This window comes from Paenibacillus xylanexedens (genome assembly GCF_007676705.1).
In the GTDB taxonomy this organism is placed as follows: Bacteria; Bacillota; Bacilli; order Paenibacillales; family Paenibacillaceae; genus Paenibacillus; species Paenibacillus xylanexedens_C.
In genome coordinates this window covers 115343-173013 of the sequence record NZ_VEBF01000001.1, presented here as the reverse complement: position 1 = coordinate 173013, position 57671 = coordinate 115343, and the positions used below count along the sequence as shown (strand labels likewise).

The following is a 57671-nucleotide window of genomic DNA, read 5'->3' as shown; positions in this document are numbered from 1 at the left end:
ATGGGAAAAAAGCAAGTGAGGCGATATATACGAAAAAACTGTATACCAATCCTGAATTCCAAGCAAAAACCGGTGTTACTTTAGAGCAACTGGTGATTACTCCATTGAATCTTCAGATTTTAATTGATGAAGAAGGTTCATATACAGAAGGTATTGTTCAATATAAATCGATTCAGATGATTATAGATGATAAAACAATCACGGGGGTGCAAACAACAAAAGGGGGGCGTTCTGAAAATAATCAGCATTTGTTTCATTTTGAATCTCCTGAGTGGTATCAAAACTGGTCTGATGTTCCAATGAAACTCATCTTAAAAGATGCCGTTGTTGAGAAACGAGATACCACTAAGAACTGGATCAATTTAAATAAACCCAAAAAACAAAAGCAGTATACCAAACTCACTGTCGATGGACTTGTAATACAATTTACTTACTATACTGATGGGGAGAATTTAATTGTAGAGTCACAATCCAACTCCCCTGGCTTCAAAGGAGTTAACCAAACAATGCTACGGATCAATGGCAAAGAAATCGTTCCTGAAATTAACCCCCAAGGGATGACACCTGCAAAAATTCATATAGACACCTACAAAGATGTTCCATTTGATGGACATATTGAACTGAATCCGGGCATCTATAAATACAGCGATCCGGACAGAAATGTAGAGATTCAACTGTAGGTAAAGTAATTCATTATTTGAGCTTGATGAACAATTTAACACCTTCAGAGAGAAATCCGTTACATGTGGTACGGAGACTCTCTGAGGGTGTTTTTTTGCGTTGCAGCAGCGTAAAAACAGGATGAAACCATAAAAAGTTTGCTTTTCTCACATATTCAAATATTAACAGAGTTCAGAATTTAAGATTTCAAGTTTACAAAAAATGATATAAATTTCTAGTAGATTCAAATCATTACCAAATAAAGACAAAATTTTCAAACGAGGGGGCCGGACAGAAACACCTGCAATTGTGCAGTTCGAATCAGCTTACGTACTCATTCCATCAACCCAATCAGGAGGGATTCCATGCTTTACACCATTATTGTACCAGTCAACCAGGACTATAACATTCTGAACCTGTTCACTGATTCGTTGCTCCGGACGGTAAGTCCATCCACTCAGATTATTTTCATCAACGATGGTTCCGGTTCAGCCGTTTTTCAACATCTGGATAAACTGAAGCAAGAAGTAAGAGAAGGTGTGACCATCGAGATTCTTCAGCATGATTTTCCACTCGGTTGCGCCGTGTCGATTAATAGCGCACTCAGTCTTGCCAAGGGAGAGTACATTTTCTTCCTGGATTCCGACACCATTCTTCAACCGAACTGGCAACCGATGATGAAAGAGACACTGGACAGCGATATTACGATTGGCATGATTGGAGGCGTTCTGTTGTATCCGCAAACAGGAGGCGTGCAGCACTGCGGTATTGCTTTTGCAGACACCATCGGCCGACACCTGTTCCTGAATGCATCCCCTGATGATATCCCGAAAGAAACCTTCTCTGTTCAACTGGTGGTGTTCGCCATGTTCGGCATGAAGCGGGAGGTCTACGAGACCATCGGTAACCTCGATGAGAAGTTCTTTAACGGGTACGAGGATTTTGATTATCAGATGCGAGCACGGGCTGCGGGATACGATACGGTCATTAACCCGAATATTCAAGCATACCACTGGGAACGTAGCAGCGGTATTCACCGCAACTTCAACCGCAAGAACAATCTGGCACGCTTCTGGAAAAAGTGGGGCGGTCAAATCGAGGCTGATGTGTGGCCTTTCGTTTTCAGTCATCTGAAAGCACAGCTGGAAAGCCAAGGGGAATATCAGCATCTGCCGATTGTCGGCATTGATCTTGCAGAAGTGCGTAGTGATGCCGATACGTTCTGGACCAAGCTGCATGAAGCCGAATTTGCCAATGTAGCCGAAGTACGTGACTATTCGAACCGCTTCAATTCCAACGGAGCCATCTGGCTGCCGCAGGTACTGGGCAAGGAACTGATTCATAGTGAGAACCGGTTACTGTTCTTGGTGGACAATTTCGCCCGTTTGCTGGAGAACCGCTACTGGATTGAGATGAGACATGCTCATCGAGCCAAGGATCTGATCATTGACCTGTATGGCAATGTGATTACGATGGATCGCATATACGATGGATGCTGGCCTGGAACGAAAGTTCGGTAATTCACTCACAACGAAAGTAAACAGGGAGGTACTTAAGGTGAAAGAAAAAGAGAGCACGCTGGATCGTGCCGTACGATTTACCCGTAATCTGGAGTGGTTGGAACAAGTCGAAAAGGTTATTCCGAGCGGATGCAGCACTTTAGCCAAAGCACCTGAACGTTTATTCCCGGGACATACACCCGTGTGTTGTGCAGAGGCTTACAATTCCCGATTCACAGATATTGACGGCAATGAATGGTTGGATTGCGAGATGGCCATGGGTACGGCACCATGGGGCCATGCCAGACATGAAGTCCAACTCACCGTCATTCACCAGCTGAAAAAAGGGACAAGCTTTTCGATTCCGGCCGACATCGAACTGGAATGTGCCGAGTTGATTCTGGAGCGGTTCGAGGGTCGCTATCCGTCACTGCGCTTCACCAAAAGTGGTGCCGATGCAGTGAGTGGGGCTGTACGTCTAGCCCGCGCTGCAAGTGGGAAAAGCAAGGTTATTGCGACAGCTTATCACGGGTGGCACGATTGGTCCGCCTATGGTTATTATGGTGGCGAGACGAAAGAACGTGGCATCCCGGTAGATATCGAGCGTTCAACGATCTGGGTGAACAAGCCCACAGCAGAGCGAATTGAGGCCCAGATTACCTCATCTCCCGAGGATATCGCATGTATAGTTCTATGTCCCAATGAGTGGAAAAAGGAAGCGCTGGGGGAAGTGGTAACCCTGTGCCGGTCCCTGGACATCATTATCATATTCGATGAGGTAACTTCCGGTATTCGGATGGGCAAGCAGGCTACAGCAGGAGAATATGATATCTGGCCTGATCTGCTTTGCATCTCGAAAGGTATGGCGAACGGTTTACCTCTCGCAGCGGTTATGGGACCTCAGCATCTAATGTCCTTGTCAGGACAGGTCAGATTCAGCAATGCCCATTCCAGCGAAACGACAGCGCTCGCGGCAGCCATTGCCTGTGAACGACTAATGAAGAATGCGAAAGTATGGCCGACTTGGCGTGATCCGGCAACCCGGATCATGGATCGTCTGGAATCTGAACTTGTGTTACTGGGATTGACGGATCAATTGGAAGTGAAGGGAACGTATGCAAGCTTCTGCATTCAATCCTTGGCTGAAGATAACTTCCAAACGGACCCTTTCCGCGAGTTCATGGTGAAGAAGATGGCTCACTTCGGCATTTTCACCAAAGGCTACTTTATTTTCTCCGATGCTCATACACGTGAAGAGTTGTTGTGGGTTGAGGAAGCGCTGTTGCAGATCCTGTCAGACTGGAAAGAGAATCAGAAGCAGGAACATCTTCATTCCATGCAACTTTCGAAAACGTTTGAAGCTTAATCCATAAATAGAATTCGACAATCGACTAGGAGGAATATTCAATGAAAGCACTCGTATATCAGGATCTCAAACAGGTGGCATACCAGGATATTGATGAGCCATCCATTCAAAAACCTAATCAGGTAAAAATTAAAATCTATGGTTCAGGCATCTGCGGGACAGACCTGAATATTGTCAAAGGCAAAGTGCCTGCGAATAAAGGAACGATCATTGGTCATGAAGGTGTGGGCACCGTAGTTGAGATGGGTGATGAAGTTCGTGGTTTCAAGATCGGTGATCGGGTATTGGTTGATCCCACGCAATCTTGCGGTACCTGCTCTTATTGCCGCGAAGGTCTGTTCATCTACTGCGAGAATTTTGATGACTATCAAGTAGGGATGACGACACACGGAACCTTTGCTGAATATTTTGTCGGGGACGAGAAGTATATCTATGCCATTCCGGATTCCATGAGCTGGGAAACGGCCATGATGATCGAACCACTGGGGTGTGTACTTCAGACGTTCATGAAAGCAGGGACTAAGCCAAGTGACTCCGTACTGGTCCTCGGTTCTGGTGCAATCGGTTCCCTGTGTCAGCTAGTTAGCAAACGATTGGCAAGGCTTACTGTAGGCACGGAAGTTGATCCATACCGCAAAGAGTTCGCTTCAGGGATCGCGGATCATGTGTTCTATCCTCAGGATCTGACACTCGATAAAGTATACGAGATCAATAATAACAAAAAGTTTGATATTGTAGTGGACGCGGTTGGTAACCAGCTTCATGTAGGGTTTGAGCTGATTGCCAAAGGCGGGAAAATCATTCCTATGGGGTATGACGACAGCTATGAGGTGACGTTCAAATCTACAGCCGTAATTAATGATGGTATTAGTATCATCGGTGCGGTGGCGAATCACTCGATGATCAGCACGGCACTAAAATTTGCACAGAGTATTCCGGAACTGGAGCAGATGGTGACAGCCAAGGAACTGCTGAGTGATTATGAACAGGCCTTCAATGGAACGATTGGTTATGACATGCATACTGGAGAGAAATTGCCGATGAATTCGGTCAAAACAGCTCTGATCCTATAAGTATGTAGACATTAGCGGGTTCGCCGCTGCGAGAAGTAGGATATCGCAGCGGTGAAAACCGCAGAAAGAAGGGATATCGATTGAAATTGCTTCAAGATTTGCCGAAGAATCCACGCTACTCCATTTTACTCGAACCGGTATGGGCCATTCCGGGCACGATCGTTCTCTTTTACGCTCCTTTATATATGAAGGAAGCCGGACTTTCGGACATTGAAATCGGTTTAATCAATTCGGTGAATCTTTATTTTGCCTTTATCTTCCAATTGTTTGCGGGTTCCATTACGAATAAGCTGGGCCGGAAACGAACAACGCTGATCTTTGATCTGCTTGCATGGAGTGTTCCCATGTTCATCTGGGCCTTCTCTCAGAATTTCTGGCTGTTTCTGATCGCTTATTTACTAAACGCAACATCCAAGTTTGTAACGGTCGCCTTTAACTGTCTGATCATAGAGGATGTGGAGGAACACAAACGATCGAAGGTGTTTGCCATTCTCAACATGATCATTACAGGAGCCGGAGTATTAACACCTATTGCCGGGGTAGTCATTGCTGATTATGGTATTGTGCCTACACTCGCCAGCATTTACTTTGTCGGGGGCATTCTGATGACTGCGATGTTCTTCATTCGTAACCGATACACGGATGAGACCGAGGTCGGCAAGGAGCTTATGGGGTTGCATAGCAAAACCCGCGTCCTTCAGAGTTTGGGTTCAAGTCTGCGCCTGTTCGGCAAGTCGTTCTACAAACGGAGACTTTTTCCGATCATTTTGATAACGGTATTATCCAATCTGATCTTGCAGCTGAACTTCTTTCAGGTCATTTTCTTCAAGGAACAGTTGAAGTTTGATGACCGTGTCATTTCGTTTATTCCGGTTGTAACCGCAGTAACCGTCATGCTGCTCTATCTGGTCATCATTCCGCGACTGAAACGGCGTTCGGAAGAAAAGTATGTTGGTTTTTCCATTGTACTCAGTACGGCAGGAGCTATTCTATTTCTATTGATCCCTGTGGGGAATATCGCGATGTTGTTTCTCACGCTAATCGTGCTCGCTGCGGGTAACTTCATTCTGCAGACATATCGGGATTCCCTGCTGATGAACCGATTGGGGACGCATGAGAAAGCCGATATGTTCTCGGCCGTGCAGACAGTCATGACGCTTACAGCCATTCCATCCGGTTATCTGACGGGATTGCTCTACCATCACAATCCAACGCTGTTGTTCAGTGTCATTCTTGGTCTGTATATCGTACTCATGGTCATTATGTTCTTCCTGCCAGATCCGCAAAAGCACTCCCAAGTGCTGGAACCTTACAAAAATATGTAGAAAAAGGGGTTTACTGTATCTGGAGCGAATATGTAGTACAGAAAAAAACTAAAACATATAACTAAAACATATTTTACTTGGGAGGCTAAGAAATGACTAACGTAATGACAACAGAAGCACGGAAGCAATGGAGCTGGATGAACGAGCCTGAGACCTGGTCCTATACGGATCAGGGAGGTGTGTTGGTGGAAGCACAGGCGGATACAGACTTTTTTCAAGATCCAGCAGGGAAACACATTCGTGCAACGGCACCGTTCTTATCCATGCCTGTGCCTGGAGACTTCGAAATCACAACCCAGTTGACTGTGGATATGAAAAATCAATATGATTCCGGTTGTCTGATGGTGATGGCGGATGATCGTAACTGGTGCAAAATTTGTTTTGAATATGATGGAAAAGTGCCTACCATCGTGTCTGTAGTGACACGTGATGGTTCATCCGATGATTGCAATTCGGTTGAAGTCTCCGTTCCTAATCCCTACCTGCGTATACGCAAAGTAGAAGACTGCATATCATTCTTTTATTCACCCGATGGGGATGAGTGGAAACTAATTCGATATTTCGGCATGCCGGTCAAGGGGGAACTACGAGCTGGATTAGTTGCACAGTCGCCAACTGGAACGGGCTGTTCATGTCACTTTGTATCTGTGAACGTCACCCATCCGGACTTGACCGCACGCTTCTAATTCGCTCCCCCGGCCAACCATTGGAGGGAGAATAGATTCATGGTAAAAGCATTTATATTTGATTTTGATGGACTCATTGTGGATACGGAGACGCCTTGGTACTATGCGTTTCGGGATATATATGAAGAGCACGGACTCGAACTGGGTCTGGAGCTGTGGTCGAAAAATGTGGGGACATCCTTTGAGGAGTTTCATCCGTTTCTATATCTGGAGCAGGCGCTCCAAAAAAAGATAGATCATGATCATATCAAACTGCTCTCTGAACAGAAATACGAAGCTTATTTGGGGCAAGCTGCCATTCTTCCAGGGGTATATGAATTGCTTCAGACTGCCAGGGAAAAGGGAATTCAGCTTGCGGTTGCTTCCAGTTCCACCCGGGACTGGGTACATGGTTACTTGCAGAAGTTAGGCATTTTCGACTACTTCACAGTCGTTCATACTTCTGAGGATGTGGAGCGAGTCAAACCTGATCCTGAACTGTACCTTCTTGCTCTCCAAAGTCTTGGAATCGAGGCTTCCGAAGCGATCGTGTTCGAAGACTCGCCTAACGGACTGAAGGCAGCCAATGCGGCAGGTATTCGTTGTATCATCGTGCCGAACGAGGTAACGCGAGGTCTGGAATTCGCCATGCATGAACTGCGGTTATCCTCGCTGGCCGAGATCAATGTGGAGGTTCTTTAATCCAGGTATTGCTTGCGTAGCTCGATAGGGGAGATCCCTTCGTATTTTTTGAACACCGATCCAAAGTAACTGGCACTGTTGAAACCAACGGCTTTGGCTATTTCATGAGCCGTGGTGGCACCATTCTCAATGAGCATTTCCTTGGCTTTCAACAACCGATATCGCGTCAGATACTCCAGTGGAGTCATTTGAAATTCTTTTTTGAATATGCGATTGAGATGCTGCTCGGTAACGTCCATCTGTTGAGCCAACATGGGGAGAGAAATATCCTGATGATAATTCTGTTTGATAAAAGTAATGAGTTCATCCAATCTTAATCGGGCATCAGAACGTTCGTAAGCACTATAGCGTTCACCTTCAATGGTTAATCTGACCAAAAGCATGTACAGTAACGCAGATACGTGCCAGATCTGATCCTTGTGCCGGGACTGCAGCGCCAACGTTATTTCATGCAACAGGATATGAAGCATTCCATCCGGCTTGAAGGCGCGCAGCTCCCCGATCTGCAAGGAATGCAAGAATCGTGGCAATAAATAGCCATTGAAAGACAGACAATCAAATCGTAATGAATCACTCAGATTGTGGTAACGGTACGTTACCTCCGGGAACAAAATGAGAGCGGTCCCTTTTTTGATCGAAAACTCATGATTCTTTGCTGCGATTCGCCCTGTTCCTCCGATGCACTGTACAATGCTGTAATCCCGTGAATGGTCGCTCCAATTCATCAATTCATCAACGGTCAACTGGTTTTGCCCTGTAATCATGAGCGGCATATCGGTATCCAGCGGATTCCCCATGCTAGGTTTCGGCATCGTCGTGTTATTCCTCTTTTCGTTAAAGGATCATGTGCGTAAGTGGCGTGGTTACAGCGTTAAAAGAAACCTAGAAAGAATTATATTACATAAATGGAATTATTTTAATTGATTGGCAACCGATAATAAAACGTTTTCAAATAAATGCTCCATCAATTCCATATGGGTTGGATGAGTGTGAACCGTGGCCCAATCATTCTCTGTTAATGAATCTAAAGGTACGCCTGCCTTGCCAACTTCATGCGAAACGGTATACGCTATAATGAATGAGTGATTAAGGAAAGGAATGCAAAACATGAAGAAAGTCATCGTAGTCGGATCGGGTATTCTGGGGGCATCAACAGCCTATCAATTAGCCAAACAGGGCGCAGAGGTAATCATCATAGATCGAAAAGATATAGGGCAGGCGACGGATGCAGCTGCTGGGATCATCTGTCCATGGCTGTCACAGCGACGCAATCAAGATTGGTATCGGCTTGCCAAGGCAGGTGCACGGTTCTATCCTGGAATCATAGCGGAGCTTGAAGGTGAAGGAGAAACGGAAACCGGTTATGCTCAAGTAGGTGCGCTCAGTATTCATACGGATATGGACAAAATCAACAAGATGGAAGAACGGGCACACCTTCGAAAAGCAGATGCACCGGAGATTGGCGACATTACACCTCTGGATGAAAAAGAAACCCGTGAGCGATTTCCTCTACTGGATGAACGTTATCAATCGGTACATATCAGCGGTGCTGCACGTATAGACGGAAGAGCGCTGCGCGATGCCTTGATCCGGTCTGCACAGCGAAATGGCGCTACGCTGATTCATGGAGATGCTACGCTTCAATTCGAAGCGGATCGGGTCATTGGTGTGAGTGTTCATGATCAAAGTTTCCTGGCAGATGAAGTCATTGTCTGCGCAGGTGCTTGGGCCAATTCACTGCTGAAACCACTCGGCATACACTTTAAAGTGCACTATCAAAAGGCACAAATTATGCATCTATATGTCACGGGTGGGGAGGATACAGGCCGTTGGCCTGTGATCATGCCACCTTCCGACCAATATCTGCTGGCCTTTGATCAACAGAAGATCGTGATTGGTGCAACTCATGAAAATGATGTGGAAGGTTATGATACAAGAGTAACTGCAGGGGGCATGCAGGAAGTTTTGAATAAAGGTCTGGAACTGGCACCAGGGCTAGCCAATAGCACATTTCAGGAAGTAAGAGTTGGATTCCGTCCCTTCACACCTGGCTTTCTGCCTGTAATGGGCGCTGTCCCTGGCTGGCAAGGCTTGATTACAGCAAATGGACTTGGGGCCTCTGGCTTAACCATGGGGCCTTTTGTCGGGAGTCAACTGGCCAAATTGGCTCTTGGCATGGAGCTGGATATCGATATTGAGCCCTACCATATTGGCAAAGCAATGGATGAAATTGAAAGAGGTGAACCATGACATATTCACAACGTTTATCCGATGGAGCGAACTCGTCCGATATCGTATATCTGGAACATCAGATTGGTATGACGAAAGAAGAACTGCAAATAGCCTTGGAGGAACGCGAAAAATACGAACGCGAATTGGCGCATCTCAAGTCATCATCCATTGGAAATGCAACGAAAGATGACTCGGATGAGCAAGCCTTAATGGAAAAGTCGAGCCAAACGCAGAACTTGATTGAAAACCTGTCTGTACAGCTGGAGCAGCTACAGGAATCATTGGCGAAACTTGGCGACTGATTGGTTCATATCACCTATTCTCTGAAACGGTGATAGCAATAATATACGATTCGTATAAAAGAAAAACCCCTTTAAATAAGGGGTTTTTCTGATTTGGTTCAAATGAATTATATCAATGAATGAACGAGTGGTATAAAATGGAATCAGGTGCTGAACTGTCAATTCAGGTACCAAGTAACCAATCACAAAACGATGCTGAGAGGTGGATTCCAAATGTACAAAGAAGTGATACGCGTTAAGGACATTACAGGCTTCCAGTCCAGATCTGAAGAGTTTTTTCCACTTCACTGGTTTCGAAAAATGTTGTCCGAGCATCCTGTGTACTATCACGAAGATACAGACACCTGGAATGTGTTCAGATACGATGATGTGAAGCAGGTCCTGAGCAATCATGAATATTTTTCAGCCGAAGGAACTCGGACAACCATTGCGGTTGGGGCGAAGAACAGCGAAGGTACACCTCCGGACAAATTAAACATCTCAAGTATCGATCCTCCCCGTCATCAAAAAAGTCGTTCATTGTTATCTGCTGCATTTACACCACGTAGTCTGAAAAACTGGGAACCACGAATTCGCAACATTGCAGAGCAACTGGTAGCAGATATTGAGCCGAATACGACCATTGATATCGTACAAGCATTAGCTGCTCCGCTGCCTTCCATGGTGATGGCGGACCTGCTCGGCATCCCTCTCACAGACAGCCATCGATTCAAGAACTGGGTAGATATTCTGTTTCAGCCCACCAATCCGAAGACTGCTGAAGAGAGTGAACTGAAAAAGCAGACTGCAGCGCAAGAGTATTATCAATTCCTATACCCCATTGTAGTTCATAAACGGACCCACCCTGGTGAGGATATCATTACGGATCTGTTGAACGTCGATGTGGAGGGTGAAAAGTTCACAGATGATGAAGTTGTTCGAACGACGATGCTGTTGCTCGGAGCCGGAATTGAGACAACCAGCCATATGGTTTCAAATACATTCTATTCATTCCTGTATGATGACCCCAGCTTGTATGATCAACTAAGACAGAATCCCGAGTTGGTTCCGCTCGCAGTCGAAGAAATGCTTCGTTATCGGTTCCACAATACCAAGCGACATCGGACAGTGAAGCAGGATAATCAATTGCTTGGAGTGGATTTGAAAAAAGGCGATGTTGTGATCTCCTGGATGAGTGCAGCCAATATGGATGAGCAGATGTTTGAAGACCCGTTTGAGTTAAACATTCATCGTCGTAATAACAAAAAACACCTTACCTTTGGCAATGGCCCACACTTTTGTCTGGGTGCTCCGTTGGCAAGGATGGAATTAAGCATTGCCTTGACAGCATTTGTGGAGAAGATTGCTCGAATTGAACCAGTGGAGTCCTTTGATCTGGAGAATAATCTCGCCACTTCAGCTCCGGGGCAGTCGTTGACCCATCTGCCAGTGAAGATCGTTGCGGAGTGAGAAGGAATCATACGGGACACAATCTAAAAAGCGGCAGATCAGACGTAAACGTCTTGATCTGCCGCTTTGTTATGCAAGTATGAGGCTGAACAACTTAATTTGAATTCATGGAAACTTTTTGTCTAACAACCTGTTTGAATTCTTCCTCTTTGGCTTGTTTGGTACGTTTGATAAAGAAGGAAAGGACCAATCCCACAACAGCGATACCGATGATAACAACATAAGCATCATTGATACCCTGGATCATGGATTCTGTAGCCAACTGTTTTTGACTGAGTCCATTGGCTGCACCCGTAGCTACCATATCCTGTACATGTGCTGTAGTACGGCTCGTCATGACACTTACGAGCAATGAAGTACCTACAGCGCCAGCAACTTGTCTGACGGTGTTGGAGATAGCTGTTCCGTGTGCACCGAGTCTTGGTGGCAATTGGTTAAGACCCGCAGTTTGAATCGGCATCATGAGCAAAGCCATACCAATTCGGCGTCCGGTTGACATTAATACCAGGTAACCATAACTGGTTGAGTCCGTTAAGTCGATGAAACCAATTGTGGTCACGATGGTGATCACCATTCCGATAACAGCGAGCCATTTCGCTCCAAATCGGTCAAACAATTTTCCGGCTACAGGCATCAGGAAGCCCATGACAAGGGCACCCGGCAGTAGTAATAATCCGGACTCCAGCGCAGTGTAACCTCGTGCGTTCTGGAGATACAGGGGAAGCAGCATCATGTCAGCATACATGATCATTGTGATCGCGATACTAATGACCGTGGTCAGGGAGAACATGTTGTACTTGAAAGCCCGCAGATCAAGCAGGGGAGTCTCCGAAACGAGCTGACGCCATGTAAACAGGGCAAGGGAAACAATTCCTGCAGTGATACAGATAAGAACTTCTGCACTTGACCATCCCAGACTTCCTGCTCTGCTGAAACCATAGAGCAATGCGCCAAATCCGATCGTGGACAGCATCACACTGATCGTGTCGAACTTCGTGTTGACCCTTTCGGATACATTCTTCAGGTATACAAACGCAAAGGCAATGACAATAAGAGTTAATGGAATCATGCCGTAGAACATCGTTTGCCAAGAGTAATTCTCGAGGATATAACCGGCAAGGGTAGGCCCGATTGCAGGGGCGAAAATGATGGCAAAACCAACCATACCCATGGCAGATCCTCGTTTTTCAGGAGCAAACAAAGTTAAAATAACATGCATCAAGAGTGGCATGATAATGCCGGCACCTGCTGCCTGAATCATGCGTCCTGTCAGCAAAGTACCGAAATTGGTAGCAAGAGCGGATACAATGGTACCAATCAGGAAAATAAACATCGAAGCCTGAAATAATTGTTTGGTTGAAAAGCGTTGCATGAAGTAGGCCGTGATGGGGATAAGCACCCCGTTCACCAGCATGTAACCTGTCGTTAACCATTGTGCTGTGGCGGCGGAGATGTTAAAATCACCCATCAGCTCCGGTGTAGCGACGCTCATGATCGTTTGATTCAACGTTGCAAGGAAGGCTCCCAAAATCATGATAAACAGGATCGGGCCTTTCTTTACGGATAATTCATCTTGTACTCTAACCTGACTCAATCCTTTTCATCCTTTCAATCCACGCGTGACTAAATTTACAACGTGTTGTATAGTTTACATTGTATTTATTGAATTATATACATATTCGGACAGATTACAATTTACGTTATGACGTGTCTTCGTCGTTTATTTTACAAATAAAATGAATTTGTTGTGTAAATCAAAAATAAACGACTGATTGTTTAAAATTGTAATGTTTAAAATTTGATAGGAGGGATATACGTGAAAGACGAGAAGAAATCAGCCGTGGACCCAAGAATATTGCGAACACGTCAGTTAATTCGAAGTGCATTTGTTGAGTTACTGCAGGAAATGGATATTGAAAAGTTGTCAGTGAACAAAATTGCCGAACGAGCGACGATCAATCGGGTAACTTTCTATCTGCATTATCGGGATATTACAGATATGATGGAGAAGATGGCTGATGAGATGATCGAGCATATTGAACGGATCGTGGATGAATATGCTCCTCATTTTGAGAAACAAAGAACGGAAGAGGCTTGGCCTGTTCTGGTCAAGTTACTGGAGCATTTTGCAGAGAACGCCTCGTTCTATCAGGTGGTACTTGCCACGAAGCGCACACCGATTTTTACCGAACGACTGCTCAAATTGTTGAGTACGCTGGTCAAAGCCAAGATTGATCGGGTGGAGATGGAGGATGAACTGGAAGAGTCCGGCATTCACAAAGAAATCGCAATATGGTACGGTTCTTCGGCCTTGATTGGAACCATTGTTGCCTGGCTGCGTAATGATATGCCTTATTCGCCCCATTTCCTGGCTAAACAATTCTCGTTGATTCGCTCGTACTCCTATAATGACCTGATATAATTAGACTACAATACTCAGACGGTGAACTGGGTCAAATGAATAGCAAAGGGCAGCTCTATGCGACTATACATAACAGAGGAGGACTAATGTAATGAAATATAGCGCAGACCGTGTCTATGTGCGCTTTTGGAAGGTGGAAGATGCAGCATTGCTTCTGGATTTACAGGTTCGCAATCGTGCGGAAATTGAAAGAATCTCTGCAAGTAATCGGGAAGAGTCTTTCTACAGCTTGGAAGGACAAAGGTCACTCATTGAGAGCTGGGACAAGAAAAGAGAAGACGGGAAACGATATTCCTTTGGCATTTTTCTGAATACAACGGATGAACTCGTTGGTGAGATTTCAGTGTTCGAGATCGTACTGGATGCTAGTCCAAAATGGATCGTTGGTTATGTAACGGATATTCTGCATCAGGGAAAAGGATATATGAGCGAAGCCCTGCAATGTGTACTGGAATTTGCCAAACACGAAACTGAAATTACTCGAATCGAAGCTGGCGCTGTACCTGATAATACAGGCTCCATCCGTGTCCTTCAAAAAGCAGGATTCAAGGAGAATGGGTCACAGCCTGTGCCAATCCAGGGAACGTTGAAAGAACATACGATGTTTGCTGTGGAATTACTATGAGCAGGATTTTTTATTATTCTATATAAGTTGAACCATATATTTAAAGGTAACGGAGAGGACAGAAAAAACATATGGCTACTATACTTGTTGCAGATGACGATGCGAACATTCGCGAACTCGTCTGTCTATTTCTCAAAAACGATGGATTCACCACTGTGGAAGCTGCGGACGGCAAGGAAGCTCTCACCGTGTATGGTGAAACTGCAGTTGATCTGGTTGTGCTAGATATTATGATGCCTGTCATGGACGGCTGGGCACTGTGCAAAGAACTCCGAAGAGCCAATCCCGACCTTCCGTTACTCATGCTGACGGCGAGAGGAGAGACTTGGGAGAAGGTGAAAGGATTCGAACTGGGTACGGATGATTATTTGACCAAACCGTTTGATCCATTAGAGCTGACCGCTCGTGTCCGAGCATTACTGAAACGATACAAAATCGGCTCTACACATACAATCCAGTTTGGCAACGTCATTCTGGACCGTCAGACGTATAAGGTGATGAGAGGCACGGAGTCGCTTACGTTACCACTTAAGGAGTTCGAATTGCTGTATAAGCTTGCTGGAACACCAGGACAAGTCTATACACGTGAGCAATTAATCGATCAGATATGGGGTATTGATTACGCGGGAGATGATCGAACAATAGACGTACATATTAAACGCCTGCGCGAACGATTCGCGACAACACCTGATTTTCGGATTGAAACGGTGCGTGGGTTAGGGTACAGACTTGAGGTCTATGAATGATCAGATCCTTATATATTCGTGTTGTTCTGACCTTTCTGGTGTCAGTCATCACAGGCACGATTATTTCATTTTTTATGTCAACCTGGATGTTCGAAGATCAATTGAATGAAAATGCTCAAATTAACATACGCAACTTTGGCCAGGACGTTGTGCAGATTTATAAGACGCTGCCTACTGATGAAGCAGAATCATTCGTTAGTAGAATGAAACAACTTGATTCGTATCATATTCGAATTTATGATGCAACGGGCAATTTCCAGTCTTATGGGAAGCTTAACGAACATAAATCATCCCCCGTATCGACGGATCAACTCAAGAAGGTGTTAAACGGAGGGGTTGTGCAGGACACACCTAAAGGTATCGCTACCGTTCTTTTGGGGCTACCGATCAAGACGGAAACGGGTACAAGAGCGATGTTTCTAGAAACACTCTCACCGCCCTCAGCCTCTTTTGTGGTCCAGTTTGGATTGATTTTTGCAAGCTGTTCCTTGATTGTAGGAAGTTTGTTGATTGTGGTTGCTTCTGTATATCTGGTTAGACCGATCAAAAAATTGACCAAAGCGACCAAACGGATTGCAGCTGGAGATTTCAACGTCAAGCTGAACATTAAACAAACGACGGAGATTGGTACATTGGCCCGCAGCTTTGAAGAAATGATGCATGATCTTCAGCAGTTGGAGCAGATGCGCAGGGAATTCGTTACCAATGTTTCGCATGAGGTTCAGTCTCCGCTCACCTCGATATCCGGTTACGCTTCGGCACTGAAGCAAGTAAATCTCTCAGAACAAGAGCGAAACCGTTACCTAGATATTATCATCTCAGAAGCAAAAAGAATGTCCAAAATGAGCGATAGCCTGCTCAAGCTGAGTTTGCTTGAATCGCAGTCACAGCAACTACGGCTCACCACCTTAAGCCTTGATGAACAGATCAGGCGGGTCATCGTTGCGCTTCAGCCTCAATGGTCTGGGCGCAACATTCATTTCGAGCTTGATTTGGAGAACGTGAAGGTAACGGCTGATCACGATCAGTTAAATCAGGTATGGACAAACATCATCGGAAATAGCATCAAGTTTTCCGAGGATGGCGGTATGATTAAAGTCAGTATCGAAGAGGACTTCAAAAATGTGACTGTTCGAATATCCGACACGGGCATTGGAATTCCCCTGGAAGATCAGAAGCGTATATTCGACCGTTTTTTCAAGGCAGATCGTTCCCACAGTCGTAAATACGATGGGAGTGGTATGGGACTAGCAATCGTTAAACAGATCGTATCCCTTCATCAGGGTGACATCCGAGTGGAAAGCGAACCTGGTCAAGGCACGACCTTTATGATCACGTTGCCAATCCATCCACCAACGGATAGTTAGGCTCACAGGATAGGTAAATGAATAGAATATCCTTCGGAGTATCTAGACCGAATTATCATGCCATGTGTAACATGCAAGCTTCCTTGTATGTTACACATGGCATTTTTTTTGCTTGTTCATATTCCGTTCATATTATGGTCATAGGGAGTACATCTTTGATGATTAGGATTGCATTAGCAGCCTGCTAGGCCAATATACAGATGAGGATAGGAGCAGATGAATGTGAATCAACAAGCAGACAAAGAAGTACAGAGTAAAAGCAAAACAAAGAAAGTGTTAGGCATTTTGTTTAAAGTACTATGCGCAATCATTATAGCAATCTTACTTTTTGTAGCTATCGTATATACCGTCAATAAAATCAGCAGTTATTCGGAGCAAAAAAGAATGGAGCCGTATGGTCAACATGTATCCGTAGACGGGAAAAATATGAATGTGTTTATTCAAGGCGAAGGCGAGGAAACGATTGTGCTTCTGCCTGGTTTTGGAACAGCGGCACCAGCGCTTGATTTTAAGCCTCTTATCTCCGAATTATCTCCATATTATAAAGTCGTCGTTGTTGAGCCCTTTGGTTACGGATTGAGCGATCAGACCGAAAAGGAACGCAGTACAGCAAATATCGTCAGTGAAATTCATGGAGCGTTACAAAGTCTACATATTGATCGGTATATTCTCATGGGTCATTCCATTTCGGGGATCTATAGCCTGGACTACGTGAACAAATATGCAGATGAAGTAAGTGCATATGTCGGGCTGGATAGCAGTGTTCCAACGATAAGTGAACAGAAGATTGATTCATCAGATACACAACCGATTAAATGGTTCCGCAACTTAGGTTTCGCCCGAGTGCAACTGAAATTGAGTGCTGACCCTTATGATGGACTGCCTTATGATGAGCAAACGAAAGAACAGTTGAACATTCTGATACGCAAAAATATGTATAATACGACTCAATTAAATGAGGCAGAAAGTATGTATTCCAACTTTAAAGCAGCTGAACAGCTAACTTTCCCTGTTAATCTCCCGGTTCTTTTCTTTGTTCAAAAGAATCATCCTGCAGCAGACAATTGGGTTCCCGAACACGAGAAGTTAATAGAGAACTCTGTGCGTGGTGAAGTGGTGCTGCTGGAAGCAAATCATTATTTGTATCGTTCCCATGCCAAAGAAATTGCTGAAAAATTCAGGGGATTTATGACGCAGCAGTAAATATGAATGAATTGGCTTGTTCATATTCAGTTCATATTGACGTCACGGGGAGTACATTTTCATTGGATAAGATTTCATTAGCAGCAAAGAAAACAACCGAACTACCAGTTCAAGACAGGAGAAGATAACACTGACGACGCAGCTAGCGGAAAAGAAAACAAAGAATAGATCAAAGGCCAAAAAAGTGAGAAACATGATACTGAAAATAGTAGGAGCAATCGTAATCGCCGTTATTCTATTTCTAACTATTGTTTATATCACAAATGTGGTCAGTAGTAATTCAGAGGCCAAGAAAATAGATTCCTATGGTCAGCATGTATCTGTAGACGGGAAAAATATGAATGTGCTCATTCAAGGCGAAGGCAAGGAAACCATTGTGCTTCTTCCGGGATATGGAACAGCTGCACCGGCGCTTGATTTTAAAATGCTCATCGATGAACTATCACCATATTACAAAGTTGTTGCAGTTGAACCTTTCGGTTATGGATTGAGCGATGAGACTGAAAAAGAACGAACCACAGAGAACATCGTAAGTGAAGTTCATGAAGCTCTGCAGCAACTTGATATTAACAAATACATGCTGATGGGCCACTCCATTGCAGGCATTTACGGCATTGATTATGTGAACAAATATCCGGATGAGGTGACGGCATTTGTCGGAATTGATAGCAGTGTTTCAACCCAACCGGGTATGGATGCCAAGTTACCTACAAAAATGTTCGCATTTCTTAAAAAATCAGGTCTCCAAAGATTAGTAGTCAAATTTGGTGAAGATCCTTATGCGGGACTCCCATTTGATGAACATACCGTAGAACAGATGAAAATGCTGTCGAGTAAAAACTCAAATAGTCCCACGATGTTAAATGAGATGGACCATATTGCTTCCAATTTTAAAGGTGCTCAAGGTTTAACCTTCCCTAGGGACCTTCCACTTCTTCTCTTTGTACAAGCCAATAATGAAGGTGTAGAAGGATGGATACCGCTGCATGAAGGGCAGATCAAAGATTCGGTACATGGAAAAGTAATCACCATGGATGGCGAGCATTACTTGCACCATACGTTATTTAAAGAAATAGCTGAAGATGTTAGAGCATTCATGAACGAAGCGAAGTAACAATTCTGTAAAAGTACATTCGTGATTTAACAGATGTGCGTGAATGAATTTGGAAAACTGTCCTGAGGGGTGGTTTTTCCATAATACGATTAATTTGGCCGCTGCCGTGATGAGAGAGAGGAATTCAATTGAGATTATTTGAGATACTGTTAGTTCTATCCTGTTTGGCTTTACTCGTAGACCTACTATTTATTACAAGAAGTGCAAAGAAAACAGGATTGGGTTTGGGGATAGGAAGCAGCGTTATACTCGTAGTTCAATTTTTAGTTGAGGGATACAGATGGCAGTTGCTTTTGGTATATATCATGACGGCTCTATTCATAATTATTGTTTTACTCAGACATTCCGAAAAGATGATGAATCTAAAAATAGGGAAGTTCTTGAAATATAGTGTATCTTCCCTGATTGTCATTCTGCTGGTTGGTTCTACTGCCTTGTCTGTATACTTACCTGTCTTTAATTTGCCGAAGCCGGATGGTCCAGAGAAAGTGGGAACTCAAACATTTCATTTAACGGACCAGAACAGAGACGAAATCTTCACTGAAGATCAAAGCGATAAGAGGGAACTAATGGTTCAAGTTTGGTACCCTACTGAAAATAGGAATAATATCAAGCGTGACACGCTGTTTCCAAAAGATAAAGAAATGTTCAAAAAGTATATTCAGAGCTTCTCTGCTTCTTTAAAACTGCCCGAATTTGTTCTCGACTACTGGAAGTATAGCCAAACCAACTCTTATGAAAATGTAGAAATATTACCTTCTGCAAGTCCTTATCCCGTGGTACTGCTATCTCATGGTATGGGAACCAGTAGAGTTCTACAAGCATCACAGGCGGAGAATCTGGCCAGTCATGGGTTTATCGTGGTCACCATCGATCATACGTATAGCACCTTTGCTACCCTTTTTCCAGATGGCCGTGTAACGGATTATAAAAAAAGTACGACTACACTAGATGAACGTACAAAAACAGGGAATATATGGACGAAAGACGTGGAGTTTGTAATCGATCAAATCGAAAAGCTGAATTCAGGTGCAATCGAAAGTCAATTTAAAGGGAAGATCGATTTAAATAACATAGGCGCGATGGGGCATTCTTTTGGGGGTGCAACCGCGTTTAATGCAACGTATTTAGATCAGAGAATCAAGGCCGGGGTTAATATGGATGGGTCACTATATGAAGTGGAAAATAGAGATGATATAAACAAGCCGTTTATGTTCATCCGATCGGGAAATTTTGAAGACTGGTTAGCCAATTTTGAAGTGGATAGAAATTCAGATGATGAAGTAACTAAATTTCTTTCAGATGAGCTGCACATTATGAAAAATGTTATCAATCATGGGGGAAATGTGATTTATATAGAAGGAACCCAGCACTTCAATTTCACGGACCTTCAATTCTATTCTGAGCTGGTTAAACTGTCCGGGATCACAGGAGACATCAATGGTAAGAGAGGATCAAACATCGTAAATCAATATGTACTCGATTTCTTTAATAAGCAATTGAAAGGAACGGGTGGAGATCTGATTCAGGGACCAAACGACTTGTATCCGGAGGTGAAATTTGTAGACCCAGAAGAAATCAAATAACCAAAACACTTAAAATTCAGGAGATGATGTGAATGGGACGACAAAAGGGAAAACGAACTTCTATCGCTGCCTTAACCCTGGTGTTAACGATGTTAGCTCCAATGTCAGTACTGGCCGCACCAGCTGCCGGTAACAGCAGCGACCTTACGTATGAACCAACCAAGAAAATAGTGGTGGAGAAAGCCAAGTTACTTACCGAGAAGCATGGGATCACAAGCCTGCAATATGCCCTTATGGATGGTGGCGAGATTGTGGTGTCCGGTCAGACAGGTAAAAACGATAAGAACAACAAGGTGTCTCTTACGTCGGATACGATCTATGGCATAGGATCAACTAGCAAAATGTTTCTTACAGCGGCAGTGATGAAACTTGTTGATGAGGGCAAGGTGGATTTGGATCTGCCTGTTGTGAACTATCTACCTGATTTTCAGATGAAAGATCAACGCTACACAAAAATTACCCCACGCATGCTGTTGAATCATTCTTCAGGTCTACTGGGCAGCACAGGCAGCAATGCCACATTGTACGGGGATAATGATACGTATTTACATGATACGTTTCTCGAGCAATTGGCGAGTCAAAACCTGAAGGCCAATCCCGGCGCATTCTCGGTGTATAGTAACGACGGTTTTACGTTAGCCGAGATTATGGTTGAACGTGTTAGCGGCATGAGTTTTACCGCATTTATACACCAATATTTTACGGAACCTCTGGACATGAAGCATACCAAAACACCACAGGATGTGGTCGACACGGCAGACATGGCGGGAATCTATTCTCCTTTGTATGAGGGTCAGCTTCCACAAGAGAATTATAATATCATCGCAACTGGAGGCATTTATTCCACGGCTGAAGATCTTGTGAAATTTTCACAAATCTTCACGGGAGAGGTCCAAGGCATTCTTTCCAGTAAGTCGGTCGAAGCCATGGCTCAAGAAGAATACAAAAGAGGTATGTGGCCGGAAGATAGCGATACGTCTATATCTTACGGGTTAGGGTGGGATAGTGTAAATCTGTACCCATTCAGTGAATACGGCATCAAGGCCGTTACCAAAGGTGGAGACACCATATCGTATCATTCATCATTAATCGTACTGCCGGAATACAATCTGGCTGCAGCCGTTACCTCATCAGGTGGGACAAGTGCCAAAGATCAGTTCATTGCGAGTGAATTATTACTCAGCGCGCTGGAGGAAAAGGGCATTATTACAGAACGGAAGCCCGAAAAATCATTTGGCGTCCCAGTGAAGGCAGATATGCCTAAAGAAGTATCCATGTATGCCGGTATGTATGGTGCCAATAATTCGGTTAAGAAGGTCGAAATGAATCATGCTGGACAAATGATGGTATCCACGCTCACAGCTCCAAGTGATTCGGCTCAAACATACACCTATACAGCGGATGATACTTTTGTTAACGATGAAGGCACAGAAAAGTTGAAATTTGTTAAGGAGAACAATGGACGGACATATCTGTGGTCTCGATCTTATATATCTTTGTCAGGACTTGGACAGTTGGCTTTCTCAGAATATACGGCGGAGAAGCTGGAATCCAATGAAATATCCGAAGATGTTAACGCCACATGGGAGCAGCGTGAAGGTAAGAGATATTACGTGGTGAATCAGAAGTATACATCAACCGTTTATCTCCATTCATCACCAATCCTCTCTTTCCATATGAACGAAGAGACTCCAGGGTATATGTCCAATAGTAAGATTATTGGAGCTAACGAAGCAGTCACTGAGCTGCAAATCCCTGGCATGGCTGGACGTGATACAAAGGAGATTAATTTCGCTAAAATGAACGGAGTAGAGTACGTCACAGCGGTAGGGGGCGTTTACGCCAGTGAGGAAATGGTACAACCACTCTATTCGGGTAAACAATCTCTAGCAACGATTCAAGCAGACGGATATGCCAGATGGTTTTCAGTGCCAGCAACGGTGAAAGGAAAAGTCATGACGGTTGAAATGCCTGCAAATGGCGCTTTTGCCGTATATGATCAAAAGGGTATTTGTATTAACCACACCGTAGTCAGTGGTCAGAATGAGGTTGTTTTGCCGGAAAACGGGCGTATTGTTTTTGCAGGTGACGTTGACTCCACTTTTGAAATTTCATTGAAAAAGTAACAATAGATTTGGTGCAGTGAAAGATGGTGATTTTCGGAGGAGTAAAAATAGTGAAAAACAAAAGAAGTCGCGAAATCGCGGCTTTTTTCTGTTAAGGAGATGGTGAATATACATACTTCGTTATCTATTGGAAAATTTAGGTTGACACTTCTTTTTATCACGTATACAATCGTATACATGAATGCGTTGTATACATATGTATACGCGTAATGGGGGTGGGAAAAATGAGAGATCGTGATCTGAAGGAAATCGATGGAAGTGTACTTCAAGGTGAGCGTACGAGACGTGATATGAGTGACAATGAGCAACGTGGTGAACGTTCCAGACGTGGAAGAGGGCATGGCGAACATGAGGGAAAAAGGGGCCGTGGTGCGCAAACATTCCGTCGTGGCCGGATTCTTGTATTTCTGGAGCAGATGCAGAATCGGAGAACAACGCTTGTCCGACAACTTGGACAGGAGGAGTACGAATATATTCGCCCGATGATCAGTGGGGAGTTGAAAGCTATTGATCAGGTCATCGACGAGTATATCCATCTTTTCGAGCTGCAAAATGAAGATGTAAACCCCAATAAGGATCTGGAGAGTGAGAGTGAATAAGTATGATTCGTCGTTTTTTTTCGTATTATCGTCCCTATAAAAAACTGTTTTTGATTGATTTTGGATGCGCTGTACTCGCAGGTCTTCTGGAGTTGGCTTTCCCCCTTGCCGTCAGCAAATTCATTAATGAATTGTTGCCAGGTCAGGATTGGCCTCTTATTTTGCTTGCCTGTGTTGTGCTGTTATCCATCTATGCACTTAATACGGTATTGAACTATGTCGTTACATATTGGGGACATATGCTTGGTATTAACATTGAGACCAACATGCGTGAGAAGATGTTCGCTCACTTGCAGAAGCTGTCCTTCCGGTTCTTTGATAATCGTAAAACAGGCCACTTAATTGGTCATCTTACGAATGATCTGAACGACATCGGCGAGGTTGCTCACCATGGACCTGAAGATGTATTCATCGCAGTAATGACATTAATCGGATCGTTCTTGCTGATGGCTAACATTAATCTGGAGCTTGCGCTGCTTACCTTTATCATTATCCCAATTATGGCTTGGGTCATTATCGTATTTGGTGGCCGGATGACGAAGACCTATCGGCGACTCTTCGGAGACGTTGGCAATTTCAATGCACGCATTGAAGATAACGTCGGTGGCATGCGTGTTGTGCAATCGTTCGCCAACGAAGAACATGAGAAAGAACTTTTTGCGGTGGACAATCAGAATTTCCGTAAAACCAAACTGCTTGCCTACAAAACGATGGCGAAAAGTATCTCGGTCAGTTATATGATGATGCGACTGGTTACGGTGTTTGTCATGATCAGCGGGGCTTGGTTTTATATCGATGGCAGAATCAATATGGGTGACTTTATGGCCTTCCTGCTTCTGTCCAATATCTTTTTCCGCCCGATTGAGAAAATCAATGCCGTCATAGAAAGTTATCCAAAGGGTATCGCTGGTTTCAAGCGTTATCTGGAGATCATTGATACAGAACCTGAGATTGCTGATAGCAAAAACGCCGTTGAGTTCGAAAGTGTGAAGGGGGATATTCGCTTCGAGAACGTCTCGTTCGGTTATGAATCCAGTCGGCGTATTCTGAGTGATATCAGTCTGTCTGTTCGACCAGGGGAAACCGTTGCTTTTGTTGGTCCTTCGGGTGCAGGCAAGACGACGATCTGTAGCCTGCTGCCCCGATTCTATGAGGTTGAAGAGGGACGTATCACTGTAGATGGCGTCGACATTCGTAACGTTAAGCTTCAATCCTTGCGCAAGCATATCGGAATCGTTCAACAGGATGTATTTTTGTTCTCGGGTACCATTAAGGAGAATATTGCCTATGGTGATCTGAGTGCAACGGATGAACAAATCTGGGATGCCGCCCGTCGTGCCTCATTGGAGGAACTGATTCTCACGTTGCCTGATGGCATGGATACCATTATTGGTGAACGTGGTGTTAAACTGTCGGGAGGACAAAAACAACGTTTGTCCATCGCACGTATGTTTTTGAAAAACCCGCCCATTCTTATTCTGGATGAGGCAACCTCTGCTCTGGATACGGAAACGGAAGCACTGATCCAGCAATCACTCGCTGAATTGTCAGTTGGCAGAACGACACTCGTGATTGCTCACCGTTTGACGACCATCAAAAATGCAGATCGCATCATCGTAGTGAATAAAGATGGCATCGCTGAGCAGGGCAACCATGAGGAATTGGTCGCCGCTGGAGGAATATACAGCCGTCTTCATCAGGTGCAATATAGTCACTCTTAAACCATATAAATAGAAGTATAGAATGTTTACACTGAACACTCCGATGACAGAACAACCTTCCGATCGCTGTTATCCCCAGATTTTTTTTATTCCTTCTTTAAAAGGGGAAATCCGGGGGTAGCGTATGCTTCCGATGTAGCTTTCTTGCAGAAAGCTTTTAGGCGAACGCTTTGCTTCCTCAGGTAATTTCTGTCCTCTCCGTTTTGTGTAAATGTTTAGTTCAATTTATATAGAAACTTAAGTAGCTGACTAAGTATCTTGGATAAAGTATCTAAAACAAGTAAACCTTGCTGCGCATATGCGCGGCTTTTTTTATTGATTGGATATTAAAGATGGAGTTATAAAATGCTATGCAAAAGATAATGTTGACAACGTCCACTAACCTGATTATTATAATGTTGACAATGTCCACTAAAAGGGAGGGTTTGACATCGACTCTCAGTACATAAATCCAGATATTCTGGCTGACATGCGACGTTTTAACCGTTTTTATACCAACATACTTGGTGTACTCGACAAGCATATTCTCGGAACAGGGTATTCCTTTGCAGAAGTACGGGTCATTATTGAGATTGGAATTCGGGGAGAGAGCATTGCGAACAATCTGGTGGATACACTGACCATTGATCGCAGTTACATGAGCCGAATCGTGAACAAGCTGTCCAAGGAAGGGCTGCTGGTGAAAGTGAATTCTGCGGCCGACAGCCGGGTCAGTCTGATTCGTTTGACTGCCAAGGGCGAGGAACTATATGCCCAATTGAATGATCGATCCGATCAACAGATCCTGAAATTAATGCAAGAATTGAATGAAGAAGAGATTCAAGAGGTATACACCTCCATGATGAACATACAAGAGAAGTTGAACAAGAAGGCAGGAGAGACAACACGATGATACGATTTGAATGTGATTATAACGAAGGTGCGCATGAACGAATTTTACAAAGACTGATGGAAACCAATATGGAACAGACGAGCGGGTATGGCACGGATGAGCATTGCGAACGGGCGAGAATGCTTATTCGTCAGGCATGTGACAATGAGCAAGCTGATGTTCATTTCATGGTTGGCGGCACACAGACGAATACAACGGTGATTGCATCTATTTTGCGTCCATATCAAGGTGTGATTGCTGCGACCTCTGGACACATTGCGGTTCATGAGACTGGAGCTATTGAAGCTACGGGACATAAGGTGCTCACGGTTCCAAGCGAGGACGGAAAGATCACGGCTGGACAGGTTAGAGCCGTCTACGATGCGCACATGAATGAGTCATCACCGGAACACTGTGTTCAACCAGGAATGGTCTACATATCCCAGCCAACGGAGAACGGAACGATGTATAGCAAGGCAGAACTGCAAGCATTGCACACAGTGAGCAGAGCTTGTGGTCTTCCATTTTTCGTGGATGGAGCACGTCTTGGATATGCACTTGCTTCTCGCGATTGCGATATGACACTTGCTGACCTTGCGCGCTTGTGCGATGTATTTTACATCGGGGGAACCAAGATTGGCGCATTGATGGGAGAGGCGGTTGTTATCCTGGATGAAGCGCTGAAACCAGATTTTCGTTATATGATCAAACAAAAAGGTGGCCTGCTTGCCAAAGGCAGACTGCTGGGAATCCAATTCGAAACCTTGTTCGAAGATGGTCTGTATCTCGATATTTCTCGCCATGCCGTGGATATGGCCTTGAGAATTCATGACTCACTCGAACAGCAGGGGGTACGCTTCCTGTACGATTCACCAACCAACCAGCAGTTTCCGATTCTGCCTGATCGTTTGCTTGAGAAATTACGCAGCGGTTATACGTTCTCCTTCTGGGAAAAGGTTGACGATTCAAACAGTGCGGTGCGCTTCTGTACCAGCTGGGCTACCCGGCAGGAGAATGTGGATGCACTGACTCGCGATATCACTCAATTATTGCATGAAGAGATTCAGGTTCCACAGCGTGTCGAAGTATTGGTTTAATCTTCTTTCAAAATTAAGGATAACGGTTCCGATTTCCTTTTCATATATAAGAGTATTTTGGATGAATTTTAAAAAGTGATTATGCAGAATGCTGATACTGAAAAAAGGACAACCCATTGTGGTTGTCCTTTTTTGGTTTGCCTTTTGTGTGATAGTTGTGAGATAGGGAGTGCATACTCGGTTACTCACTCAAGGCCATGTCATATTTCTCTTTCAGCCGTCGGATATCGGCTCTTGGCGGCGCACCGAACATGCGTGCATATTCCCTGCTGAACTGAGAAGCACTCTCGTATCCAACCCGGAAAGCTACATCTGCCGCGTCAGCAGATTCGGCCATCAGAAGTCGCCGAGCCTCCTGTAATCTTAACTGTTTCTGGAACTGCAATGGGCTCATGGCCGTGATCTCTTTGAAATGGCGATGGAATGAAGATACGCTCATGCTGGCCGTCTCGGCCAGATCTTCAATTCGAATCGGATGTTCCCAATGATGAACGATATATTCAATCGCTTTTCTGATCCGATAGGTGCTGCTACCTTCAACCGCAATCTGCGCCAGTTCTCCTCCGTAAGGCCCTTGAAGGAGGCGGAACAGGATTTCTTTAACGTACAACGGAGCCAGAAATGGAATCTCCCCCGGAGTATCCAGCAATCGAACAAGTCGGAGTACAGCATCCTGAATCGACGATTCCATCTGTCCTACGAACATGGCTCGTCTGGCGTTTTCTTTGGAAGTTACCTGTATATTGCATTCGTTCAATACTTCAAGAATTTGGTTCGGTGTGAATTCGAGTTTGAGGCTTAAGTAGGGTGCATCAGAGGATGCTTTGATAATCTGCCCGATGACCGGGAGATTCATGGAAGCAATCAGGTAATTGGAAGCTCCATATTCATAACGCTCCTGTGCGAGCAATACTTCTTTCAACCCTTGAACAATCACACAAAATGAAGGTTTATATACTCTGTACGCCGGTTCGCTAACCCTTGTATGGTGATAGACAAAAAGGGAGGGAATCACCGTTTCCACCGCACCGTTAAGAAGGGAATAGCGTTCAACCAACTCACTCAGTTCCTGATTTTGTTGAGATAATTCTTCGGTCATGTGAATCCTCCTCGCGGGTTTAACCTAGCTAGATTATAAGGCTTAACATTCAGAACTAGAAGGGGCTGTGAGAGGATCAGGCAATCAATTAAGACAATTGGTATACCGCTTGCTGCCCATAACTCAGCATAATAAGAATAAATAGACAGGGCCAAGCAATGATAGCTTATTTGAAAAGTTGGGTGAACAAGGTGATGAAGTGGTTATCGAATCATGTGAGGCGAATCTTGATTGACAGGCTCGAATCTCAGATCAAGTTGGAAGAGAATTCCGTACATCGAGAGATATACTTCAAATGCTGGTTAGAGCTAGTTTCCGAAGAGGTCGAGACAACATCAGTTTACAGAACAAATTCAAGGAGAGTGTGAAATATGGAATATGTGAAATTAGGACGTACCGGTCTGGATGTCTCCAGATTATGTCTGGGTTGCATGAGTTACGGTGTACCGGAACGCGGAATGGCTCCATGGTCCCTGAATGAAGAGCAGAGTCGCCCGTTCATCCGGAAAGCATTGGATGCTGGTATTAATTTCTTCGATACTGCCAATATCTATTCGGATGGAACTAGTGAGGAAATTGTTGGGCGTGCATTGAAGGACTTTGCCCGTCGGGATGAGATTGTCCTGGCAACCAAATTGTTTTTCCGCATGAATGAAGGACCGAACGGGGCGGGGTTGTCCAGAAAAGCGATTATGAACGAAATCGACAACAGTCTTATGCGTTTGGACACAGATTACGTGGACCTGTATCAGATCCATCGATGGGATAATACAACTCCTATTGAGGAGACCATGGAAGCTCTTCATGATGTGGTTAAGGCCGGAAAGGTCAGATACATTGGAGCTTCTTCGATGTACGCCTGGCAGTTCATGAAAGCCCAATACACAGCTGAGCGTCATGGATGGACGAAATTCATCTCCATGCAGAACCATTATAACCTGTTGTATCGCGAAGAAGAGCGTGAGATGCTGCCATTATGTCTGGAAGAAGGAGTCGGCGTTATTCCGTGGAGTCCTCTTGCCAAAGGACGTCTGACCCGGGATTGGAATGAAGAGACTGCGCGTTCAGGAATTGATCCTGTCGGGAAGGCATTTTATGAAAATGCAATGGTGGATGCTGATCGTCAAGTGGTGGAGCGAGTCTTGAAAGTAGCTGAACAACGGGAGATTCCGCGTGCTCAGGTGGCTCTGGCCTGGTTGTTGCACCAAGAGGCAGTAACCTCACCTATTATCGGCGCGACCAAAATTCATCATCTGGAGGATGCGATAGTAGCCCTTTCTGTGAAGCTGACTACGGAAGAGATCAGTTTCCTCGAAGAAGCGTATGTACCGCATCCGGTAACAGGAAATCTCAGTTGATCCGAGTTCTTAATGTTAAAGTCGCCATTCGGCGGCTTTTTTTATAATGATTGGAAGAGTGAATTGACATTCATCCGGTCAAGCGATGTAGGTTGCGGCAATGGTGATCTGACAGCACAAATTGCAGCTGCGGGAGCACAGCCAACAGGTATAGATTTTTCAGAGGAGACAATTAGGCAAGCGAGACAAAAATACCCGGATATGAATATTCAAGTAGCTTAGCCCGTTTAAGCCAGTGTCCGAAAGTGGTTGAATAGCTTCGCTGAGTATTTATTCACGGGCATCACGCTTGCAGAACAGGAAGTTATTATGGATACTGTTGAGAAGAAGGTACAGCCTCAACTAATGCGGGATAGACAGTGGTATCTGAACAGAAGCCGACTGCGAGTCGTAGCTATTAAGGAATAGGGGAATATGGGATGAAAATGGACAAACCCAAGATTCAGGAGCAGTTACTCGAACAAGAAACCATTGCATATCTCGAATCCAAAGTCGAGTACAAACAAAAATTAATTGAGAATATCACACTGGATCATCAGGAAGCGAGCAAGGTTTCATTTGAAAATGTTGTTTTTAGACATGTGACGATCTCGGAGTCTACGCTGGAACAATTTGAATTCACAGATGTTCGGTTTGAACACTGCGACTTCTCCAATGTCAATCTCTCAAGTGCATTCATGCACCGGACCGAATGGCATAACTGCAAGTTTGTCGGAACTGATTTGTCCAATAGCCGATTGCAAAATGTCAGTTTCCTTCATGGCGTAGGAGACTACAGCAATTTCCGCTTTGCCCATCTCAAACAGGTCTCCTACTCGGAATGTACCTTGATTGGTGCGGACTTCGCCTATCTGGCACTGCAAAAAATGGAGTTCAATCAATGTAATATCGACCAATCTTCGATGACGGGGACCAAAATGAAGGATTTGGATCTTAGTGATTGCCAATTTGATTCCTTGATATTAACCATGGAAGACCTCAATGGTTGTGTGATCTCACCACATCAAGCCGCAACATTTGTAGGATTAATGGGCATCATTATCAAATAAAAGACATGAACGTATTCATGGGGTTGCCAAGATAGCAGAAGTGTGTATAATTGGAGACACATTAGAATAAAAACAGGTTTTCTAGGGTTCCGCGAGCGCATGTGTCGGTCTGGTCCGAGAGAAAACCCGCAACCTGTTGGTTGTGCCACGGAGGGATAAAAGCCTGGGAGATGAACTGCAATATGCAGTTTGTTTCCCGGGCTTTTTTTATTTTTCCGCTAATGTACCCATACTGGGTGTGAAAAATGAATTAGAGAAAGGGTGTTACAGGTATGAATAAAACCTGGATGTCGGTAGTGATTGCTGCTGTGTTTGAAGTGGGTTGGGTCATTGGACTAAAACACGCTAGTGGCTTGCTGGAGTGGGGGCTGACTCTGGTTGCAATTATCATTAGTTTCTCCTTGATGATTGCGGCTTCACGGACACTGCCCGTGGGAACCGTGTATGCAGTATTCGTTGGCCTGGGTACCGCTGGCACGGTACTTGCAGAGATTATTTTGTTTAATGCGCCTGTCCAAGCCGGAAAAATGGTACTCATTGGTGTACTCTTGCTCGGCGTAATCGGACTTAAAATGCTGAGCAAAGAGAAGAATAAGGAGGTGCAGCTATAATGAACTGGGTATTTCTTATCTTGGCAGGGGTATTTGAGATGATTGGAGTGCTTATGATAAACAAGTTGCACAAAGACCGTAATCTAATTTCACTGGTTCTATTGGTGGCTGGGTTTGGTTTGAGCTTTATATTCCTATCTCTGGCGATGAAAACTCTTCCGATGGGAACAGCATATGCCGTGTGGACGGGAATAGGCGCCTCAGGCGGTGCCATTCTGGGCATGGTGTTTTACGGGGAACCTCGAAATGCCCTAAGAATTCTGTTTATTGCCATGGTGCTCGGATCGGCAGTAGGTCTCAAATTGGTCAGTTGAACAAGTGAAAATAAAAAGATAATGTACAGATTACGATTTTAATGTTATCCTTATACGTTACGTGTGAAATAAAAGATACGTCTTATTGATAGATGTGCGTAAATGAAGGAGACAACATGACATTTAAGGACTTGAATATTATCCCCCCCATTTTGGAAGGGTTAAGCAAAGCAAACTATACTAATCCTACGCCTATACAGGAACAGGCAATTCCAGCGGTATTAGCGGGCAGAGACCTGCTGGGATGTGCACAGACAGGAACAGGCAAGACGGCAGCATTCTCGGTGCCAATCATTCAATTATTAAGCGAACGATCCAAAGGACCAAAGTCCGCAAGACATATTCGCTCATTGATTTTAACGCCGACAAGAGAGCTGGCTATTCAGATCGCGGATAACATCAAGGTATATAGCCGGTATACGGACATCCGTTGTACAGCTATCGTTGGTGGTGTTTCACAAAAAGTGCAAGAGCGTGCACTGAATCAAGGTGCTGATATTATTATTGCAACACCAGGCAGATTGAACGATCTGATCAACCAGAAGCGTATTGACCTGAAGATGGTTGAGATTCTCGTTCTGGATGAAGCGGACCGGATGTTGGACATGGGCTTCATTCATGATGTGAAAAGAATCATCGCCAAGATGCCGAACAAAAAGCAGACTCTTTTCTTCTCGGCTACGATGCCTCCTGAGATCACCAAAATGGTTAAAACCTTGTTGGTTGATCCAGTCAAAGTAGAAATCACGCCTGTATCTTCAACGGTAGAACGCATTGAGCAGTCTATATATTTGCTGGAAAATGGCAAGAAGCAGCATATGTTGAATCAGATTTTGGAAGATAAATCCATTGTATCCGCACTGGTGTTCACACGCACGAAGCGCGGCGCTGACCGGGTTACACGAGATTTGGCCAAAGTGAATGTTACAGCACAGGCCATTCATGGTAACAAGTCTCAGAACGAGCGACAACGGGCATTGAACAATTTCAAGAGCGGGGCAACACGTGTATTGGTTGCGACGGATATTGCAGCACGAGGAATTGATGTGGAGGAACTGACCCATGTTATTAACTTCAACCTGCCAAATATCCCGGAAACTTACGTTCACCGCATTGGTCGTACAGGCCGAGCAGGCAAAAGCGGGATGGCAATCTCGTTCTGCGAGAAGGATGAACTTCCGTTCCTGAAGGATATCGAGAAAGTGATCAAGAAGACGATTCCTGAAGTGAAAGGTCATCCATATCCGATGACAGGTGTGCCTGTGTTTGATAAAACCAGCAAAGCACTAGGCAGTAAACCTTCGTTCAACAAATCGGCTGCAGGCAAACCGGCGAAGTCCAAAGCGAACCCGGCACGCAAGCCCAAATCCGAATGGTTTGCCAAGAGTGGTAAATCAAACAGTAGTCGATCCAATGACAGCAGATCTAATAGCAGTAGAACAAGCAGCAGCAAATCCAGCAGTAGCCAATTTAATCGCAGCAGCAAAACAAGGAACGATCGAGCCAATTAAGTCCTTGATAAACCCAATGAAACCTTCTCCACGATGTGGAGGAGGTTTTATTATGTGCAGCGAGCTTATTTACATACGAACCTACATTCGGTATTATTATATCGTTCATTGGTGAAAGGGAGGTACGAACTTGAAGGATGCGATGATTAAATACAGTTTGAATAAGAATGGTGCGACGAAGGAGTACCCTTTTGGACCTGATCCTGTAGTCATTAAGGTCGGAGGGAAAATGTTCGCGTTACTTTTCGAAGACAAAGAAGAAAATGGTCTATTGAACTTGAAGTGTGATCCTATTATTGCAGAGAACCTGAGAGAGCAGCATGAAGCGGTTCGACCAGGATATCATATGAACAAAAAGCACTGGAATACCATTACGCTCGATGGTTCATTGTCGGAAGAGGATGTCATGGTCATGATCGATCACTCCTATGATGTGGTTGTCAAAACTCTTCCGAAAAAAGTTCGGGAATCACTGGCCGAATAAGAAGAAAGTACACAACTTTCTCTACACGTCATTCATCATGTCATTGACATTTAAAAGGTAGGTGAAAGGCTAATGGTCTGCTTCTCTAACAGAATGAATATCCTATGAAAATGAAGACATATTTGAAGTCCATGTGGTTCCGTTACCTTGGCAATAAGCAAGATCGAACGGCCATCATCAATGTGGCATCCCTTATCATCAACGCGTTGATCGGTATAGGCAAGTTAATTCTGGGGATATATCTACTTTCCGGATGGTTTATTACGAATGCCGTATATTATCTGATTCTGTGTGTGGCGAAAGGCCAAGTGCTTCAACAATATAAAGTTGTCAAGAGGATGGAGTCTTCAGAAGAAAGATATACATTGGAGCTTACGGTATATAAGCGTGGAGGTCTGTTCCTGTGTTTACTGGGCGTGTCCTATTCACTGGTCTGCCTGCGAATGTATCTGATCGGCGATGCCTTCATATACGAGGGTATCATCGTGTATATCGTAGCTACAGTCGCTTTTACCAAGCTGGCTTTTGCCGTGTATGGCACCTGGGCTAACCGTCATCTTCATAACCCGATTATCTCTACATTAAAAATGATTAACTTCACCGATGCCATGGTGTCCATCGTGGTCACCCAAGCGACACTGCTCACCATGCAAGCCTCACCTCTTGCATTAAAAACCAGTAGTTTGTTTGGCATGGGGTGCAGTGTTTTATTTTGTCTGATGGGGGTCTGGATGATCTTCCACAAGAAGAAGGAAAAAAGCGCGGATCCAAACCGATCTCCTGGCACTGAATGCTAACATTGAAGCACCAAGGGCAGGGGAAGGTAATTCTGGTCCACGTTTGATCATGTTGATCAATACATATCGAATGAATTGCACATGACGGAATAGACGAGTGTTAAAGGAGTGATATCTATGGATCAAGAACAACAATTGGTAATGGTACAACGGATGCGTGAAAATGACGTCGGCACAGGTGCTGCCCTTCAACCGAGTACCGCGTATGCCGTTAAGGTGGAAGAAGTCGTGATTCCTACGACAAAAGGCGACACGCGTGTACTGGTGTATACACCGGATAAGAAACGTTCAACACCACTGCCAGTCTTCTTCAATATGCATGGAGGTGGTTTCATCTTGGGACAAGCGGAGATGGATGATCCCTGGTGTCGCCTGATCGCTGATCGTGCTGATTGTGTGGTCATGAATATTGATTACAGCCTTGCACCTGAGCATAAATTTCCAACCGCTGTGCATGAATGCTACGACGTTGTACAGTGGGTCCACGCCAATTCGGAATCTTTTTCGGTTAACCCAACTCTCTTCGCCATTGGAGGACATAGTGCAGGTGGTAATCTTGCTGCAGCAGTGTGCTTGTTGAATCGGCAACGTGGAAGCGAGCTGCCGATTGTTCTTCAGGTTATCGATTATGCCGTGTTGGACGTGGCCACAGATCCGGCCGAGAAGCCGAGTTTTGAAGAAGCTATTCCAGCCGATATCGCCAGAACGTTCAACGCCATGTACCTTGAAAAGCCGGAAGATGCCCATGACCCGTTAGCTTCACCTGTACTCGCAAAATCATTACAGGAACTCCCGGAAGCTTTGATCATTACCGCGGAGAAAGATTCACTAGCTCAAGAAGCAAGAACATATGCAGCAAGGCTTGAAGCGAGCGGTGTGAAGGTGATGCTTAAGGAGTACGAGGGCGCCGCTCATGGATTTACGCATTTTGGAGATCTCCAGATGGCAGAGGATGCCTGGTATCGGATGAGTGTCAAGATCAGAGAAGCATTTTCCAAATCACTTGGATCAGATTGACGTAAAAAGTTACCTATAGATACTACCTTGAAGTCGCCTAATGGCGGCTTTTTTTGCTTATCTGTTAAGTTGGTTCAATCCGTTGGTGAAACCAAGCTTCTGAGCTTGCGGTTAAGATAATAAAATAGATTAGGACCGTTCTTAAGATTATAACGATATCGTTAAGGGTAAGAGTTGTTAATTAGCGGAAATAATGACCAATACCAGGAGGTTAATGATATGAACCAAAGTAACAGTCCATCCGATATCGCGATTCTTGGCATGGGAACGGCTCTGCCTGCTCACGCCGTAGCGCAGTCAGATATTGCGGAACTGATCGCTTCCTCTCTTCAGGATCGCCCAGATTTGGCCCGTTTTGCTAAGCGAATATTCAAGTCTTGTGGTGTTGAAACACGATATACGGTGGAACCGAGCTACCTAGGTTCGCTGGAAGAGTGCCGTTATCTGCCTTTTGGTGATGTATCAGACATCCCGACAACCGAAGAACGAATGAATACATACAAGCGAGAGGCGCTTCCGCTTGGCATCGAGGCGGCTGAGAAAGCTCTGAAGGATTCAGGCGTATCTCCTAAGAGCATCACGCATATCATTACGGTCAGTTGCACTGGTCAATACCTGCCGGGTCTGGACGTTATGCTCATCCGTCATTTGGGTTTGTCTGCTCGTGTCAATCGACTGCCACTGATCTTTCAAGGATGTGCGGCAGGCTTGAAAGCCATTCAGATGGCACGAGATGTCGTGCAGGGTGCTCCCGGTTCACAGGTTCTTGTAGTCTGTGTGGAGTTGTGCACACTTCATTTTCAGCCTGTTCAAGATCGGGAAGCGTTATTTGCAGCTTCATTCTTTGGAGATGCGGCTTCTTCATGTGTGGTCGGTACGCCCGAACCTCAACACACGGATGTTCTGAGTCTGGGAACCGGTTATTCTGTTCTTCTTCCGGATTCGACTGAAGACATGACCTGGGAGGTCGGGAACCTGGGGTATGATCTGTATCTGTCACCTCGTATTCCGAAGCTGCTCGGTGTTCATCTGGAAGAGGAACTACGTCTGTTACTGCAAAGTGACCAGCTTCCTGAACTATGGGCTATCCATCCAGGAGGACGGGGAATTGTGGATTCTGTGCAGGATGTGATGAAGCTGAGAGATGAGCAAACGAAGTACAGCAGGGATATCCTGAGAACGTTTGGTAACTTGTCATCCAATACGATCCTGTTTGTACTGAATGCGATGCGTGAGGACATGAAGGCACAGGATCAATCAACCACAGATGGTGTAGCTATGGCATTTGGACCGGGACTCACCGCGGAGTTGATGAAATTTACTTACGTACCATCATTATCTTCAGTGATCGAGGAGCCGGATCATGTCCTTCTTTAGAACATTGTCTATACGGGCCCAGGAAGATGAACTGATGGACGACTTCTCTTTGGGTGGGGAGGAGCTCCGTGAAGCACTCAGACATCTGAGACGCCTTAACAAAATATTCGCTGCACCGGGCCCAACTCTTGCTGGTGTAGAGAAGTTATGGAACTCTGTCGGAAGGCCGGATAAGCTGACCCTTCTGGATGTGGGGGCAGGTTCAGGGGATGTGAACCAGAAACTACTGCAATGGGCGGATCGTCAGGGCGTTCAGCTGGAGATTACGCTAGTCGATCTGACGGAAGAGGCGTGTGAGGAAGCGAGGCAACTATTTCGTGACGAACCCAGAGTCCGCGTGCAACGTGCTGATCTTACAGAACTGCCGGATGCTTCCGCAGATATCGTGACAGGTTCCCAATTTGTACATCATTTTGACGGAGATCAGCTGGTTGATATGGTTTCTCATATGCTACGAGCATCCAGGTACGGTGTCGTCATTAATGATATTCACCGTCATCCTGTATCCTATAAGGCGGTCTGGATTACAACGCGCATGATCTCTCGCAATCGGTACATTCGTCATGATGGACCCCTTTCCGTCGCCAAAGGATTTACAGGGAGAGACTGGAAGGAACTTAAACAACGGCTGAATCATGATTCGATGACTTATGAATGGAAGCCTTTATTCCGTTACTCTGTTGTTATCCCCACAAAAGGCAGGTGATCTTACGTGTCGAAATCAATAGATGTCATCATTGTCGGAGCTGGAATTGCCGGCAGTACCTGTGCAATCCAATTGGCAGGGCAAGGCCATCGGACGCTTTTGTTAGACCGGCAGGAGTTTCCGCGTCACAAAACCTGCGGTGAGTTCATGTCACCGGAAACCAAGGAGATGCTGGAGGTTCTGGACATACATCTTCTGGACCAAGCCAAGAAACCCAGCACCATGGATCATGCCAAAATCATTATGCAGCAAGGGGGAGTGATTGAAGCACCGCTACCGGGATTCGCTTATGGTATAAGCCGATATGAGCTGGACCAGATTTTGCATCAGAAGGCCTTGGACGCAGGAGCCCAGATCGTTACGAAAGCGACCATAACCAGCATTGAACAACTCGAGGATGCCAGTTATGAGGTGGAGGTGAAACAGGGAGACGAGCGGATTCAATATAAGGCAAAAGCCGTCATCGGTGCACATGGTACCAAAAAGCAGCGCGGAATGGCTTCCGACCCAGATCTGCGAGATCAAACCGTATATGTCGGCGTTAAATCCCACTTCAGCGGAATTGAAATTCCCGCGCGAGTGGAGTTATATTTTTGCGAAGGTGGTTATGTGGGGATTTCCCCGATTGAGGACGGCACTGTGAATGTCGCCGCATTGTTGACGCTGGATACTGTGCAGGGAAGCGGAAAGTCTGTGAACGATATTTTGCAGGCGGCATCGCTGACGAACGTGAGCTTGGCAGCCCGGTTAGCGGAAGGTAGTCCTGTAGAGGGAACACAGGTGTCGATTGCACCGCTGCATCTGTCCAATATACCTGAGCCATGGTCTGAGTATCCGCACATTGGTGATGCGATGCTGATGATTCCTCCGCTGTGCGGAGACGGGATGTCCATTGCGCTACGCTCCTCGCTATTATGCGCCCGCTGGACTGATAAATATCTTCGAGGTGATATTGAGCATGCCGATTGGCAGAGTAATTATATGCTGGAAGCGAGCCGCGAATTCACCCAATTGCTCAGGCGGGCAAGAAGAATTCAGAAGCTGGCTTTTGCCAAAACCAATAAATTCTATCCTGGTCTGGCCCGGATGATCCCCGGTCTGGCCGCTTATGTCGTGAAGGCTACACGGTTATCCGAGATGAATGCAGTGCGCTAAAAGATGGATATTTTGTCCAATACTTATGTGGAAGAGGTTGCTGATGGCGGCCTCTTTTTTGGGTATCTAATCATTAAATTTGTAGAGACAGTTTGGAAATTCGGGAAATGCTCGTATAATAGAATCTAATGTAATGATAGAGAGTTAATTCAGATGAAATGTCGGGAGGCACTATTTAAGATGAACTATTCATTTTCCAATCGTATCGCAGCACTGCAACCATCCATTATTCGTGAGATCCTGAAGGCTTCTTCGGGTCAAAATGTCATTCCGTTCTCTGCGGGAAATCCCGCTCCAGAGACGTTCCCTATTGAGGCGATTCGTACGTTTACCCAAACTATTCTGGAACAGGACCCGATCACGGCTCTGCAATACGGAATTACGGAAGGTTATGTTCCTTTGCGGGAAGCATTGACTGAACATCTGAAGACAGGATTTGATACGGGGAAGGCATCCGATCAATTGTTCATCGTATCTGGAGCACAGCAGGGCATTGAACTTGCCTGTAAAGTGTTCTGTAATGAGGGTGACACGATTATCTGTGAGAGCCCAAGCTTCATCGGTTCTTTGAACTCCTTCCGGGCATCCGGTGCGAAGCTTGCGGGTGTTCCGATGGAGATGGACGGTATGGATATCGAGAAGCTGGAACAGGCACTGCAAACAGAGCCCAATGTAAAACTGATCTACGTGATCCCAAGCTTCCAGAATCCGACCGGTGTGACGACGAGCCTGGAGAAACGTAAAGCCATATACGAACTGGCGAAGAAGTATGGCGTTATGATTCTGGAAGATAACCCGTACGGAGAACTTCGATTTAATGGAGATGATGTACCGACCATCAAGTCTATGGATGATGAAGGTCTGGTCATCTATGTTGGATCATTCTCCAAAATTCTATCGGCGGGACTGCGCGTCGGTTTTGTACAAGCTCCGCATGAAGTGGTGGAGAAGATGGTCGTCGCCAAACAGGGAGAAGACGTACATACGGCTATGCTTCCACAGATTCTGGCATATAAGTTCATGACAGAGTATGACTACGCCGGGCACATTAACAGCATCCGTGAGGTATATCGGAGAAAAGCAACATTGATGATGGACAAGCTGCAAGAGCATATGGGTGAGTCCATTACCTATACCCAACCGGACGGTGGACTGTTCCTCTGGTGTGATCTGCCAGCGCATGTGCCAATGCTTGATTATGCCAAGACTGCAGCAGCCCAGGGGGTTGCGGTTGTGCCGGGAAATGCTTTCCTGGTGAATGAGCAAGACCCTTGTAATGCCATCAGACTTAATTTTTCAACGCCGTCAGACGAACAGATTGTGAAAGGTGTTGAGATTTTAGGTCGGGTTTTGAAAGGCTATACCGTTTAAAATATTTCAATGCGATATATCTACGAAAAGCCGCCAATTGGCGGCTTTTTTTGGTCTTTTATCGTCCTTAATTATCAATGAGGGCACTTAATTCTGCCTGAAATACCTTTTGATTCTTCTGGTTGAATGTACTCAGCAGCACGGTAACAATCCCATTACCTTTACGTCTGGGAAGCAGGTCAATGACTTCTGCAATCACATGAAGTTCATCCTCAGGAAAAACAGGCTTCAGGAATTGAATGTTGTTCATGCCGGTTCCCGCGACAACATGCTCTCCATAGATTCCGACCTCAATCCATAGCTTGAAGGAGATATTCATCGTCTGCATGCCAGAAGCAATCAAACTGCCGAAGCGGCCCTGGGTGGCCTTTGCTTCATCCAAATGCATGTACTGTGGATCATAGATTTTGGCAAAATCAATAATATCGCTCTTGGATAATGCCAAGGATTTTGTTTCGTAGCGCTGACCTATTACATATTCACTGAATTTCATGAAGGCACCTCGGGTTCTTTAATATGTTTTTTCGCAGTCGACGCTCTGGAAAGAGACATGACTGGACTGACGTGATAAAATGCTAGTGAACGATCTCGTGTGTATTATTGTCATATTGAAATAAACGGATGAAACTGTCTTTGAGGAGTATATATCATGATAACGATTAAAGATGTCGCCAAGATGGCTGGTGTAGCCAGTTCAACCGTATCTTGCGTACTCAACGATAAAGGTAGTGTGAGTGAGCCAACAAGGCAGAGAGTGCTCGCAGCAGCAAGCCAACTCAATTACGTGAAGAACGGCCCTGCATCTGAAATGAAGCGGCAGAGTACACAAACGATTGGTGTAATTGTCCATGACATGTCCAGTCCGTATTTCTCCGATTTGGTGAATGGAATACAGTCCATCGCGATGAGCCATGGATACGATATGATCGTGTGCAGCTCCTTGGGTGGAGAGAAGTCGACAGCCCATCGTTACATTCGTGAAAGAAGAATAGATGGAGCTATTGTCATCGCTCAAAATATTGAAGATCAGTTGCTCATCGAGGCATCTGAAGCAGGATTTCCGATTGTCGTTATGGATCGGGATCTGGATGCTCAACATATTGTAAAGGTTTTGATGAGTGATACGCAAGGTGGGTACCTGGCTACCCGTTATCTGATTGATAAAGGGCATCGGACGATTGCCTATATTAGTGGCCCCGCCCATTCGGAATGTAACCAGCATCGATATCAAGGTTATCTCAATGCCATGGCAGAGGCAGGCATAGAAGAGAACCCGGAATGGAAAATCGGCGGACAATACATGAAGCAAGATGGCTACCATGCAGCCAAGAAACTGCTCGAAGGAGAACTGCCATCCGCTGTATTTTTTGCAAATGATGAAATGGCCTTTGGGGGTTTGGAAGCCTTCAGAGAACATGGGATTGCAGTACCTGAACAGTTATCCGTAATTGGTTTTGACAACATCCCGGCATCGCAGTATGTGCATCCACCTCTGACCACTTTTCGGCAACCCAAGACGGATGCTGGCCAGCTTGCGGGTCATGTTCTCTTCCAACTGTTAAATGGAGAGTCTGTTGAGACGTTATATACACTGGACATCCAATGCGTGGAACGTGATTCCGTTCGGCTCCTCAACCTGAGTTGAGGAGTTTTTTCGTTCAATAGAATTTTAAATGTTCAAAAAGAAAGGAGTGAGATGATTTATGCATAATAATAAAGACGAGAGATTCTTGCATAGGAAATAAATGGAGGGTGATTAGATGGGCGTACCCACGTTTCTGGAGACAGGCCATATGGAAGAAGGTTTTCCCATTCGGGTGATTCATACAGGTGATCAGTTTAATTATGCTGCACACTGGCATGATGAGGTTGAATTGGTTGTTGTTAATGGAAAGAGCGCACGAATTGGCGTGAATGACCATGTCCGTGAGTTGGCGCAAGGTGATGTGCTGCTGATCAAACCAGGAGATGTACATTGCTTTTTGCCAGGGACCGAACACTTAACGATTATCTTGTTCCGCCTCGAATTGTTAACTGGAAGCTTCACGACTGAAGCCGAAATACAGGATCTCGGCGAACTTTTCAACAAAACAACCGTTATTCCCTCAAATGCGGGAAGTCGCAGCAACGTGGTTCAGTATATAGATGCCATCATTGCCGAGAAAAAAAATCGAAAGCCCGGATATCGATGGTTAATGGTTTCCCGGTTGTATGATCTCATGGTTCTTTTGTTACGTACAAAGCCCCCAGTGACGGATCAACTCACGGCTTCAGGATGGCCTTGTACCTCGTCCAAAAAATTTGAATTCCTCGAATCGGTCTGTGAATATCTGGAGGAGCATTATGCTGAACCGATCAAGCTGGAACAGGTGGCGGAACATATTAAATTCAGCAAGTTCCATGTCTGCAAGTTATTCAAAGAGATCAAAGGAGTGACACTGATGGAATATTTGAATCATTTTCGAATTATCAAATCCGAGTGGGCGTTATTGTTCCGTCAGGATTCCATTTTGGATATAGCGATCGGCCATGGGTTCAACAATGTGAACTCCTATAATCGACTTTTCAAAAAATATAATGACTGCACACCCTCCGAATTTCGCAAGAAGCACCGTACGAATATCACAAAATATGAAGGGTAATGCACAATATTTGTGGAGAAAGCCCTCTCCGAAATCAATATACTCTAATAAAATGTAAGCGTTTCCTTTTAGAAGGAGGGGGCCTATGAAGAAGTGGTTTAAGCCAACTATTGTGTTCGTATGTGTAGCCATGTTGTTAACGGGTTGTCAGCTCAGTCCGTCCAACCCAACCAAGCAGCAGGAAATTACCGTGTGGAGTTTTACGGATGAAGCAGAGTACGCCATCGAGAAATTCGAGCAGAAATATCCGGACATCAAAGTGAACTTTGTCAACATCCCCGGCAACTTCTATATCACCAAGCTTAAATCTGCACTCCAGACGACCTCCAAAGCTCCAGATGTATTTATGATTGAAAATGCCAATATTCGAGAACTGATTGACGTTCCATATCTGGAGAATTTATCGGCTTCGCCGTATAACGCCAATGATCTAATTCAACAACAATATGCTTTTGTGCAGGCCAATGAAAAGGACAGTGAGGGGAATGTCAGAGCTATAGGTTATCAAGGAACACCTGGGGGCATCTATTATCGTCGGGATCTGGCGAAGAAATATCTGGGTACCGATGATCCTGAGAAGGTGGGTTCACAGATCGATACTTGGGAGAAGATCTTCGAGATTGGTGAACAGGTTCAGCAAAGTAGTGGCAATAAAGTACATGCATTGGCGAACTGGAACGCCATATCGAACTCATATGACGGTATACCCTGGGTGAAGGATGGCAAGCTCGTCATCGATCCAACCTATATGGAGGTGCTGGATCTGGTGCGTGAAGCACGTGAGCGACATGTACTTGCCGAGTATGAAGATGGAAGTGCCGGTTACGCTGCATCCATGCAAAAAGGAGAGGTCATGTTCTATCCGGGGGCAACCTGGGGCTTGCAATATACGTTCAAGGCGAACGCTCCGGATACCGAAGGCATGTGGGGCTTGGCCCAGGGACCGTCAGCCTTTAGTGCAGGTGGAACTTATATCGCGATGTACAGTAAAAGTGAGAAAAAGGATCTGGCCTGGAAGTTTATTGAGTTCTATAATTTTGACCACGACTTTCTGTCCGAGTTAGCGAAAGAGCAGGATTATTTTACAAGCAACATGGTTGTGAATGATGAACTTGCGCCATCGCTCTCATCGCCTTATTTGGGAGGGCAGAAGCATTTTGAGTTTTTCTCAGAGGCCGCAAAGCGGGTTCCTGTATATGAGCGCACCAAATATGATGCAACGATTAACAATGATATCTACAAAAATGTACTTCAGTTGTATCTCAATCAGGACATTCAGACCAAAGATGAAGCAGTGAAGCGAATCAAACGTGATGTCGCCTTGAGATTTCCGGAGCTGGAAGTGGAGTAGCTTAGAAGCAAGCGAAGAGTTGTAGACATCCAATGATAACTGGGGGGACAGAATATGTTTGCCAAAACGATTCGAAAGGACCATTACGGCTACTACTTCATTGCTCCGTTTTTTATTATTTTTACCATTTTCGGACTTTATCCCATTTTGTATTCGCTCTATATCAGTTTCACCAACTTTGATGGAATTACGACCCCTGACTTTGTAGGGATTGGTAACTATGTGGCTGTACTACAAGATCCGTTATTCTACAAAACCTTGTTTAATACGTTATTTATCTGGGGAGTCTCCGTGGTTCCGCAGTTGACGATCTCACTTGTGTTAGCTTTTATTCTGAACGACAAGCTGCTCAAAGGCAGGGACTTTTTCAGAGCTGTATACTTTTTCCCGAATATCGTTACGGCTGCATCACTCGGGTTGCTTGTCAGCCTGATCTTTGACTGGCAGTCCGGGGGACTGAATCATTTTTTGATGCAGATGGGGATTATTCAAGATCCAATTAATTGGAAAAACGACCCGTGGTTTATGCGGTTGATTGTGTCCTCCATCTTGTTTTTCCAGTACTTCGGTTATTCCATGGTCATCTACCTTGCAGGTCTTCAGGGCATTGATCCTTCATTGCTGGAAGCTGCCCAGATGGATGGCGCGAAAAAGAAACATATTTTCATCCATATCATCGTGCCGATGCTCCGTCCAATTATTCTGTTTCAGATGATTACATCGATTATTGGTGGCATCCAGATTTTCGATCAGCCATTCACACTAACCAATGGCAATGGCGGTCCTGACCGAGCAGCCATGACGAGCATTATGTATCTCTATAATGTAGCATTTCAGAGCACACGATTTGGTTACGGCGCTGCCATAGCATTTTGCCTGTTTATTATCATCATATTGTTGTCCGTTGCATCCTTCATCATGACCAAGCGGAAGAGCCGTTCATAGGGAGGGGAGTTCTTATGCAAACTGCAAAATCAGTTGAACAACCAAATGCGGCGATTCAGCAATATGCCAATACAAGGGGGCTGACGGCAGGCAAGATCATCATCTATCTGTTGCTGACAGGTCTTGCCGTGCTCTGCATTATTCCATTTTATCTGATGCTTATCTATTCAACACATAACAATGCAACGATTGCTTCAACGTTCACCTTTCTTCCCGGATCATTTTTAGTCGATAATTATATGAATATGGTATCGAAAATCAACATTTGGCGTGGGTTTGCCAATAGTATTTTCATTGCTGGAACATCGACCGTGCTATCTCTATATATTGGTGCTTTGACGGCATATGGTTTTGCCAAATTTAAATTCAAAGGGCGGAACTGGTTGTTTCTGTTTCTATTAGCAACCATGATGGTACCGGGCCAACTGGCCTTGATTGGTGTATATCGACTATTCAGTATGTTGGGGCTTCTGGACAGTTATGCCGCGATTATTTTGCCTGCTGCAGCTAACGCCTTTAATGTATTCTTTATCAAGCAGTTCATGGAGAGCAGCATCCCGGATGAGATTATTGAATCTGCGCGGGTGGACAGTGCTGGCGAGTTCAGAACGTTCAATCAAATTGTACTGCCCATTCTTGGGCCGGCGATCTCGGCCCTCGGCATATTCACGTTTATCGGTTCGTGGAATAATTTTCTTACACCGCTCGTTCTATTTTTCTCTCTGGATAAATACCCACTTCCGGTACTGGTTGCGCTAGTGCAAGGATACTATGGGATGGATTATGGACTCTTGTATTTGGGTGTTGCGATCTCCATCTTGCCTATTATTATTGTATTCTCCGTGTTTTCCAAACAGATTATCGGAAGTGTTGCCCTGGGAGCAGTGAAAGGGTAGTTGAATAGCTTCTATATAATAAGGGGCGTCCAGAGTGGGCGGCTCTTTTGCTGTTTATTATTTTGCGTATATATCCCATCTTATAAGTAAAGGATATCTTTAACTGTGAATATCTGGACGGAATATGCACGAAAGGGGAGGGGGATGCGTTATGGACATATCAGCAGGAAGAGAAGAAGGACCATGCCTCTGATAATCAGAGGCATGGTCCTTCTTTTACTTAAGTGTACTGCATCACTCGAAGATGACTATTCTTTAATGACAGAAGCGTTCACGGCATCTTCCATCTTCGTATTGTAAGAACGGAACAGACCCAGGCGCCAGAAGGCGGCTCCTTTGAGGTCATAACGTTTGGCGAGACCTAGCTTATCATCAACGGAGGAGGGTGTTTCACTGCTTAGACTGATACCAAGCAGCAACTTATTTTTCGGGACACCAGCTTGAAGAGCTAGCTGAATCGCCTGATCAACAAGGCTATTTGGTTCGGGTACCTGAGATTTGGTGCCAACGGGATTATACTGATAGGCCATAATGATCAGATCATCTGCGATGGAGGCAAGTGTTTTGTAATCATACCCTTTATAAGCACTGTTCAGCGGCGGTACCGCCAGTGATAAAGCTGTGTCTTGGGGCAAGGAGCTCTTTAATTGCTTCACGTAAGCATTGAGCAGCTTCTGTTGTTCTACCGCATCCAGTTTAAAGCCAAGTCCTTCAAAATCCAGAACAACTCCGCCAAAACCATGCTCTGCTACCGCACCAGTTATACCTTCAATCGATTTCTGCCGCAGGGTGCTGTCACTCAGCACTTTGGTCAGTTCGCCGTTTCCGTCCAACGCATACACCATGAGCTGTGGCTGGATCTGCTGATCCGCTGCGTCAGCAACGATGGACTGAGGCGTAATATCACCCGCAGCAGCAGGGAGACGGTACTCATCCCCCTGGAGCGTAAACTGACCTTCACGATCAATGCGGCTCCAGCCAAAGGCTACGGAATTCATGGAAGGAATAAGATCCTTTTCTTGAAAGGATTGCAATGCATAGAAGGCTCTCAGGTGCATCTCGCGTTGTGGTGAGACAAGAGAGACCGTTTTGGTAGCCTGATTCCAGCTTGCACTTACGCCAAATTGATTACTAAAAGAACTAAGTGGAATGAGCACGCGCCCTTCTCGCTGAACGGGTGCTGCAGCAAGTGTAACTTTTTTCCCATTGACGGTTGCTGTGGTGCTGCCAACTTGTAATAGTACCTCGGTAGTTTGTCCTTTCACCGTGTTCGTCGCTTTTACAGTTTGTGATTTGCTGTTCCAGATAATATCGATACCAAGGGCTTGTCCAACCGTTCGAAATGGAACATAAGTGACACCTTTATCAACTCTTGGAGCTGCATCAAACTTCAGGGGAACGTCATCCAAGTGTACTGTTATGGCGGGAGCAGCATAGGCTCCACCAATATTGTGGGTGCTTCCAAGAATAGAGAGAGCAATTACAGTAACCGCAGCAATTTTTCCTGCTCGTTTAATAAGCATCGCTTGTTTCCTCCAACTTCGTACATAATAGTAAAATTCTGTTATGAACAGTAATCTAGTAATCTAGCATAACAAAATTTTCAAGTAGTTCCAATATTGAAATGAGTTCCTAGTCATAACGGTAGCAGAAAAACGAATATACTTTACTATATATTGCGGAAGGAGTGTGCTTTTTGCCAAACTCTACGGGTTTAATTTACAATCCAACCTCGGGTGGGACCCAATCCACTCAACTCATTGTGACGTGCATTAATGATTCCCTTAATGCTCCAGTCAGTATTGAGCTGGAAATTTTCAGATGGGACACCACTCAAACTGCGCGTATACCTATAGGTCATGATCTGTTTGAATTACTTCCTCAAGCGACCCGAACCTTAATCTATCCATTGATTAATGCTGCTTTTTACGAGGTGCAAAGCGATTATTTTAGTGCTACAAGTACGGTCATTCATGTATATGGTGTTAACTCTACAGGTCAGATCATCCAGCGTGTGCTTCAATCGGAGATGACATTAATTGATCGATTCACAAATATCCCTTAAAGGAATTGAGGTGAGCAGATGGTAGTTGTGAATATTACCGGGGCTTTGGCAGGCAGTCAATTTGAACCTTCAATTGCAGTTAATACGCTGAACCCGAATATCATGTGCGTGGTAGCTGTGGATACCAGTACCGGGCCAACATTGACTGGTTTTTATCGTTCCATTAATGGAGGAAGTACCTGGTCCACCACGGTACTTCCTCAACCGGCAGGGTATGCAGGAGCAGAGGCGCCTACGATAGACTATACGTTTCCGAATACGTTTATCGTTACCGTGCATTTGTTTAACGGGTTCAATGATGGGACGATTGCGAGTTATACTTCATTTGATGATGGACTAACGTGGCAGCCACCGGTTATCGTCCAGGCGGGGTTCGGTACAATTGTTCATAATGATGAGCCTTACATAGCCGTTGACCGTTCTCCAGGTAGCCCCTATCGTGGCAATGCATATGTCGGATATACGCCGCTCGCGACAACTTCTTCCGCGATCTTTACGCAAAGGTCGCTCAACCAGGGGATCTCCTGGGAGCCGCCTGATCGACAGTCGAATCCCCGAGGAATACACGATCGGGCTGCACTGGCTGTTGGATTCTCAGGTCAAGTCTATGCGGGATATATCATTACGGGTCCTGCCAGTCCATCCGCATTATTACGTATTTCGTACGATGGGGGCATTACCTATCAACCTCTTCTTGAAAGACAGGCAACGTTTATTTCATCCGTAGTACCGGCACCTTCGCCTTTACCTGTGCCGAATTATGCTTTTCGAGTGCAGACCAACCTAAGTCTGGGAGCAGATATTTCCGTTGGACCTAACAGTGGAACCGTGTATGCCGTATGGAATGATGCGCGAGCTGGATATACCGATGTATTACTCAGTGAATCTCCTGATGGGCTCTTGTGGTCAGATCCTATCAGTATTACAGGCGCGCCCCCGGGTACACAGAATTTTTTCCCGTCGATAAGCGTATCACCCTTTGCAGGGACGATCCGGGTCATTTATTATACCAATCGAATTGACGGGTTCCTGCTCGATGTCTTTGTTGCAGAATCCTTTAATGGTGGCGCCAGCTTCACTAACCGTCGACTCACAACCACATCCTTTAATCCGAATGGCAACTCTCCGACGCCGACAGTGCTGATAGGAGACTATATTACTGCAGCTACAGTTAGTCCGGATAATCTCGCAGCAGTGTGGATGGCCACAACACCGCCAACAGGCAAGCTGGATGTTTATTTTGGTAACTGATTCAATGTAAATTGGAATACCCCCATACTCGTAATCTATATGAACAAACAGATTAAGAGTATGGGGGTGGAGTGTTCATTTTAATCCGAAACGACAAATCCGTCGAAGCTCTCTGGGCCAACTCGAACCGTTCCGAGCAGGTTGGTACTGATAAATGCGCTGTAGGTTAATTGTGGCACGATCGGTGTGTTAAAGTCATTGGCAGAGAAGACGATCACTTCAGGGTTAAGCAGACCGTTCAGACCATACGTGTAGTTTCCGGAGTAAACAATCGGATCGGTTGCAACTGTACCTCTTACAATAATAATCCTCACTTGAAATAGAGCAAGCGGTAATTGTACCGTTATGGTTCCTTTTAGGGAGACTCTCAGGTTGGGTCCGGCTCCAGCTGTTTGCAGACCAATCTGACCGAATAACTGAGGTGTGTTAATCACTGGAATCGGTATGGAAATGGAATTAAACAGCGCAGCATTTTGTGATGATCTTGCATCCAGAAATTGTGTCAACGTATATACCTCCTATCCTTCAGATAGAATAATATATTCATCGATTAGATATGCGTATGGACATTAGGTGCAGGGCTGGAAATATTAAAAACGAATCGACTGCCCAAGTGACTGGTTTCTTTAAGCCACACCACGCCACCCATTAATTCAGCGAGTTGTTTACAGATGGACAGACCCAGTCCTGCTCCCCCATACTTTCCAGAATCTCCATGAATTTGCGAATAGGATTTGAACAACAGATCCTGACGATCCTGCGGGATGCCGATGCCCGTATCCCTTATCTCGTAGGATACATGCAGGGTGCCTTCTGAACCAGCAGATACCTGAGTGGAGATACAAACTTCCCCTTTTTCAGTGAATTTAAGAGCATTTCCAACGAGGTTGATTAGAATCTGACGGACTTTTTGCTGATCGCCTAAAAGCATTAGATGATCATTAATATGGTATTCAGCATATAACTTGGTTCCATTTTTCTTAGCTTGAGAAGAAAACAACTGTAATACATGGTCAACTGTTTTAGTGACACTATATGGACTGATTTCCAAAGAAATCGCGCCGGCTTCCATTTTGGAATAATCGAGAATTTGATCCATCATGGATAGAAGACTGGTGCCGCTTTCCTCAATGACATTAACATACAATGATTGATCCTCATTGAGTGTAGTAGATTGCAACAGGTTTGCCATGGCAAGAACACCATTCATTGGGGTTCGGATTTCGTGGCTGAGGATGGCAAGCAGATTTTTCTTCTCTTCCAGCATTTTCGCAGTAGTTTCTTCCGCACGTTTTAACTGCTGCAAGGTCGTTTCCATCTCTAGCAGACCCGTGAAAAAGGAAGACAAGGAGAGCAGCAAATCTATATCCTTCTGTTGGTAGGAATAGAAATCCTGATCAAATGAGCAGAGGGAGCCATAAATTTCTCCATTCTCATCATGTATGGGAACACCGACAAATGAACAACCACCTACGAATTCGGTTGCGTCCATATGTCTGGTTAATGGGTGAGTTAGATTATTATTGATTACTAACGGGCCTTGGGTATGTTCAGTCACAAGCGCACAGTACGACTCGGCGTTGTCAACGACTAGCCCTTCACCTAATATTAGTTTTTCACGATTATATACATTGAGAACTTTGGTTGATAGATGATCCAATTGGGCTATACAAAACGTATTTGCAGGAATGAGTCTGCTTGCCGTATCCATTACATTAGCAGCCGAATCATATAATTTATGTGAGACAATGGATAATACATCAATGAATTCTGTTTTCAACATATTGATTTGACGCCTCCTGATGGTAAAGATTCGTTATGTATTTGTATGTACCAGTATATATGAATACATAGAATAGGGCATACATGGTTTTGACAGTGGAAGACGGAAATGAGAAAATATAATGCTGTGGAACATGTATATATTAATAAAATGTTGGAGGCATAGCAATGAATCAGCGTTTTCGAATTACCCGATCCATGCAAGAAAACAATGCGGAGCAATCTATCTCTTTGGAAGAGTGCAAACTCTACTTTGCATCCAAACCCGATTTTACGTATTCAACAGTTCTTAACATTGTCGGAGCTGAGAGCACCATGTCCATCGATGGGGACTTTTTTATGTGGGACCTTGAAGGTACACAGATCGCCTTTCGTTTGTACATGGGAGATGTCTATGTGGCTATTTCTAACGAAGCTATTGTACCCAAAATGATTGAAATTGCAACAGATCTGCGTGCAGATATCGTTGAAGGATAACAGGAGTAGAGAACCGGACTTCGATAAAACGTATCAAGTTAGTCATAGTTTCCTTGGATATTCCTGTAAAAATGAGACCAAAGATTCATTTATATTCCATATGTTAGCTTGTAATATATGGAATATAAATCAATTTACAGGAGGGTGAAACAAGTGAAAAAGACTAAATTATTACTTATCGTATTCATGAGCATGATCCTTGCCTTATCGGTACCTGGGATAGGCTCAAGTTCAAAGGCTTCTGCAGCAACAGCACGTACACCCATTGTATTGGTACATGGATTGACCGGTTCTGATAGCAATTTTACAGCGATTGAGAGTTATTTGCGCAGTCAAGGGTGGACGAGAGACGAACTATTCGCGATTGATCTCCCTAGCAAACAGGGAAACCAGCTGTTGAATTCTGCGGCGATCAGTCGTTTCGTAGATGATGTTCTGCGCGAAACGGGTCACACAAAAGTTAACATTGTAGCTCATAGCATGGGTGGAGCCAACAGTCTGTATTACATACTTAACCGTGGTGGCGCTTCCAAAGTGGACAAATTGATAACCCTTGGTGGGGCTAATCGATTGACGACAACTACAGCTCCGAGTGGAATTAAGGTAACTTCGATCTATTCCACCAGCGATACGATTGTGTCCCCGACACTTTCCCGGTTGAACGGGGCGAACAACATTTCGGTATCCCTCGTATCTCATATCGGCCTCTTGTTTAATTCACGGGTAAACGCTTTGATCAAAACCGCGTTGAACGAATAGGCTGGGTAGGGAATCTTAAGAGTGCGCATTCTTTTCAACATGGAGTGTATTAGACACGATTGACCATATACGGTCAGTCGTGTTTTTGCATTGCGGATGGGTAAAACCTATATATGTAAATTAAAACAATATAATACCAGAGGAAGTATAGGTGGAATTAATGTAAACTGTCAAAGGCAACAGAACAGCCCATCATCTGACATCACGAGGAGACAGCAAGAAAATGATGAAACGCACTCTTATTTTAATGGTAACGATTATATTGGGATTATCATGTACACCAGTTAGAGGCTACGCTGAAGAAGATTCGTTTGACTTTAACGCCACATTCCAAGGTGCTATTATTCTTTCTCTCGGCAGCCCAAACGCGGTCGTTGATAATACGGACACCCTGATTGACCAAACCAATTTTAATATCGTTCCGCTTGTTAAAAATAACCGAACACTTCTGCCTCTTCGCTTCATAAGTGAGAGTCTGGGAGCACAAGTGGCATGGGACTCGACAACGTCCACAGCTTCTATTAAATCCTCAGGTAAATCCATTAAAGTAACATTAGGTAGCGGCAAGATGTTCATTAATGGCAAATCTTTCGCTTTGGATGCTCCGGCACAATACAAGGAAGGCAGATTGTTCATCCCGGTAAGGGCTGTAAGCGAAGCGTTCGGCAAAAAGGTATTTTTTGACCGAGGCATTATCGTCATAAGCAATAACACGATTCTTAATGCAAAACGGGATCGAGAGATTGTAGATTACTTGAAATTTGTACTTGCTCCGTATCAGAAAGATCCATACACGGGTAAACCATTGAATACGGAACAAGTTGCCCGTCTGGAGCAAAGTGTAGTCATGTTGGAGTCGTATGACAAGGAAGACAACTATCTCGGATTCGGTAGTGCCATATCCATAGGATACGGTTTATTTTTAACCAATTATCACGTCATTGCCGATTCCAGCAGTTATATGATCCAAACGAGTCAGGACCAATATTATGAAGTGCAAGGCGTCATTGCAGCGGATGAGAATCTGGATTTGGCCTTAGTCAAAACATCAATGCGTACGAATATTCCTCCACTTCACATTGGACTAACGACTAAAATCACTGTGGGACAGTCTGTCGTAGCCATAGGCAATCCTGAAGGATTTCAGAACACCATTTCGACAGGTATTATCAGCGGTATTCGAAATTACGGCAGTGACAAACTTATACAGACAACGGCTTCCATTACCAACGGCAGTTCCGGGGGCCCGCTGCTCAATATGAAAGGTGAAGTCATTGGGGTGAATACAATGGGGATAGAGAAAGGGGATTTGAACTTTGCTATTCCGATTGATTATGCATCCAGTTGGATCAAGAAATACACAGCGTTATCTTTTTCGTCCATTCCTGTGCTTAACCAAGATCAATTCAGGGAAACAGCACCGACAGAGCAAGATCCAACTGTAGATGAGTCACAGACTGCCAGTCCAAGTGTTCATCTTTTGGGTCGAACAGTACGGGAAACCGTACTAGGTCCGGATCAATCCGTTATCTTTGCAATCGATGAAAATAAATCTACGATCTTTGCTTATCGATTCTCCGACAATAAGGTAGTGGTAGAGTCCTCAGCATTCAAAACTCCTCCGAGAAAGCTTCAATATGTAAATGGTGAGATCTATGTCATCTTCAGCAATGCTGATTACAGTCCGTACCGATTCGAAGATCAGCAGGGAGGACAGGTTGTTATACTTGACGCTGATACACTTAAAGTCAAAGATCAGTGGAATACCCGCATCGATCCATATGAAATTTCGTTAGACCATTCGGGTCATGTCTACGTTACTTCCGGCTCCGGGCAATGGACATCTATCATTAGTTATGACCGAGCGACGAAGGAGGAAATCTCCAGTGCAACCATTCGTGAAGGCAGTAACTTGGTCTTGCATCCATCGGAAGATCGGATCTATGCTGTTGACTCAGACACTTCGCCAAGAGACATTGAGATGTTTCGGTTAATGGATGGTAAGTTTACGAGTAACCAAGATTCCCCGTATCACGGTGAATACAAGTTATCGACGGTTATTGGCATTACACCGGATGGAAAGTATGTATTAAACGGAGCCGGTACGGTTTTGTCCGCTACCAATAACTCTGCAAGTAATATGCAATATGTGACTGCAATCGATTCGTTTGACTATGTGGCTGTTCATTCAGCGCATAAGGATATCTTTTTCACAGGAAAAGAGCGAGAGATTAAACAGTATGATACAGAAACACTTAAAGTGACGGGTACACTAAGGACCAAAGGAACAATCATAAATCTATTGATGTCTGATAAACAACTTGTTGCAATCACCAAATTGGCCCTACCTGGCAATCCTCTGCCGCAATATACGGTTGAAACGGTTAAAGATTTGTAGAAGAGCTGAAGAGGTTCATGCTGGAAAGCAAGGATTTCTTCTTTTTTTTATTGTGACGTGGATTGGCTCGCTGAGGTAAGATTCAAGAATAGGTACATCTGTTCTATAATTAGATAGCATAATGAAAATGGAACAAGCTGAAGGAGCTTATGGGCATGAAATCTCAACCGAATGATCGAATTAAAGTTCATCCAGGCTTTTGGGCTGGGTTACATCAATTAGGGATTAGTACGGACGACGTAGCTCGGACGGCACAACTGTCTCTTGAGACAATAAATAAACCTGTAGTGAATCAAGCTCATTATTTTGCGATCTGGCAGGCTTACTCTGATCTCATTGGAGACACGGCCGAGGGTATCATCAAACTTGCAACGGGATATGAAATATCGAAGTACCCTCCGCCTGTTCTGGCGATGTACCATGCACGTGATTATCGCGATGCGTTAAATCGAATGGTCCGTTACAAGCAAATGTGTCCTCCCGAGAGCTTGCAGATTAACGAAGCAGGCGAGGAATGGTTCATTGAACTCGAATGGTTACATAAGGATCAACAAGGTCCTCCACTTTTGGTAGGCGTTACCCTGGCTTTTCTACTCGAACTCGGACGTCGGGGAACGGGCCAGCCCTTGAATGCAAATCTGGTTGAATTCTCACATCCCATGGGTAACGTAGACATGCTTGAAGCCTATTTCGGCTGTCGAGTGGAGACGGGTAAAGCATATAATCGGCTGACGCTAGAGCGAAAAGATTTGAGTCTTCCTTTTCTCTCATATAATGAAGAGTTAATTGAGATTCTGACCCCAGTGCTGGATCGGTCAATGGATGAAAGGCAGGGCAGTCGTTCCGTTACTGATCTGGTGAAATGGATTATGAAACGCAGCCTTACAGGCAAGCGCCTTGATATCCAAACTGTTGCCAAAGAGCTTCGCATGAGTGATCGTACCTTGCAGCGACGACTGACTGAGGAGAACACAAACTTCAAACAGTTATTGACTGAAGCCAGACATGAACAGGCCCGGGCGTATCTGGCTGATCCTTCGCTTGATATCAAAGAAGTGGCATTCCTGGTGGGCTATGAAGATCAAAATTCGTTCTATCGTGCGTTCCGGAACTGGGAAGGGGATACACCTTCGAATTGGCGTGTCAGGCAATAATTCTGGCGCAATGTGCTAGTTACTAGGCCGCGCTGACTGCGTAATATTATACCTATCCGGTGCATGAACCTATTGGCAATTTCTAAGAAGCGCCTGCCGGATAGTTGTAATGAAGAAGGAGAAATGCAGGATGGATATGGGACTAAAAGAGAAAACAGCCTTAGTTACAGGATCAACAAAAGGGATCGGCAAAGCGATTGCCATGGAACTCGCCCGAGAAGGTGTTCACGTTCTGATTAATGGACGCAATGATGAAGAGGTAGAACGAACAGTTCGTGAAATCAAGTCCAATTTTCCGGAGACCTCTCCGCAAAAGGCCACGGCTGATCTTGTGGATCTGGCGCAAAGACAAGCTTTATTCGAGAAATTCCCCGAGGTTGATATTTTAATTAATAGCATGGGCATATATGAGATCATGAGTTATGAAGATGTGAATGATGAAGTGTGGGAGAGATATTTCCGTACCAATGTTCTGGCGGCCAATAGCTTGTCTCAATTTTACTTACCTAAAATGATCAATATAAATGACGGGCGCATTATTTTCATAGCAAGTGAAGAAGCGCTTATGCCCTCAGGCCAGATGCCACAGTATTGCATGACCAAATCAATGTTGCTGTCATTATCCAAAAGTCTGTCCAAACTGACAGCCGGGAAAGAAGTTACGATTAATACGATTCTGCCAGGACCGACATTGTCTGAAAATGTACGTGAGATTATTGAGGGCATATATCCGGATGAGGCGCTGACTTTCGAGGAAAAAGAGCATGATTTTATGAAGAGCAATCTGCCGCAGTCTGAATTACAGCGATTCATCAAGCCAAGTGAAATAGGTAGACTCGCGACTTTTGTATGCAGCCCGTATGCATCAGCTTTTCGAGGCTCTCCGATCCGTATGGATGGGGGGATGGTTCCGACTATTTTCTAAACGTCATCAGGATAAAGGATATCAAACTATAAAAAGTCGCCATGATTGGCGACTTTTTTATTTCTAAATTAACTATGCGGTCGGCACCAATCGAGTTTATAATACGTGTATGATTACGAAAACGGTTTCCGTATGTGGAAGCGATTACTTCAATCCATTCGATGAATCAAAAAGGAGACAATATTATGATAGCTGCATTAAATCTGGAAGGTATCTGGAAACTTCAACTCGATGAACATAAGGTAGAGAACGGTCTGAATTTTTCAGACATCATTACATTGCCCAATACCACATCTCATGCGGCCAAAGGCAAGAGAAATGAACATGTGTTAATCGGTGCACTGACGGATGAATATTTATTTGAAGGTTACGCCTGGTTTTCACGAGAGATTGAAATTCCTGAACACTTGGCTGGCAAACGTTGCTTCTTGCATCTGGAGCGGACACGCGTTACAACGCTTTGGATTGATGGGGTGGAATGGGGGACTCAAAACAGTCTGAATACACCTCACCGTTACGAGATGGAAGCAGGGCTAACCGCTGGGACACATACGATCACGATTCGAGTGGACAATACCGATTATCCAACCAAAGGTGGGCACCTTACATCTGAGGATACACAGACGAATTGGAACGGGATTACCGGGAAGATGGAACTTCAGTTTTTCGAGCGTGTTTTCCTGGATAATGTTCAGGTCTATCCCGATCTTGCGACTCGATCTTTCGAGATCAAGGCAGCACTTGTCGGCGACCTGCAAGAAGTACGAATCGTGGTATCAGCTGTTGCTGTCAGTGCAGATCCGGTTCATACGACGGAGGAGCAGATCTTCATCCCGGATTCGCAGGAGATTCAGCTGACGTACCAGATTGGCGAAGATGCCATGTTATGGAGTGACGATGAACCTAATGTGTACCAACTTCACATTCATCTGCAAGATCAGAATGGTGAAGTGTTGGACTCCACTGAAGTAAGGACGGGCCTACGGGAATTCCGGGCAGCTGGAGACAAATTCACCATTAATGGTCGCAAAACCTTTCTTCGAGGTAAACATGATGGCCTGATTTTCCCACTTACGGGATATGCGCCAACAGATGTGGATGAATGGATTCGCATTCTCGCCATCTCCAAGTCCTACGGTATCAATCACTATCGTTTTCATACCTGTTGTCCTCCGGAGGCGGCTTTCATTGCAGCGGATCTGCTCGGCATCTACATGGAGCCTGAGCTTCCGTTCTGGGGAACCATTACAGACGAATCCTCGGAGGGGCACAATCAAGCAGAGCAGGATTACTTGATTAGCGAGGGGTTTGCAATGCTGAGAGCTTTTGGTAATCATCCATCGTTTGTCATGATGTCCATGGGGAATGAGCTGTGGGGCAGCAAGGACAGACTGAATTCGATCCTGAAAGCATACAAAGCATATGAT

The 57671-nt window shown here is 44.8% G+C and carries 56 protein-coding genes and 1 riboswitch (2 of these 57 running past the window's edge); of the genes, 49 read left to right on the top strand and 7 right to left on the bottom strand.

All coding sequences use genetic code 11. The features are described 5' to 3' along the window. The 7 genes from FS628_RS00770 to FS628_RS00740 all read left to right on the top strand — a co-directional run. Window positions 1-680, top strand: partial view of a DUF4179 domain-containing protein gene (locus FS628_RS00770; protein ID WP_145317666.1) — the end only. 934 nt of this gene lie to the left of the window's left edge; 680 of the gene's 1614 nt are visible here — the last part of the coding sequence; its start codon lies beyond the left edge, outside the window; the stop codon is at window positions 678-680. Window positions 681-1025: 345 nt separating this feature from the next. Beyond that, window positions 1026-2180 (top strand): glycosyltransferase family 2 protein, encoded by a 1155-nt coding sequence (locus FS628_RS00765; RefSeq protein WP_145317663.1) that lies wholly within the window; start codon window positions 1026-1028, stop codon window positions 2178-2180. Window positions 2181-2217: 37 nt separating this feature from the next. Next, the gene (locus FS628_RS00760) at window positions 2218-3525 is read left to right on the top strand and encodes an aminotransferase class III-fold pyridoxal phosphate-dependent enzyme (protein WP_145317660.1); all 1308 of its coding nucleotides are present in this window, start codon (window positions 2218-2220) and stop codon (window positions 3523-3525) included. A gap of 41 nt (window positions 3526-3566) precedes the next feature. Continuing rightward, window positions 3567-4598 carry a zinc-dependent alcohol dehydrogenase gene (locus FS628_RS00755; RefSeq protein WP_145317658.1) on the top strand — a complete coding sequence of 344 codons (1032 nt, stop codon included), beginning with the start codon at window positions 3567-3569 and terminating at the stop codon, window positions 4596-4598. An 80-nt stretch (window positions 4599-4678) separates the two neighbouring features. Next, window positions 4679-5923: an MFS transporter gene (locus tag FS628_RS00750; protein ID WP_145317655.1), complete on the top strand. Its 1245-nt coding sequence runs from the start codon at window positions 4679-4681 to the stop codon at window positions 5921-5923. 92 nt (window positions 5924-6015) lie between these two features. After that, complete coding sequence (locus FS628_RS00745; protein WP_145317652.1) at window positions 6016-6609, top strand: DUF1349 domain-containing protein; 594 nt, start codon at window positions 6016-6018, stop codon at window positions 6607-6609. 39 nt (window positions 6610-6648) lie between these two features. Then, entirely contained in the window at window positions 6649-7290 is a 642-nt protein-coding gene (locus FS628_RS00740; protein ID WP_145317649.1) for an HAD family hydrolase, read from the top strand. Here the strand turns inward: FS628_RS00740 and FS628_RS00735 are convergent. Further along, on the bottom strand, window positions 7287-8102 hold the full coding sequence (locus tag FS628_RS00735) for an AraC family transcriptional regulator (RefSeq protein WP_145317646.1): 816 nt from the start codon (window positions 8100-8102) through the stop codon (window positions 7287-7289). The genes FS628_RS00740 and FS628_RS00735 overlap by 4 nt on opposite strands. 295 nt (window positions 8103-8397) lie before the next feature. On the opposite strand from FS628_RS00735, the gene FS628_RS00730 reads away from it, so the two are divergent. From FS628_RS00730 to FS628_RS00720, 3 genes are all read left to right on the top strand, one after another. After that, window positions 8398-9540, top strand: coding sequence for an NAD(P)/FAD-dependent oxidoreductase (locus FS628_RS00730; RefSeq protein ID WP_145317643.1), 1143 nt, complete (start codon window positions 8398-8400; stop codon window positions 9538-9540). Further along, window positions 9537-9824: a hypothetical protein gene (locus FS628_RS00725; protein WP_145317641.1), complete on the top strand. Its 288-nt coding sequence runs from the start codon at window positions 9537-9539 to the stop codon at window positions 9822-9824. Before FS628_RS00730 ends, FS628_RS00725 begins: the two co-directional genes overlap by 4 nt. Window positions 9825-10037: 213 nt before the next feature. Beyond that, on the top strand, window positions 10038-11273 hold the full coding sequence (locus tag FS628_RS00720) for a cytochrome P450 (protein WP_145317638.1): 1236 nt from the start codon (window positions 10038-10040) through the stop codon (window positions 11271-11273). 94 nt (window positions 11274-11367) lie between these two features. Here the strand turns inward: FS628_RS00720 and FS628_RS00715 are convergent, their stop codons facing one another. Continuing rightward, the gene (locus FS628_RS00715) at window positions 11368-12807 is read right to left on the bottom strand and encodes a DHA2 family efflux MFS transporter permease subunit (protein ID WP_145321290.1); all 1440 of its coding nucleotides are present in this window, start codon (window positions 12805-12807) and stop codon (window positions 11368-11370) included. 282 nt (window positions 12808-13089) lie between these two features. On the opposite strand from FS628_RS00715, the gene FS628_RS00710 reads away from it, so the two are divergent. From FS628_RS00710 to FS628_RS00655, 12 genes are all read left to right on the top strand, one after another. Next, on the top strand, window positions 13090-13695 hold the full coding sequence (locus FS628_RS00710; protein ID WP_145317635.1) for a TetR/AcrR family transcriptional regulator: 606 nt from the start codon (window positions 13090-13092) through the stop codon (window positions 13693-13695). A gap of 91 nt (window positions 13696-13786) precedes the next feature. Next, the gene (locus FS628_RS00705; RefSeq protein WP_145317632.1) at window positions 13787-14320 is read left to right on the top strand and encodes a GNAT family N-acetyltransferase; all 534 of its coding nucleotides are present in this window, start codon (window positions 13787-13789) and stop codon (window positions 14318-14320) included. A gap of 71 nt (window positions 14321-14391) precedes the next feature. After that, window positions 14392-15066 carry a response regulator transcription factor gene (locus tag FS628_RS00700; RefSeq protein WP_145317629.1) on the top strand — a complete coding sequence of 225 codons (675 nt, stop codon included), beginning with the start codon at window positions 14392-14394 and terminating at the stop codon, window positions 15064-15066. Beyond that, window positions 15063-16433: a sensor histidine kinase gene (locus tag FS628_RS00695; RefSeq protein ID WP_145317626.1), complete on the top strand. Its 1371-nt coding sequence runs from the start codon at window positions 15063-15065 to the stop codon at window positions 16431-16433. Before FS628_RS00700 ends, FS628_RS00695 begins: the two co-directional genes overlap by 4 nt. Before the next feature lie 216 nt (window positions 16434-16649). Next, the gene (locus FS628_RS00690; RefSeq protein WP_145317623.1) at window positions 16650-17636 is read left to right on the top strand and encodes an alpha/beta hydrolase; all 987 of its coding nucleotides are present in this window, start codon (window positions 16650-16652) and stop codon (window positions 17634-17636) included. Between the two features lie 193 nt (window positions 17637-17829). Further along, window positions 17830-18750: an alpha/beta hydrolase gene (locus FS628_RS00685; RefSeq protein ID WP_145317619.1), complete on the top strand. Its 921-nt coding sequence runs from the start codon at window positions 17830-17832 to the stop codon at window positions 18748-18750. 380 nt (window positions 18751-19130) lie between these two features. Next, window positions 19131-20336, top strand: a complete 1206-nt coding sequence (locus tag FS628_RS00680; RefSeq protein WP_260870890.1) for an alpha/beta hydrolase family protein — start codon at window positions 19131-19133, stop codon at window positions 20334-20336. A gap of 32 nt (window positions 20337-20368) precedes the next feature. Continuing rightward, window positions 20369-22462 carry a serine hydrolase domain-containing protein gene (locus FS628_RS00675; RefSeq protein ID WP_145317614.1) on the top strand — a complete coding sequence of 698 codons (2094 nt, stop codon included), beginning with the start codon at window positions 20369-20371 and terminating at the stop codon, window positions 22460-22462. A gap of 224 nt (window positions 22463-22686) precedes the next feature. After that, window positions 22687-23061: a hypothetical protein gene (locus FS628_RS00670; protein WP_145317611.1), complete on the top strand. Its 375-nt coding sequence runs from the start codon at window positions 22687-22689 to the stop codon at window positions 23059-23061. Window positions 23062-23063: 2 nt separating this feature from the next. After that, entirely contained in the window at window positions 23064-24782 is a 1719-nt protein-coding gene (locus FS628_RS00665) for an ABC transporter ATP-binding protein (RefSeq protein ID WP_145317608.1), read from the top strand. Between the two features lie 469 nt (window positions 24783-25251). Beyond that, on the top strand, window positions 25252-25674 hold the full coding sequence (locus FS628_RS00660; RefSeq protein WP_124114576.1) for a MarR family winged helix-turn-helix transcriptional regulator: 423 nt from the start codon (window positions 25252-25254) through the stop codon (window positions 25672-25674). Next, window positions 25671-26750 (top strand): threonine aldolase family protein, encoded by a 1080-nt coding sequence (locus tag FS628_RS00655; RefSeq protein ID WP_145317605.1) that lies wholly within the window; start codon window positions 25671-25673, stop codon window positions 26748-26750. The genes FS628_RS00660 and FS628_RS00655 overlap by 4 nt, the downstream gene beginning before the upstream one ends. 181 nt (window positions 26751-26931) lie before the next feature. Here the strand turns inward: FS628_RS00655 and FS628_RS00650 are convergent, their stop codons facing one another. Next, complete coding sequence (locus FS628_RS00650; protein WP_145317603.1) at window positions 26932-27849, bottom strand: AraC family transcriptional regulator; 918 nt, start codon at window positions 27847-27849, stop codon at window positions 26932-26934. Between the two features lie 371 nt (window positions 27850-28220). Between FS628_RS00650 and FS628_RS00645 the strand changes: the two genes are divergently transcribed. The 14 genes from FS628_RS00645 to FS628_RS00585 all read left to right on the top strand — a co-directional run bounded on the left by FS628_RS00645 (window position 28221) and on the right by FS628_RS00585 (window position 39599). Continuing rightward, complete coding sequence (locus tag FS628_RS00645; protein ID WP_145317600.1) at window positions 28221-29207, top strand: aldo/keto reductase; 987 nt, start codon at window positions 28221-28223, stop codon at window positions 29205-29207. Window positions 29208-29219: 12 nt separating this feature from the next. Continuing rightward, complete coding sequence (locus FS628_RS32525; RefSeq protein ID WP_260870889.1) at window positions 29220-29429, top strand: class I SAM-dependent methyltransferase; 210 nt, start codon at window positions 29220-29222, stop codon at window positions 29427-29429. 27 nt (window positions 29430-29456) lie between these two features. Continuing rightward, entirely contained in the window at window positions 29457-29615 is a 159-nt protein-coding gene (locus FS628_RS32520; RefSeq protein WP_260870888.1) for a hypothetical protein, read from the top strand. Between the two features lie 11 nt (window positions 29616-29626). Further along, a complete protein-coding gene (locus tag FS628_RS00635; RefSeq protein WP_145317597.1) occupies window positions 29627-30256 on the top strand; it encodes a pentapeptide repeat-containing protein in 630 nt (209 codons plus the stop codon). Window positions 30257-30326: 70 nt separating this feature from the next. Then, window positions 30327-30428, top strand: a riboswitch (guanidine-I (ykkC/yxkD leader). A 100-nt stretch (window positions 30429-30528) separates the two neighbouring features. Then, window positions 30529-30867: a DMT family transporter gene (locus FS628_RS00630; RefSeq protein ID WP_145317595.1), complete on the top strand. Its 339-nt coding sequence runs from the start codon at window positions 30529-30531 to the stop codon at window positions 30865-30867. Further along, the gene (locus FS628_RS00625; RefSeq protein ID WP_145317593.1) at window positions 30867-31181 is read left to right on the top strand and encodes a DMT family transporter; all 315 of its coding nucleotides are present in this window, start codon (window positions 30867-30869) and stop codon (window positions 31179-31181) included. The genes FS628_RS00630 and FS628_RS00625 overlap by 1 nt, the downstream gene beginning before the upstream one ends. Before the next feature lie 116 nt (window positions 31182-31297). After that, the gene (locus FS628_RS00620) at window positions 31298-32692 is read left to right on the top strand and encodes a DEAD/DEAH box helicase (protein ID WP_145317590.1); all 1395 of its coding nucleotides are present in this window, start codon (window positions 31298-31300) and stop codon (window positions 32690-32692) included. Between the two features lie 130 nt (window positions 32693-32822). After that, window positions 32823-33176, top strand: coding sequence for an MmcQ/YjbR family DNA-binding protein (locus tag FS628_RS00615; RefSeq protein WP_145317587.1), 354 nt, complete (start codon window positions 32823-32825; stop codon window positions 33174-33176). A gap of 104 nt (window positions 33177-33280) precedes the next feature. Further along, complete coding sequence (locus FS628_RS00610; protein WP_145317585.1) at window positions 33281-33973, top strand: hypothetical protein; 693 nt, start codon at window positions 33281-33283, stop codon at window positions 33971-33973. 117 nt (window positions 33974-34090) lie between these two features. Next, the gene (locus tag FS628_RS00605) at window positions 34091-34990 is read left to right on the top strand and encodes an alpha/beta hydrolase (protein WP_145317582.1); all 900 of its coding nucleotides are present in this window, start codon (window positions 34091-34093) and stop codon (window positions 34988-34990) included. A gap of 219 nt (window positions 34991-35209) precedes the next feature. Then, a complete protein-coding gene (locus FS628_RS00600; RefSeq protein WP_145317579.1) occupies window positions 35210-36367 on the top strand; it encodes a type III polyketide synthase in 1158 nt (385 codons plus the stop codon). Beyond that, complete coding sequence (locus tag FS628_RS00595; RefSeq protein ID WP_145317574.1) at window positions 36354-37073, top strand: methyltransferase domain-containing protein; 720 nt, start codon at window positions 36354-36356, stop codon at window positions 37071-37073. Before FS628_RS00600 ends, FS628_RS00595 begins: the two co-directional genes overlap by 14 nt. Window positions 37074-37079: 6 nt before the next feature. Beyond that, complete coding sequence (locus tag FS628_RS00590) at window positions 37080-38228, top strand: NAD(P)/FAD-dependent oxidoreductase (protein ID WP_145317572.1); 1149 nt, start codon at window positions 37080-37082, stop codon at window positions 38226-38228. Window positions 38229-38408: 180 nt separating this feature from the next. Next, window positions 38409-39599: an aminotransferase-like domain-containing protein gene (locus FS628_RS00585; RefSeq protein ID WP_145317568.1), complete on the top strand. Its 1191-nt coding sequence runs from the start codon at window positions 38409-38411 to the stop codon at window positions 39597-39599. Between the two features lie 67 nt (window positions 39600-39666). Here the strand turns inward: FS628_RS00585 and FS628_RS00580 are convergent, their stop codons facing one another. Next, window positions 39667-40092 (bottom strand): MaoC family dehydratase, encoded by a 426-nt coding sequence (locus tag FS628_RS00580; protein WP_145317565.1) that lies wholly within the window; start codon window positions 40090-40092, stop codon window positions 39667-39669. A 156-nt stretch (window positions 40093-40248) separates the two neighbouring features. Between FS628_RS00580 and FS628_RS00575 the strand changes: the two genes are divergently transcribed. From FS628_RS00575 to FS628_RS00555, 5 genes are all read left to right on the top strand, one after another. Beyond that, window positions 40249-41244 (top strand): LacI family DNA-binding transcriptional regulator, encoded by a 996-nt coding sequence (locus FS628_RS00575; RefSeq protein ID WP_145317562.1) that lies wholly within the window; start codon window positions 40249-40251, stop codon window positions 41242-41244. A gap of 115 nt (window positions 41245-41359) precedes the next feature. Further along, on the top strand, window positions 41360-42241 hold the full coding sequence (locus FS628_RS00570; RefSeq protein ID WP_145317560.1) for an AraC family transcriptional regulator: 882 nt from the start codon (window positions 41360-41362) through the stop codon (window positions 42239-42241). 85 nt (window positions 42242-42326) lie between these two features. Next, window positions 42327-43592, top strand: coding sequence for an ABC transporter substrate-binding protein (locus tag FS628_RS00565; protein ID WP_145317557.1), 1266 nt, complete (start codon window positions 42327-42329; stop codon window positions 43590-43592). A gap of 54 nt (window positions 43593-43646) precedes the next feature. After that, the gene (locus FS628_RS00560) at window positions 43647-44537 is read left to right on the top strand and encodes a carbohydrate ABC transporter permease (protein ID WP_145317554.1); all 891 of its coding nucleotides are present in this window, start codon (window positions 43647-43649) and stop codon (window positions 44535-44537) included. Window positions 44538-44551: 14 nt separating this feature from the next. Continuing rightward, the gene (locus FS628_RS00555; protein WP_145317551.1) at window positions 44552-45433 is read left to right on the top strand and encodes a carbohydrate ABC transporter permease; all 882 of its coding nucleotides are present in this window, start codon (window positions 44552-44554) and stop codon (window positions 45431-45433) included. A 248-nt stretch (window positions 45434-45681) separates the two neighbouring features. On the opposite strand, the gene FS628_RS00550 is transcribed toward FS628_RS00555, so the two are convergent. Beyond that, a complete protein-coding gene (locus tag FS628_RS00550) occupies window positions 45682-46956 on the bottom strand; it encodes a stalk domain-containing protein (protein WP_145317548.1) in 1275 nt (424 codons plus the stop codon). 173 nt (window positions 46957-47129) lie between these two features. Here FS628_RS00550 and FS628_RS00545 point away from each other — a divergent pair, with 173 nt between their 5' ends. Next, window positions 47130-47498 carry a hypothetical protein gene (locus tag FS628_RS00545; protein ID WP_145317544.1) on the top strand — a complete coding sequence of 123 codons (369 nt, stop codon included), beginning with the start codon at window positions 47130-47132 and terminating at the stop codon, window positions 47496-47498. A gap of 18 nt (window positions 47499-47516) precedes the next feature. Next, window positions 47517-48749 carry a sialidase family protein gene (locus FS628_RS00540; RefSeq protein ID WP_186327678.1) on the top strand — a complete coding sequence of 411 codons (1233 nt, stop codon included), beginning with the start codon at window positions 47517-47519 and terminating at the stop codon, window positions 48747-48749. A gap of 80 nt (window positions 48750-48829) precedes the next feature. On the opposite strand, the gene FS628_RS00535 is transcribed toward FS628_RS00540, so the two are convergent. Together FS628_RS00535 and FS628_RS00530 are read right to left on the bottom strand one after the other, a co-directional pair. Then, window positions 48830-49255, bottom strand: a complete 426-nt coding sequence (locus FS628_RS00535) for a hypothetical protein (RefSeq protein ID WP_145317541.1) — start codon at window positions 49253-49255, stop codon at window positions 48830-48832. 44 nt (window positions 49256-49299) lie between these two features. Continuing rightward, window positions 49300-50532, bottom strand: a complete 1233-nt coding sequence (locus FS628_RS00530) for a GAF domain-containing sensor histidine kinase (protein ID WP_145317538.1) — start codon at window positions 50530-50532, stop codon at window positions 49300-49302. Window positions 50533-50699: 167 nt separating this feature from the next. On the opposite strand from FS628_RS00530, the gene FS628_RS00525 reads away from it, so the two are divergent. The 6 genes from FS628_RS00525 to FS628_RS00500 form a co-directional block, all read left to right on the top strand. Beyond that, entirely contained in the window at window positions 50700-51008 is a 309-nt protein-coding gene (locus tag FS628_RS00525) for a hypothetical protein (RefSeq protein ID WP_145317535.1), read from the top strand. Window positions 51009-51194: 186 nt separating this feature from the next. Beyond that, entirely contained in the window at window positions 51195-51767 is a 573-nt protein-coding gene (locus FS628_RS00520) for an esterase/lipase family protein (RefSeq protein ID WP_440131257.1), read from the top strand. A 223-nt stretch (window positions 51768-51990) separates the two neighbouring features. Continuing rightward, the gene (locus FS628_RS00515) at window positions 51991-54165 is read left to right on the top strand and encodes a stalk domain-containing protein (RefSeq protein ID WP_145317529.1); all 2175 of its coding nucleotides are present in this window, start codon (window positions 51991-51993) and stop codon (window positions 54163-54165) included. Between the two features lie 155 nt (window positions 54166-54320). Beyond that, window positions 54321-55319 carry a helix-turn-helix transcriptional regulator gene (locus FS628_RS00510; protein WP_145317526.1) on the top strand — a complete coding sequence of 333 codons (999 nt, stop codon included), beginning with the start codon at window positions 54321-54323 and terminating at the stop codon, window positions 55317-55319. Window positions 55320-55449: 130 nt separating this feature from the next. Beyond that, complete coding sequence (locus tag FS628_RS00505) at window positions 55450-56244, top strand: SDR family NAD(P)-dependent oxidoreductase (RefSeq protein ID WP_145317523.1); 795 nt, start codon at window positions 55450-55452, stop codon at window positions 56242-56244. Window positions 56245-56429: 185 nt separating this feature from the next. Then, window positions 56430-57671: the start of a glycoside hydrolase family 2 TIM barrel-domain containing protein gene (locus FS628_RS00500; RefSeq protein WP_145317520.1), read on the top strand. The gene runs 1584 nt beyond the window's last position; 1242 of the gene's 2826 nt are visible here — the first part of the coding sequence; its start codon is at window positions 56430-56432; its stop codon lies beyond the right edge, outside the window.

Excerpts from the sequence above, each read along its gene's own strand:
- FS628_RS00515 (WP_145317529.1), top strand. The coding sequence starts at position 51,991 with ATGATGAAACGCACTCTTATTTTAATGGTAACGATTATATTGGGATTA.
- FS628_RS00755 (WP_145317658.1), top strand. The coding sequence starts at position 3,567 with ATGAAAGCACTCGTATATCAGGATCTCAAACAGGTGGCATACCAGGAT.
- FS628_RS00720 (WP_145317638.1), top strand. The coding sequence starts at position 10,038 with ATGTACAAAGAAGTGATACGCGTTAAGGACATTACAGGCTTCCAGTCC.
- FS628_RS00715 (WP_145321290.1), bottom strand. The coding sequence starts at position 12,807 with ATGATTTTGGGAGCCTTCCTTGCAACGTTGAATCAAACGATCATGAGC.
- FS628_RS00560 (WP_145317554.1), top strand. The coding sequence starts at position 43,647 with ATGTTTGCCAAAACGATTCGAAAGGACCATTACGGCTACTACTTCATT.
- FS628_RS00580 (WP_145317565.1), bottom strand. The coding sequence starts at position 40,092 with ATGAAATTCAGTGAATATGTAATAGGTCAGCGCTACGAAACAAAATCC.
- FS628_RS00550 (WP_145317548.1), bottom strand. The coding sequence starts at position 46,956 with ATGCTTATTAAACGAGCAGGAAAAATTGCTGCGGTTACTGTAATTGCT.
- FS628_RS00675 (WP_145317614.1), top strand. The coding sequence starts at position 20,369 with ATGGGACGACAAAAGGGAAAACGAACTTCTATCGCTGCCTTAACCCTG.
- FS628_RS00605 (WP_145317582.1), top strand. The coding sequence starts at position 34,091 with ATGGATCAAGAACAACAATTGGTAATGGTACAACGGATGCGTGAAAAT.
- FS628_RS00510 (WP_145317526.1), top strand. The coding sequence starts at position 54,321 with ATGAAATCTCAACCGAATGATCGAATTAAAGTTCATCCAGGCTTTTGG.
- FS628_RS00735 (WP_145317646.1), bottom strand. The coding sequence starts at position 8,102 with ATGCCGAAACCTAGCATGGGGAATCCGCTGGATACCGATATGCCGCTC.
- FS628_RS00570 (WP_145317560.1), top strand. The coding sequence starts at position 41,360 with ATGGGCGTACCCACGTTTCTGGAGACAGGCCATATGGAAGAAGGTTTT.
- FS628_RS00745 (WP_145317652.1), top strand. The coding sequence starts at position 6,016 with ATGACTAACGTAATGACAACAGAAGCACGGAAGCAATGGAGCTGGATG.
- FS628_RS00595 (WP_145317574.1), top strand. The coding sequence starts at position 36,354 with ATGTCCTTCTTTAGAACATTGTCTATACGGGCCCAGGAAGATGAACTG.
- FS628_RS00555 (WP_145317551.1), top strand. The coding sequence starts at position 44,552 with ATGCAAACTGCAAAATCAGTTGAACAACCAAATGCGGCGATTCAGCAA.
- FS628_RS00685 (WP_145317619.1), top strand. The coding sequence starts at position 17,830 with ATGATACTGAAAATAGTAGGAGCAATCGTAATCGCCGTTATTCTATTT.
- FS628_RS00670 (WP_145317611.1), top strand. The coding sequence starts at position 22,687 with ATGAGAGATCGTGATCTGAAGGAAATCGATGGAAGTGTACTTCAAGGT.
- FS628_RS00650 (WP_145317603.1), bottom strand. The coding sequence starts at position 27,849 with ATGACCGAAGAATTATCTCAACAAAATCAGGAACTGAGTGAGTTGGTT.
- FS628_RS00520 (WP_440131257.1), top strand. The coding sequence starts at position 51,195 with ATGAGCATGATCCTTGCCTTATCGGTACCTGGGATAGGCTCAAGTTCA.
- FS628_RS00585 (WP_145317568.1), top strand. The coding sequence starts at position 38,409 with ATGAACTATTCATTTTCCAATCGTATCGCAGCACTGCAACCATCCATT.
- FS628_RS00630 (WP_145317595.1), top strand. The coding sequence starts at position 30,529 with ATGAATAAAACCTGGATGTCGGTAGTGATTGCTGCTGTGTTTGAAGTG.
- FS628_RS00725 (WP_145317641.1), top strand. The coding sequence starts at position 9,537 with ATGACATATTCACAACGTTTATCCGATGGAGCGAACTCGTCCGATATC.
- FS628_RS00620 (WP_145317590.1), top strand. The coding sequence starts at position 31,298 with ATGACATTTAAGGACTTGAATATTATCCCCCCCATTTTGGAAGGGTTA.
- FS628_RS00635 (WP_145317597.1), top strand. The coding sequence starts at position 29,627 with ATGAAAATGGACAAACCCAAGATTCAGGAGCAGTTACTCGAACAAGAA.
- FS628_RS00575 (WP_145317562.1), top strand. The coding sequence starts at position 40,249 with ATGATAACGATTAAAGATGTCGCCAAGATGGCTGGTGTAGCCAGTTCA.
- FS628_RS00690 (WP_145317623.1), top strand. The coding sequence starts at position 16,650 with ATGAATGTGAATCAACAAGCAGACAAAGAAGTACAGAGTAAAAGCAAA.
- FS628_RS32525 (WP_260870889.1), top strand. The coding sequence starts at position 29,220 with ATGTTAAAGTCGCCATTCGGCGGCTTTTTTTATAATGATTGGAAGAGT.
- FS628_RS00660 (WP_124114576.1), top strand. The coding sequence starts at position 25,252 with ATGCGACGTTTTAACCGTTTTTATACCAACATACTTGGTGTACTCGAC.
- FS628_RS00610 (WP_145317585.1), top strand. The coding sequence starts at position 33,281 with ATGAAAATGAAGACATATTTGAAGTCCATGTGGTTCCGTTACCTTGGC.
- FS628_RS00705 (WP_145317632.1), top strand. The coding sequence starts at position 13,787 with ATGAAATATAGCGCAGACCGTGTCTATGTGCGCTTTTGGAAGGTGGAA.
- FS628_RS00525 (WP_145317535.1), top strand. The coding sequence starts at position 50,700 with ATGAATCAGCGTTTTCGAATTACCCGATCCATGCAAGAAAACAATGCG.
- FS628_RS00695 (WP_145317626.1), top strand. The coding sequence starts at position 15,063 with ATGATCAGATCCTTATATATTCGTGTTGTTCTGACCTTTCTGGTGTCA.
- FS628_RS00700 (WP_145317629.1), top strand. The coding sequence starts at position 14,392 with ATGGCTACTATACTTGTTGCAGATGACGATGCGAACATTCGCGAACTC.
- FS628_RS00765 (WP_145317663.1), top strand. The coding sequence starts at position 1,026 with ATGCTTTACACCATTATTGTACCAGTCAACCAGGACTATAACATTCTG.
- FS628_RS00645 (WP_145317600.1), top strand. The coding sequence starts at position 28,221 with ATGGAATATGTGAAATTAGGACGTACCGGTCTGGATGTCTCCAGATTA.
- FS628_RS00740 (WP_145317649.1), top strand. The coding sequence starts at position 6,649 with ATGGTAAAAGCATTTATATTTGATTTTGATGGACTCATTGTGGATACG.
- FS628_RS00505 (WP_145317523.1), top strand. The coding sequence starts at position 55,450 with ATGGATATGGGACTAAAAGAGAAAACAGCCTTAGTTACAGGATCAACA.
- FS628_RS00730 (WP_145317643.1), top strand. The coding sequence starts at position 8,398 with ATGAAGAAAGTCATCGTAGTCGGATCGGGTATTCTGGGGGCATCAACA.
- FS628_RS00655 (WP_145317605.1), top strand. The coding sequence starts at position 25,671 with ATGATACGATTTGAATGTGATTATAACGAAGGTGCGCATGAACGAATT.
- FS628_RS00540 (WP_186327678.1), top strand. The coding sequence starts at position 47,517 with ATGGTAGTTGTGAATATTACCGGGGCTTTGGCAGGCAGTCAATTTGAA.
- FS628_RS00530 (WP_145317538.1), bottom strand. The coding sequence starts at position 50,532 with ATGTTGAAAACAGAATTCATTGATGTATTATCCATTGTCTCACATAAA.
- FS628_RS00665 (WP_145317608.1), top strand. The coding sequence starts at position 23,064 with ATGATTCGTCGTTTTTTTTCGTATTATCGTCCCTATAAAAAACTGTTT.
- FS628_RS00600 (WP_145317579.1), top strand. The coding sequence starts at position 35,210 with ATGAACCAAAGTAACAGTCCATCCGATATCGCGATTCTTGGCATGGGA.
- FS628_RS00625 (WP_145317593.1), top strand. The coding sequence starts at position 30,867 with ATGAACTGGGTATTTCTTATCTTGGCAGGGGTATTTGAGATGATTGGA.
- FS628_RS00565 (WP_145317557.1), top strand. The coding sequence starts at position 42,327 with ATGAAGAAGTGGTTTAAGCCAACTATTGTGTTCGTATGTGTAGCCATG.